General features: G+C 67.6%; 54 protein-coding genes (2 of these 54 cut by a window edge). 33 read left to right on the forward strand and 21 right to left on the reverse strand.

Annotated features, from left to right (window positions below):
* From V5F74_RS06090 to V5F74_RS06100, 3 genes are all read right to left on the reverse strand, one after another.
* Positions 1–1,430 carry the 5' portion of a branched-chain amino acid ABC transporter ATP-binding protein/permease gene (locus V5F74_RS06090; protein ID WP_029555284.1) on the reverse strand. It extends 1,096 nt beyond the left edge of the window, so 1,430 of the gene's 2,526 nt are visible here — the first part of the coding sequence; the start codon lies at positions 1,428–1,430; its stop codon lies off the left edge, out of view.
* Positions 1,431–1,531: 101 nt separating this feature from the next.
* On the reverse strand, positions 1,532–2,407 hold the full coding sequence (locus tag V5F74_RS06095) for a branched-chain amino acid ABC transporter permease (RefSeq protein WP_024280354.1): 876 nt from the start codon (positions 2,405–2,407) through the stop codon (positions 1,532–1,534).
* A 376-nt stretch (positions 2,408–2,783) separates the two neighbouring features.
* Positions 2,784–4,082: an ABC transporter substrate-binding protein gene (locus tag V5F74_RS06100; RefSeq protein ID WP_394006849.1), complete on the reverse strand. Its 1,299-nt coding sequence runs from the start codon at positions 4,080–4,082 to the stop codon at positions 2,784–2,786.
* A 113-nt stretch (positions 4,083–4,195) separates the two neighbouring features.
* Between V5F74_RS06100 and V5F74_RS06105 the strand changes: the two genes are divergently transcribed.
* Both V5F74_RS06105 and V5F74_RS06110 read left to right on the forward strand, forming a co-directional pair.
* On the forward strand, positions 4,196–4,951 hold the full coding sequence (locus tag V5F74_RS06105) for a GntR family transcriptional regulator (RefSeq protein WP_029555287.1): 756 nt from the start codon (positions 4,196–4,198) through the stop codon (positions 4,949–4,951).
* A gap of 72 nt (positions 4,952–5,023) precedes the next feature.
* Positions 5,024–5,800, forward strand: coding sequence for an SDR family oxidoreductase (locus V5F74_RS06110; RefSeq protein WP_394006851.1), 777 nt, complete (start codon positions 5,024–5,026; stop codon positions 5,798–5,800).
* A 66-nt stretch (positions 5,801–5,866) separates the two neighbouring features.
* Here V5F74_RS06110 and V5F74_RS06115 read toward each other — a convergent pair whose 3' ends face one another.
* Positions 5,867–7,309: an NAD-dependent succinate-semialdehyde dehydrogenase gene (locus V5F74_RS06115; protein WP_374251387.1), complete on the reverse strand. Its 1,443-nt coding sequence runs from the start codon at positions 7,307–7,309 to the stop codon at positions 5,867–5,869.
* 297 nt (positions 7,310–7,606) lie between these two features.
* Here V5F74_RS06115 and V5F74_RS06120 point away from each other — a divergent pair, with 297 nt between their 5' ends.
* Entirely contained in the window at positions 7,607–7,900 is a 294-nt protein-coding gene (locus V5F74_RS06120) for a hypothetical protein (protein ID WP_394006853.1), read from the forward strand.
* Positions 7,901–8,274: 374 nt separating this feature from the next.
* Here V5F74_RS06120 and V5F74_RS06125 read toward each other — a convergent pair whose 3' ends face one another.
* The 4 genes from V5F74_RS06125 to V5F74_RS06140 form a co-directional block, all read right to left on the reverse strand.
* The gene (locus V5F74_RS06125) at positions 8,275–8,901 is read right to left on the reverse strand and encodes an FkbM family methyltransferase (RefSeq protein ID WP_051678747.1); all 627 of its coding nucleotides are present in this window, start codon (positions 8,899–8,901) and stop codon (positions 8,275–8,277) included.
* Between the two features lie 251 nt (positions 8,902–9,152).
* On the reverse strand, positions 9,153–9,962 hold the full coding sequence (locus tag V5F74_RS06130) for a response regulator (RefSeq protein WP_156026227.1): 810 nt from the start codon (positions 9,960–9,962) through the stop codon (positions 9,153–9,155).
* Positions 9,963–10,258: 296 nt separating this feature from the next.
* A complete protein-coding gene (gene rpoH, locus V5F74_RS06135) occupies positions 10,259–11,155 on the reverse strand; it encodes an RNA polymerase sigma factor RpoH (protein ID WP_029555293.1) in 897 nt (298 codons plus the stop codon).
* A gap of 160 nt (positions 11,156–11,315) precedes the next feature.
* Entirely contained in the window at positions 11,316–12,386 is a 1,071-nt protein-coding gene (locus V5F74_RS06140) for an RluA family pseudouridine synthase (RefSeq protein ID WP_081837423.1), read from the reverse strand.
* A gap of 29 nt (positions 12,387–12,415) precedes the next feature.
* On the opposite strand from V5F74_RS06140, the gene V5F74_RS06145 reads away from it, so the two are divergent.
* Positions 12,416–12,763: a hypothetical protein gene (locus tag V5F74_RS06145; RefSeq protein ID WP_024280365.1), complete on the forward strand. Its 348-nt coding sequence runs from the start codon at positions 12,416–12,418 to the stop codon at positions 12,761–12,763.
* 1 nt (position 12,764) lies between these two features.
* Here the strand turns inward: V5F74_RS06145 and V5F74_RS06150 are convergent, their stop codons facing one another.
* Positions 12,765–13,436 carry an LON peptidase substrate-binding domain-containing protein gene (locus V5F74_RS06150; RefSeq protein ID WP_024280366.1) on the reverse strand — a complete coding sequence of 224 codons (672 nt, stop codon included), beginning with the start codon at positions 13,434–13,436 and terminating at the stop codon, positions 12,765–12,767.
* Positions 13,437–13,547: 111 nt separating this feature from the next.
* Positions 13,548–14,474: a thioredoxin gene (trxA, locus tag V5F74_RS06155; RefSeq protein WP_394006857.1), complete on the reverse strand. Its 927-nt coding sequence runs from the start codon at positions 14,472–14,474 to the stop codon at positions 13,548–13,550.
* Between the two features lie 338 nt (positions 14,475–14,812).
* Between trxA and smc the strand changes: the two genes are divergently transcribed.
* The 10 genes from smc (at position 14,813) to V5F74_RS06205 (ending at position 25,026) form a co-directional block, all read left to right on the forward strand.
* The gene (gene smc, locus V5F74_RS06160; RefSeq protein WP_394006858.1) at positions 14,813–18,265 is read left to right on the forward strand and encodes a chromosome segregation protein SMC; all 3,453 of its coding nucleotides are present in this window, start codon (positions 14,813–14,815) and stop codon (positions 18,263–18,265) included.
* Positions 18,266–18,519: 254 nt separating this feature from the next.
* A complete protein-coding gene (locus tag V5F74_RS06165) occupies positions 18,520–18,903 on the forward strand; it encodes an AtpZ/AtpI family protein (RefSeq protein WP_029555298.1) in 384 nt (127 codons plus the stop codon).
* Between the two features lie 179 nt (positions 18,904–19,082).
* Positions 19,083–19,835, forward strand: coding sequence for a F0F1 ATP synthase subunit A (locus V5F74_RS06170; RefSeq protein ID WP_029555299.1), 753 nt, complete (start codon positions 19,083–19,085; stop codon positions 19,833–19,835).
* Positions 19,836–19,897: 62 nt separating this feature from the next.
* Positions 19,898–20,125 carry a F0F1 ATP synthase subunit C gene (locus V5F74_RS06175; protein ID WP_024280371.1) on the forward strand — a complete coding sequence of 76 codons (228 nt, stop codon included), beginning with the start codon at positions 19,898–19,900 and terminating at the stop codon, positions 20,123–20,125.
* A gap of 165 nt (positions 20,126–20,290) precedes the next feature.
* Positions 20,291–20,956, forward strand: a complete 666-nt coding sequence (locus V5F74_RS06180; RefSeq protein ID WP_284145496.1) for a F0F1 ATP synthase subunit B — start codon at positions 20,291–20,293, stop codon at positions 20,954–20,956.
* A gap of 147 nt (positions 20,957–21,103) precedes the next feature.
* On the forward strand, positions 21,104–21,595 hold the full coding sequence (locus tag V5F74_RS06185) for a F0F1 ATP synthase subunit B family protein (RefSeq protein ID WP_029555300.1): 492 nt from the start codon (positions 21,104–21,106) through the stop codon (positions 21,593–21,595).
* 269 nt (positions 21,596–21,864) lie between these two features.
* Positions 21,865–23,055 carry an SGNH/GDSL hydrolase family protein gene (locus V5F74_RS06190; protein WP_210165116.1) on the forward strand — a complete coding sequence of 397 codons (1,191 nt, stop codon included), beginning with the start codon at positions 21,865–21,867 and terminating at the stop codon, positions 23,053–23,055.
* A gap of 135 nt (positions 23,056–23,190) precedes the next feature.
* A complete protein-coding gene (locus tag V5F74_RS06195) occupies positions 23,191–24,090 on the forward strand; it encodes an HpcH/HpaI aldolase/citrate lyase family protein (RefSeq protein ID WP_029555302.1) in 900 nt (299 codons plus the stop codon).
* 7 nt (positions 24,091–24,097) lie between these two features.
* A complete protein-coding gene (locus V5F74_RS06200) occupies positions 24,098–24,802 on the forward strand; it encodes a DJ-1/PfpI family protein (protein ID WP_394006862.1) in 705 nt (234 codons plus the stop codon).
* 20 nt (positions 24,803–24,822) lie between these two features.
* A complete protein-coding gene (locus V5F74_RS06205) occupies positions 24,823–25,026 on the forward strand; it encodes a DUF1737 domain-containing protein (RefSeq protein WP_024280377.1) in 204 nt (67 codons plus the stop codon).
* 70 nt (positions 25,027–25,096) lie between these two features.
* Here V5F74_RS06205 and V5F74_RS06210 read toward each other — a convergent pair whose 3' ends face one another.
* Positions 25,097–26,011 carry a cation diffusion facilitator family transporter gene (locus V5F74_RS06210; protein WP_394006864.1) on the reverse strand — a complete coding sequence of 305 codons (915 nt, stop codon included), beginning with the start codon at positions 26,009–26,011 and terminating at the stop codon, positions 25,097–25,099.
* A 195-nt stretch (positions 26,012–26,206) separates the two neighbouring features.
* Between V5F74_RS06210 and V5F74_RS06215 the strand changes: the two genes are divergently transcribed.
* A complete protein-coding gene (locus tag V5F74_RS06215) occupies positions 26,207–27,259 on the forward strand; it encodes a MaoC family dehydratase (RefSeq protein WP_024280379.1) in 1,053 nt (350 codons plus the stop codon).
* Here the strand turns inward: V5F74_RS06215 and V5F74_RS06220 are convergent.
* Positions 27,235–28,272 (reverse strand): alpha/beta hydrolase family esterase, encoded by a 1,038-nt coding sequence (locus V5F74_RS06220; RefSeq protein ID WP_394006866.1) that lies wholly within the window; start codon positions 28,270–28,272, stop codon positions 27,235–27,237. The two genes, V5F74_RS06215 and V5F74_RS06220, sit on opposite strands and share 25 nt — an antisense overlap.
* A 438-nt stretch (positions 28,273–28,710) precedes the next feature.
* Between V5F74_RS06220 and V5F74_RS06225 the strand changes: the two genes are divergently transcribed.
* From V5F74_RS06225 to V5F74_RS06250, 6 genes are all read left to right on the forward strand, one after another.
* Complete coding sequence (locus V5F74_RS06225; protein ID WP_281809383.1) at positions 28,711–29,397, forward strand: OmpW/AlkL family protein; 687 nt, start codon at positions 28,711–28,713, stop codon at positions 29,395–29,397.
* Positions 29,398–29,716: 319 nt separating this feature from the next.
* Positions 29,717–30,115 (forward strand): succinate dehydrogenase, cytochrome b556 subunit, encoded by a 399-nt coding sequence (sdhC, locus tag V5F74_RS06230; RefSeq protein WP_024280382.1) that lies wholly within the window; start codon positions 29,717–29,719, stop codon positions 30,113–30,115.
* Positions 30,116–30,125: 10 nt separating this feature from the next.
* Positions 30,126–30,542, forward strand: a complete 417-nt coding sequence (gene sdhD, locus V5F74_RS06235; RefSeq protein WP_029555306.1) for a succinate dehydrogenase, hydrophobic membrane anchor protein — start codon at positions 30,126–30,128, stop codon at positions 30,540–30,542.
* Between the two features lie 3 nt (positions 30,543–30,545).
* Positions 30,546–32,381, forward strand: coding sequence for a succinate dehydrogenase flavoprotein subunit (gene sdhA, locus V5F74_RS06240; RefSeq protein ID WP_029555307.1), 1,836 nt, complete (start codon positions 30,546–30,548; stop codon positions 32,379–32,381).
* Between the two features lie 100 nt (positions 32,382–32,481).
* Positions 32,482–33,267: a succinate dehydrogenase iron-sulfur subunit gene (locus V5F74_RS06245; RefSeq protein WP_029555308.1), complete on the forward strand. Its 786-nt coding sequence runs from the start codon at positions 32,482–32,484 to the stop codon at positions 33,265–33,267.
* A gap of 314 nt (positions 33,268–33,581) precedes the next feature.
* Entirely contained in the window at positions 33,582–33,836 is a 255-nt protein-coding gene (locus V5F74_RS06250; protein WP_029555309.1) for a hypothetical protein, read from the forward strand.
* Between the two features lie 24 nt (positions 33,837–33,860).
* On the opposite strand, the gene V5F74_RS06255 is transcribed toward V5F74_RS06250, so the two are convergent.
* Positions 33,861–34,235, reverse strand: coding sequence for a hypothetical protein (locus V5F74_RS06255; protein ID WP_156026228.1), 375 nt, complete (start codon positions 34,233–34,235; stop codon positions 33,861–33,863).
* Between the two features lie 360 nt (positions 34,236–34,595).
* Here V5F74_RS06255 and V5F74_RS06260 point away from each other — a divergent pair, with 360 nt between their 5' ends.
* The 7 genes from V5F74_RS06260 to V5F74_RS06290 all read left to right on the forward strand — a co-directional run bounded on the left by V5F74_RS06260 (position 34,596) and on the right by V5F74_RS06290 (position 43,810).
* Positions 34,596–35,894: a lipopolysaccharide biosynthesis protein gene (locus V5F74_RS06260; RefSeq protein WP_394006870.1), complete on the forward strand. Its 1,299-nt coding sequence runs from the start codon at positions 34,596–34,598 to the stop codon at positions 35,892–35,894.
* A gap of 172 nt (positions 35,895–36,066) precedes the next feature.
* Complete coding sequence (locus V5F74_RS06265; RefSeq protein WP_029555312.1) at positions 36,067–38,187, forward strand: GumC family protein; 2,121 nt, start codon at positions 36,067–36,069, stop codon at positions 38,185–38,187.
* Positions 38,188–38,502: 315 nt separating this feature from the next.
* A complete protein-coding gene (locus tag V5F74_RS06270; protein WP_245279259.1) occupies positions 38,503–39,318 on the forward strand; it encodes a polysaccharide biosynthesis/export family protein in 816 nt (271 codons plus the stop codon).
* A 74-nt stretch (positions 39,319–39,392) separates the two neighbouring features.
* The gene (locus V5F74_RS06275; protein WP_029555314.1) at positions 39,393–40,202 is read left to right on the forward strand and encodes a WecB/TagA/CpsF family glycosyltransferase; all 810 of its coding nucleotides are present in this window, start codon (positions 39,393–39,395) and stop codon (positions 40,200–40,202) included.
* Entirely contained in the window at positions 40,202–41,686 is a 1,485-nt protein-coding gene (locus V5F74_RS06280; protein WP_394006873.1) for a hypothetical protein, read from the forward strand. Before V5F74_RS06275 ends, V5F74_RS06280 begins: the two co-directional genes overlap by 1 nt.
* A 17-nt stretch (positions 41,687–41,703) precedes the next feature.
* A complete protein-coding gene (locus V5F74_RS06285) occupies positions 41,704–42,756 on the forward strand; it encodes an acyltransferase family protein (protein WP_394006875.1) in 1,053 nt (350 codons plus the stop codon).
* A 184-nt stretch (positions 42,757–42,940) separates the two neighbouring features.
* Entirely contained in the window at positions 42,941–43,810 is an 870-nt protein-coding gene (locus V5F74_RS06290) for an FkbM family methyltransferase (protein ID WP_038193841.1), read from the forward strand.
* 54 nt (positions 43,811–43,864) lie between these two features.
* Here the strand turns inward: V5F74_RS06290 and V5F74_RS06295 are convergent, their stop codons facing one another.
* On the reverse strand, positions 43,865–44,638 hold the full coding sequence (locus V5F74_RS06295) for an FkbM family methyltransferase (RefSeq protein WP_051678753.1): 774 nt from the start codon (positions 44,636–44,638) through the stop codon (positions 43,865–43,867).
* Positions 44,639–44,901: 263 nt separating this feature from the next.
* On the opposite strand from V5F74_RS06295, the gene V5F74_RS06300 reads away from it, so the two are divergent.
* The gene (locus V5F74_RS06300) at positions 44,902–45,429 is read left to right on the forward strand and encodes an HAD family hydrolase (protein WP_029555319.1); all 528 of its coding nucleotides are present in this window, start codon (positions 44,902–44,904) and stop codon (positions 45,427–45,429) included.
* Here V5F74_RS06300 and V5F74_RS06305 read toward each other — a convergent pair whose 3' ends face one another.
* The 6 genes from V5F74_RS06305 to V5F74_RS06330 all read right to left on the reverse strand — a co-directional run bounded on the left by V5F74_RS06305 (position 45,430) and on the right by V5F74_RS06330 (position 51,264).
* Positions 45,430–46,392, reverse strand: coding sequence for a glycoside hydrolase family 18 protein (locus V5F74_RS06305; RefSeq protein WP_029555320.1), 963 nt, complete (start codon positions 46,390–46,392; stop codon positions 45,430–45,432).
* 17 nt (positions 46,393–46,409) lie between these two features.
* Positions 46,410–47,825, reverse strand: a complete 1,416-nt coding sequence (locus V5F74_RS06310; RefSeq protein WP_038192497.1) for an exopolysaccharide biosynthesis polyprenyl glycosylphosphotransferase — start codon at positions 47,823–47,825, stop codon at positions 46,410–46,412.
* 214 nt (positions 47,826–48,039) lie between these two features.
* Entirely contained in the window at positions 48,040–49,446 is a 1,407-nt protein-coding gene (locus V5F74_RS06315; protein ID WP_029555322.1) for an NAD(P)(+) transhydrogenase (Re/Si-specific) subunit beta, read from the reverse strand.
* 10 nt (positions 49,447–49,456) lie between these two features.
* Positions 49,457–49,912 (reverse strand): proton-translocating transhydrogenase family protein, encoded by a 456-nt coding sequence (locus V5F74_RS06320; protein ID WP_024280400.1) that lies wholly within the window; start codon positions 49,910–49,912, stop codon positions 49,457–49,459.
* Positions 49,912–51,075: a Re/Si-specific NAD(P)(+) transhydrogenase subunit alpha gene (locus V5F74_RS06325; protein WP_394006878.1), complete on the reverse strand. Its 1,164-nt coding sequence runs from the start codon at positions 51,073–51,075 to the stop codon at positions 49,912–49,914. Before V5F74_RS06325 ends, V5F74_RS06320 begins: the two co-directional genes overlap by 1 nt.
* 36 nt (positions 51,076–51,111) lie before the next feature.
* Positions 51,112–51,264 (reverse strand): aa3-type cytochrome c oxidase subunit IV, encoded by a 153-nt coding sequence (locus tag V5F74_RS06330; protein WP_024280402.1) that lies wholly within the window; start codon positions 51,262–51,264, stop codon positions 51,112–51,114.
* A gap of 406 nt (positions 51,265–51,670) precedes the next feature.
* On the opposite strand from V5F74_RS06330, the gene V5F74_RS06335 reads away from it, so the two are divergent.
* Both V5F74_RS06335 and V5F74_RS06340 read left to right on the forward strand, forming a co-directional pair.
* On the forward strand, positions 51,671–52,816 hold the full coding sequence (locus tag V5F74_RS06335; RefSeq protein WP_029555324.1) for a PA0069 family radical SAM protein: 1,146 nt from the start codon (positions 51,671–51,673) through the stop codon (positions 52,814–52,816).
* 11 nt (positions 52,817–52,827) lie between these two features.
* Complete coding sequence (locus V5F74_RS06340; RefSeq protein ID WP_394006880.1) at positions 52,828–53,277, forward strand: VOC family protein; 450 nt, start codon at positions 52,828–52,830, stop codon at positions 53,275–53,277.
* A gap of 3 nt (positions 53,278–53,280) precedes the next feature.
* Here V5F74_RS06340 and V5F74_RS06345 read toward each other — a convergent pair whose 3' ends face one another.
* The gene (locus tag V5F74_RS06345; protein ID WP_024280405.1) at positions 53,281–53,994 is read right to left on the reverse strand and encodes a TetR/AcrR family transcriptional regulator; all 714 of its coding nucleotides are present in this window, start codon (positions 53,992–53,994) and stop codon (positions 53,281–53,283) included.
* Between the two features lie 658 nt (positions 53,995–54,652).
* Here V5F74_RS06345 and V5F74_RS06350 point away from each other — a divergent pair.
* Together V5F74_RS06350 and V5F74_RS06355 are read left to right on the forward strand one after the other, a co-directional pair.
* The gene (locus tag V5F74_RS06350; RefSeq protein WP_394006882.1) at positions 54,653–55,618 is read left to right on the forward strand and encodes a lipid kinase; all 966 of its coding nucleotides are present in this window, start codon (positions 54,653–54,655) and stop codon (positions 55,616–55,618) included.
* On the forward strand, positions 55,619–56,261 hold the 5' portion of the coding sequence (locus V5F74_RS06355; RefSeq protein ID WP_250167143.1) for a TerC family protein. The gene runs 101 nt beyond the window's last position; only the first 643 of its 744 coding nucleotides appear in the window; its start codon is at positions 55,619–55,621; its stop codon lies beyond the right edge, outside the window. It abuts the gene before it with no gap.

Below are 56,261 nucleotides of genomic sequence, written 5' to 3' on the forward strand. Positions count from 1 at the left end.
GCCACCATCTCCGCCGTCTCGGCATTGATCTCGGGGATGGACGCGGCATCGCGCCAGGGGTCGAAGCGGCTCTTGTGGGTGGCCTGCACGCCGAGGCGCAGGTTTTCCTCCACGGAAAGGGTCGGGAACAGATTGGTGATCTGGAAGGAGCGCGCGAGGCCCTTCATGCACACCTGATTGGGGGAGAGCCCGTCGATGCGCTCGCCGGCGAGGCGGATTTCGCCGGCATTGGGGGCGAACATGCCGGAGATCATGTTGAAGGTGGAGGTCTTGCCCGCACCGTTGGGGCCGATGAGGGCGTGGAGGGTGCGGTCCTTCACCGCCACCGCGCCGGCCCGCACCGCCTTGATGGCGCCGAAGCCCAGAGCGAGGTTCTTCGCCTCCAGCAGCGGCGCCGGGCTCTCCCACCGCGCGCGGGCGGTGAGGGAGGACGGCAGCGGCCGTTTTTCCGCCGAGGTGCGCCGGCCCATGGCGGCGGCCTCGATGGTCTTCTTCCGGAGCGGTGCCAGCAGCCGGCCGGCGACGCCCACGAGCCCGGTGGGCGAGAAGACGATGAAGGCCATGAACAGGAGGCCGAACCAGAACAGCCAGTTCGCCGTCCACATGGACAGGAACTCGCGGAACAGCACGAAAAACAGCGCGCCCAGCGCCGGCCCGAGGAAGGAGCGCATGCCGCCGATGACCACCATGGCCAGCAGCTCGCCGGAAAAGGCGATGGCGATGGGATCGGCCGAGGCGAAGCGGTGGTTGAAGGCGAGCAGCGCCCCGGCGAACGCGGTGAGGCCGGCCGAGAGGGTGAAGCAGGCGATCTTGTAGGCCCGCGTATCGTAGCCGATGAAGCGCGCCCGCTGCTCGTTCTCGCGGATGGCGACGAGCACCGTGCCCACCGGCGAGCGCACGAAGCGCTGGAGGGTGAGGATGATGAGGAAGGCCGCGCCCGCCACCACCCAGTAGAAGGTGGCGTTGCGATCCACATCGAGGCCGAGGAAGGGGCCGCGATTGACGCCGCCGAGGCCGTTCTCGCCGCCGGTCACGGCGGTCCAGCGGAAGGCGATGGTGTAGGCCAGCGCAGTCAGCGCCAGCGTCAGCAGCGAGAAATAGACGCCGCGCCGGCGCAGCACCACGTAGCCCACCGGGATGGCCGCCAGCGTCACCAGCACCGCCGCTGGGATCGCGAGCACGAGGCCCCACTCGGGAAACAGCCGCTGCTGCACCAGCGCCGCCGCATAGGCGCCGAGCCCGAACCACGCGCCATGGCCGAAGGAGACGAGGCCGGTGTAGCCCACGAGCAGGTTCAGCGCCATGCAGGCGAGGGCGAGGATCACCACGTCGGTGGCGGAGGTCACCGTCAGGCCGAGGGCGGAGAGCAACGCGGGCAGAAGGGCCAGCGCCACCGCGGCGACGATGAGGTTGGCATTGCGGGCGAGCATCGCGGCTCCTGTGGCGGGAGGGCACGCCGCGCTCGGCGCGGCTTCTGGCGAGGGAGATGTCGCAGTCACGGAAGGCGCGGTGGAGGCCTTGGGCATGGCGGTCACTCGAAGCGCAGGATGCGCTCGCCGAACAGGCCGCGCGGCCGGGCGAGCAGCACCGCCAGCATCAGGACGTACATGGACGCCTCGGCCGCCGGCGGGATGAAATAGACCGTGAGCCCGCGCACGAGGCCCACCAGCAGCCCCGCCGCCACCACGCCCCAGAACGAGCCGAGACCGCCGATGACCACCACCACGAAGGCGGCGGTGAGGATTTCCGAGCCCATGGCCGGATGCACGCCGGAGATGGGCGCGAGCATGATGCCGGCGAGGCCCGCAAGGCCGATGCCGATGGCCGCCACCGCCGTGAGATAGGGGGTGAGCGAAATGCCGAGCGCGCCCACCATGTCCGGGTTCTGCACCCCGGCCCGCACCACCCGGCCGAAGGCGGTGCGCTGGAGCAGCAGCCATAGCCCGAGCACCGCCACCGCCGCCACCACCAGGATGGCGAGGCGATAACGCGAATAGATGAAGTCGCCGAGGAACACCTGCCCCTTGAGGAAGGCGGGAATGGAGAAGGGAATGGGCGTGGCGCCAAAAGCCATGCGCAGCGCCTGCTCGATCACCATGGCGAGGCCGAAGGTGAGGAGCAGCGAGAGAATGGGATCGGCCCGGTAGAAGCGCGAGAACAGGGTGCGCTCGATGACCATGCCGATGAGCGCCACGGAGAGCGGCGCCGCGACGAAGGCGGCGGGAAAGCCGAAGCGGTTGCCGACCTCGACGCCGATATAGGCGCCGATGGCATAGAAGCCGCCATGGGCGAGGTTCACGATGCCGCCGAGGGAGAAGATGAGCGAGAGGCCCAGCGCGATCAAGAGATAGGCGACACCCACCAGAAGCCCATTGAGCAATTGCTCGATGAGGAAGACGAGTTCCATGGGCATTGCATCTTCTCCGGCCTTAGGCGTTTTTACTGGCAGACATCGACGGCGGCCCCCGCGCCGCTCAGACTCCCTCTCCCCTTGCGGGAGAAGGCTGGGGTGAGAGGTATGGCGCCGCGAGCGCCATTGGCCGGTGCCCGCGGAGGCATCCCCACCCCTCACCCCCGGCCCCTCTCCCGCAGGGGGAGAGGGGAGGAACATAGGTTATCCGCATCAACCGTCATGGCCGGGCTTGTCCCGGCCATCCACGTGGTTCGGCTGGGAACATCTTCCCGAACAACGTCCCCTCGGCCCGACGTGGATGCCCGGCACAAGGCCGGGCACGACGGCGGTGAAAGCGGCACCTCTCGCATTGCAGGGAGAGGGGCGCCCCTCACCCCGCGGGGAAGGTGCAGGCGTTCTCTTCCGGGGTGGGCGCGATCACGTCGAGGGCGGTGCCGTCACCGGGCACGGCCGGGCCGAGGACCATGATGTCCCAATTGTCCTTCACCTGCGCCACCGGGCGGGGGGTCACCGTGTACATCTCCTGGATGAGCTGGTGGTCCCAGTCGCGGAAGTAACCCTTGCGCCCCTTCAGGATGTCCAGCTCCTTCTCCTTCTCGAAGAAGGAGATGATCTGCGCGGAATCCGTGCTCTTGGTCTCGATCATGGCGCGGGCGACGAGCTTGGTGGCCACATAGTCGCCCCACGCCTGATTCTCCGGCGGCTTGCCCCACTTCTTCACGAAGGCGGCGACGAAGGCCTTGGAGGACGGGGCCGAGACGTCATGGTGCCAGATGAGCGGCCAGATGCCGCCGAAGGCATCCTTGCCCGCGCCCCAGGCCACCGCCGTATCGAAGCCGAAGCCGCCGAACGGATACTTCAGGCCGAATTCCGAATACTGCTTGATGAAGTTGGTGATCTGGTTTCCGGCTAGGTTGGAGATCACCACGTCCGGGCGCGACTGACGCACCTTGAGCAGATAGGACGAGAAGTCCGTGGCATCGGTGGGCACCAGCTCGTCGGCGATCACCTCGCCGCCGTTCTGGGCGATGTAGCGCTTGGCGACACGGGAGAGATCGTGGCCGAAGGCGTAGTCGGCGGTGAGGAAGAAGAGTTTCTTGCCCTTGATGAGGCCGTCGCGCAGCATCGCCGCGCCCACCGCCTTCACATATTGGGTGTTGGCACCTTCCACATGGAACATGTAGCGGTTGCAATCCTTGCCGCGCAGGGCATCGGAATTGCCGCCGGTGTTGACGAATACGATCTTGTTGCGCGCCGCGACCTGGGCGATGGCCAGCGCCGAGGCGGAGGAAATCTCGCCCACGATCACCGCCGCCTTGTCGCGCTCGATATAGCGCTCCGCCTTGGAGGAGGCGGTGGCGGGGTTCACGCTGTCTTCCATCACGAGGTTGATCTTGCGGCCGTTGATGCCGCCCGCCGCGTTCAGCTCCTCCACCGCGAGCTGCACGCCCATCTGGCCATAGGCGCCGAGCGGGCCGAGGAAGCCGGTGAGCGGGGTGAGGTGGCCGAAGGTCACGGTGTCGGCCTGCGCCTTCACGATGGCCGGCATGCCGACGCCACCGAGAAGCGCGGCCGCGCCGACGCCCTTCAGGAGCGTGCGACGACCGACGGATGCGGACGCAATGCGGGCGTGATGGGGAATGTCGTTCACGGCGTCGTCTCCTCCCATGGATCCGGCTGGACGTTGCGGCGGCAGGATTTTTCCCGTTCGGACCGCTCCGGAATGATTGCCGACTGGCTCGGCTATCTGTTATCTGTGATCACACATAGCAGACGCGGAACATGGAACACAAGACACCTTCCGCCGCAGACGGCGATGCCTCAGAGGTCCGCGGCGACGAGCCGGCGGCGACGCTCGATGCCCGTGTCGGCCGCATCGTCCGCCAGACTTTGGCCGATCAGGTCTATGGCGATCTGAAGGAGCTTCTGCTCTCCGGCCGCGCCGCGCCGGGCGAGCGCTTCACCCTGCGGGGGCTGGCCGCCGCCATCGGCACCAGCGCCATGCCGGTGCGGGAAGCCGTGTCGCGCCTCGTCGCCGAGAACGCGCTGGAAGTGCTGCCCAACCGCGCCGTGCGCGTGCCCCTCATGCCCCGCGCCCGCTTCGCCGAGCTGCGCCTCATCCGCATCAGCCTCGAAGGCCTCGCCGCCGCCACCGCCGCCCGCGAGGCCACGGATGAGGAGATCGCCGAAGTGGTCCGCTGCGAGCGCGCCTTCGCCGCCGAGCGGGACAAGAAGAGACCGGACGGCGCCGCCGCCATGCGCCACAACAAGGACCTGCACTTCGCCCTCTACCGCGCCGCCCACCTGCCCACCCTCATGGGGATGATCGAGGGTCTCTGGCTGCAGATCGGCCCCGTTCTCAACCTCGATTTCCGCGCCGGCCCGGAGCGGGTGCGGCAGGGGGAGGCGCACCTCCACCACGCCCGCCTCGTCGCCGCCCTCAAGGCCCGCGATTCGGACGCGGCACGGGACGCGTTGGTCGCGGATATCTGGAGTGCGGGCGACTTCATCCTCTCGCGCGACGTGCTTCCGGACTGATTCAAGACTGAACGTGCCTGAACCGGCACCTGACAGCACCGATACCCCACCCGAAAACCTAGGGAGAACGCCATGGACCTCGGCATTGCCGGCATTCGCGTCATCGTCACCGCCGGCGCCGGCGGCATCGGCCTGGAAATCGCCCGCGCCTTCCTGAAGGAGGGGGCGAAGGTGGAAGTCTGCGACGTGGACGAGGCCGCCCTGGAGGCCTTGGGGAGCACCGCGCCGGGGGCCGTCGGCACCTGGTGCGACGTGTCGGACCGGGCCTCCGTCGCCGCCTTCATGGAGGGGGCGCTGGGCCGTCTCGGCGGGCTCGATGTGCTTGTAAACAATGCGGGAATCGCCGGCCCCACCGGCCGCGTGGACCAGATCTCGCCGGAGGATTGGGACCGCACTCTGGCGGTGGACATCACCGGCCATTTCAACGTCACCCGCCTCGCCGTGCCGGCCCTGAAGGAGAGCGAGAACGCCTCCATCATCGGCCTCTCCTCGGCCGCCGGCCGCTTCGGCTTTCCCCTGCGCTCGCCCTATGCGGCGGCGAAGTGGGGGGTGGTGGGCTTCATCAAGTCCCTGGCCATGGAGCTGGGCGAATTCGGTATACGCGCCAATGCCATACTGCCCGGATCGGTAGACGGCCCGCGCATCCGATCGGTGTTCGAGAACAAGGCGCGCGAACGCAACATGTCCATGGAGGAAGTGCAGGCCATGGCCCTCTCCGCCACCTCGCTGAAGCGCCTCATCCCGCCGCAACACCTTGCCAATGTTGCGGTTTTCCTGTCGTCCCCGATGGGCTCCACCATTTCCGGCCAGGCCATCGCGGTGGACGGCGACATGCAGATGCTGGTGTAGGCACCTGAACCGCCGCCGCCCTCCAGCCCAGCCGGAGGGCAGCGAAAGTCGTTTTCTACCTGAGGGTTAGATCCCGGCCTGGGATACGAACTTGGGGTTCAGATAGGCCTCGATGGCCTCCGAACCACCCTCCGAGCCATAGCCGGAATCCTTGATGCCGCCGAAAGGAACCTCAGGCAGAGCAAGGCCCAGATGGTTGATGGTCATCATGCCCGCCTGCACCCGGTGCGCCACCTGCTGGGCGGTCTTGGCCGAGCGGGTATAGGCATAGGATGCAAGGCCATAGGGCAGCCGGTTGGCCTCGGTGACGGCCTCCTCGAAATCAGAGAAGGGCAGCATCATGGCCAGCGGGCCGAACGGCTCCTCGTTCATCATCCGCATGTCGCGGGTGACGCCCGTGACCACCGTGGGCTCGAAGAAATAGCCTTTGTTTCCAATGCGCGAGCCGCCTGTCGCCACCTCGGCCCCCTTCTGACGGGCATCGGCGATGAGGGCTTCCATGGCCGGGATGCGGCGCTCGTTGGCGAGCGGGCCCATGGTGGTGCCGGCGTCCAGGCCATTGCCCACCTTCACCGCCTTGGCGACGGTGACGAAGGCGTCCACGAATTGCTCGTAGACCTTCTCCTGAATGAGGTAGCGGGTCGGCGAGACGCACACCTGCCCGGCGTTGCGGAACTTGGCGGTGGCGATCTGCTTGGCCGCGGCGGCCACGTCCGCATCATCGAAAACGATGACCGGCGAATGCCCGCCCAGCTCCATGGTGGCGCGCTTCATGTGCTCACCGGCGAGCGCCGCCAGCCGCTTGCCCACCGGGGTGGAGCCGGTGAAGGTGATCTTGCGGATGGTCGGGTGCGGGATGAGATATTCGCTCACTTCCGCCGGCACGCCATAGACGAGCCCGATGACACCGGCCGGCACGCCCACGTCCACGAAAGCACGGATCAGCTCGGCGGGGGACGCCGGCGTCTCCTCCGGCGCCTTCACGATGATGGAGCAGCCCGCCGCCAGCGCGCCGCACAGCTTGCGTACCACCTGGTTGAGGGGGAAATTCCACGGCGTGAAGGCCGCGACAGGCCCCACCGGCTCCTTGATGACGAGCTGATAGACGCCGGGCGCGCGGGCGGGAATGACGCGGCCATAGGCGCGGCGGGCTTCCTCGGCGAACCAGTCGATGATGTCGGCAGCCGCCAGCGTCTCCATCCGCGCTTCGATGAGCGGCTTGCCCTGCTCCAGCGTCATCAGCCGGGCGATGCCGTCGGCGCGCTCGCGCAGCAGGTCGGCGGCCTTGCGCATGAGCTTGGACCGATCAAAGGCCGATACCTTGCTCCAGGTCGCAAAGCCGCGCTCAGTCGCCTCCAGCGCCGCGTCGAGGTCGGCCCGCGAGCAGTGCGCGACCGAGCCGATCTCCTCCTCCGTGGCGGGATTGATGACCGGGATGCGGCGGCCACCCTCGGCGTCGCGCCAGACACCGTCGATGTGGAGCTGGACGTTGGGATAGGCATCGGACATCGGGCTTCCTCCTTGGGGCGCCGCGCCGTGGATCGCGCAGGCGCCGGTCGAACCGTGTATTCGAATCGGTCTTTGCGCCCCGGTGGGCCGTAGGCCGCCGCTCATCCGGCCATCCGGCTGGAGCGCTGCGGGAAACGAACACCGAAAGTGGAGTGGCGGGCGGGCGCCGGGGCGGGCGCGCATCCTATGCGGCAACGGTGCGGTTGAGAACCTGCGGCCGGCGCGGGGAAACCGGTGCGAGGTCCGCAGCGTTGGCATGGCTGGACGGCGGAATGCCGAGCCAGAGCGGAGAAACCCATGAACACCGCGAACCTGCAATTGGAAGGCGTGCTCCTCGCCTTGTCGCGCCTGCTCGAGACCATGCGGAACAAGGGCCTTCTCACCTCCGGCGAGATCGAGACAGCCCTCGCCGAGGCGGAGGACGCCTGCCGCCGCGATGCCGCCTGCCGCACCATCAGCCCGGGCCAGGCCGAAGGGGTGTTGTTCCCCATCCGCTTCCTGCGCGCGGCCACCAATCGCCAGGAAGGCCCCTCCCCGACCTTCACCGACATCGCCACGTCCATCGGCGAGGACAAGGACAGGCACGGCTGAACGGAGCACGGCGTCGGACCCTCTGCGATCGGGCGCTGGCGCCGAGGGGTTTCCAAAGGGTATCAAGCGCTTGTACGCCCCGACGCCGTCATCCGGACAGGCCGGCGCAGCGATTGTGTGGGGAGGCGCCGTTGACCGCCGATCTCGACCTCATGCTATCTGGCGGCGCTCGCGGGCGGCATCTTCTATTTCTCCCGCTTGCTCACCGATGGCAGACCGCCCGCCGAACTGATGCCGGTCGTGGAACGCCTCGCCGGCATCTTCATCGGCGTCGCCCTGATGCTGATCGCGTCACTCCTGTCCGCGCTTCACAACAGGCGGCTCACGCCCAGCCCCGACTGTCGACCCGTCTGGCGAGGGCGCCCTCTCCAGCATCAGGCCAGAACGCGGCGCTGCAGCCGCCGCGCGAGGCGCGCCGGCCCGTAGTGCCACGCGAGCGTCACCCTGTCCGCGAACGCAAGGCCGGCGACCTTGCGGGGCACGAACCAGGCGTTGTGCCCGGTGCGACGGACCGGCACATAATCATGTGCCCGCAACAGGCGGCGGCTGCGGCCGAAATCCACCCGGTCGTCGACCAGGATGAGACGCGGCTTGAAACGGGAGGCGGTGAAGCCGGAAAGAACGTCCGCCTCGGTGCCCCCCACGTCGAGGGACAGGAAGTCGAAGCTGGTGATGCCCGCCTCCGCCAGAATGTCATCAAGCGTTCTGGCCGCCACGCGCATCACGCCGCTCGGCTGGTCGCCGGGGAACAGGTGTGACCGCGCCTCCCATCCCAGAAGCCAGAGCTGAAGTATGTCTGGCGCTCCGGGCGCCGCACAGGCGACCGGGACAACCGGAGACTTTCGTGTCGTCTCCAATGCCTTGGCCAGCTCGACGGACGGCTCGATGAGCAGACCCTTCCAGCCGTTCAGCTCGAGATGATAGGTCTGGCTGCCGCGGATGGGATCCCCCGCACCGACATCGACGAACGTTCCGACGGCATTTCCGAGCCAAGCCGCCACAAGACCTCTCTCATGGTGAGAGGGATTGATGACGCGACCACCGTCATCAGCAAGAACAGCTGCACCCATGGCACTCCACCCGCTTAACTCCGCGGAAAGTGCCCGGGTACCGAAATTTTCACAATGATAATCGGGTTCAGATTGTAGTCATAATGTCCAGAATGGACCTATCTATATTAAAATATGAGGTCAAAAATAGTTCGTTGCAACACGCAATTTTAGCGAAATACAATTTTCGTTCGGACATATTACTAAATGAGCGCCCGGAGGGTTTCGGCAAAGCGCCGGCCGGCCTGACGCACGGATGCTCCGCCCTTGTGGGTCAGCTGGAGCCATACCCTTCGGCGATCCTCGGGGTCGGGATGGCGCTCGACAAGCCCTTCCTGCTCAAGCGCTTCGAGGCGACGCAAGGCTGTGGTGGTGGAGGTTCCGACCCCCGCGCATAGCGCCGAGACCGAAACCTGCCGGCCAGCAGCCTGCGCCATGGCGAGATCGAGCAGCATTTCCCAGGCGGCATCTCCGCCGGCAATCCTCGGAAGAACCCGCTTGCGGTCCATGCGCAGGCCGTCAAGCAGGCGCAGAAGAGACAGAGGATCGTCGAACAAGGTCGCTGCCCGCCGCTTCTGCACGGAGAGATCCAGCGCACGCCGAATGGCGGCCACGAGATTGGCGATTTCGACCGGCTTCTGGAGAAAATCCACCGCGCCCATGCGCAGGGCGGCAACGGAGTTCTCCAGCGATGCATTTCCCGTGAGTATGATGGGGAGAATCTGCGGGCCTTGACGAAGTTCACCCACACGACGGATCAGCTCAAGACCGTCAAGATCCGGCATGGCAAGGTCGGTGACCAGCACGCGTATGGCGAAGTTCTGCTCGACGATATCGAGAGCGCTCAAAGGCGAAGAGGCGCAGACCACTGGCAGGTTCTCGAGCGCGAGGCCCTCTCGCACCTCAAGAAGGAACTCCTTGTCGTCATCGACGACGATGACCGCAACATCCCGCATCGCCCAACTGCCATCACACGCGCCATGGCCACCCCCGGCACGAACAGCCGTCGGCACGGGAGTTCCTGTCAAAGCCACCCCGGAGGTCGAGCTAGGCGGGTATCATGCTAGGCTCATGCGATCCAGATCAGATCGATCCAATCTATCCCCATTTGGACCAATTTTCGCCAAGGAGCAGATATTTAGAGTTGATTGAATGCCGTATACGTCAACCCAAGCGTGGCCACGTCCTGCCGGAAAGGTTTCGGAGGTATCCTGAGAGGGGGGTGACGGCCATAGGCGACAGCGCCGGCCGCGAGCCGGCTACTCGACCGGAACCTTACAGGTCGATGGCGAGATGGCGCGGTCCCGGCTCAGGCCGAGACCGCCTCCGGTGCTTCGATCTGCCGAACGCGGTCCATCACCGCCTTCTGCACCTTCTCGAATGCGCGCACCTCAATCTGGCGCACGCGCTCGCGTGAGACGCCGAACTCGGCGGCAAGGTCTTCCAGCGTCATTGGGTCGTCGGAGAGCCGACGCGCCTCGAAGATGCGGCGCTCACGGTCGTTGAGCACGGACAGGGCGCCGGACAGGGCCGAACGGCGGTTGCTCAGCTCCTCGCTCTCGGCGAGTTGCTCCTCCTGGTCCTGACGCTCGTCCACCAGCCAGTCCTGCCACTCGCCGCCTTCCGAATCCTCGCGGATGGGGGCGTTGAGGGAGGCGTCCCCGGACAGGCGGCGGTTCATGTCCACCACGTCCTGCTCGGTGACGCCGAGCTTGGTGGCGATCTGCTTCACCTGATCGGGACGCAGGTCGCCCTCTTCCAGCGCGGAAATCTGGCTCTTGGCCTTGCGCAGGTTGAAGAACAGCTTCTTCTGCGCCGCCGTGGTGCCCATCTTCACGAGGCTCCACGAGCGCAGGATGTATTCCTGGATGGAGGCGCGGATCCACCACATGGCGTAGGTGGCGAGGCGGAAGCCCTTCTCGGGCTCGAACCGCTTCACCGCCTGCATGAGGCCCACATTGCCCTCGGAGATCACCTCGGAGATGGGCAGGCCATAGCCGCGGTATCCCATGGCGATCTTGGCCACGAGGCGCAGATGGCTCGTCACCAGCTTGTGAGCGGCGTCCCGGTCCCCGTGCTCGCGCCAGCTCTTCGCGAGCATATATTCCTCCTGCGGCTCCAGCATGGGGAACCGCCGGATTTCCTCCAGGTACCGCGAAAGCCCGCCCTCTGCGGAGGGAATGGGCATGGACTTCTGCTGGGCCATCACGAGGCCTCCTTCTCCCGCGGCCCCCATCCGGGCAGCCGCTCGTGCGGCCGCATGACGCCGACCGCGACGCACGATAATATAGATACGAACGAAAGGCGGATAGGTTTCATCCTCTCACGTCGCTGCGAGAGCGGATTGCGTTTCTGCACGCTCGCGATCAGTCGCGCAGCGCCGCCTTGAGCGCCGCAAGATCCTGCGGCAGCTCGCTTTCAAACGACAATTCCTCGCCGGTCACCGGGTGCGCGAAGCCGAGCCGAGCGGCGTGCAGCGCCTGCCGGCCAAGCGCGGCAAGGCAGGCCCGGGCCTCATCTGGCAGCAGCGAGACCTTGGTCCGGAAGCCCTGGCCGTACACCTCGTCGCCGAGCAGCGGATGGCCGGCATGGGCCATGTGGACGCGGATCTGGTGGGTGCGCCCGGTCTCCAGCCGGCATTCGATGAGGCTCGCGACCTCGGTGCCGGTCTTGCCGACGAAAGTCTCCAGCACCTCCCAATGGGTCACCGCATGGCGGCCGGAACCCCGCACCGCCATCTTCTGGCGATGGGTGGGGTGCCGGTCGATGGGCGCATCCACCCGGCCGCGGGGCTCGGGTACGCCCCAGACAAAAGCGAGATAGGCGCGCTCCAGCGGCCCGGTACGGCCATGGTCGGCAAACTGGGCGGCGAGGCCCTTGTGAGCGGCGTCGGACTTGGCCACCACCAGCAGGCCCGACGTATCCTTGTCGATGCGGTGGACGATACCCGGCCGCCGCACCCCGCCGATGCCGGAGAGGCTGTCGCCGCAATGGTGCAGGAGCGCGTTCACCAGCGTGCCCGAGGCATGGCCCGGCGCCGGGTGCACCACCAGCCCGGCCGGCTTGTCGATGACGATGAGATGATCGTCCTCGAAGGCGATGGTGAGCGGGAGGTCTTCCGCCACCGGCTCGGCCGGCTCGGGAGGCGGCAGGGTCAGGGTGTAGACCTCGCCGGCATTGACCCTCGCGGCCGCGTCCCCTACCACTCCCCCGCCGATGGACACCTGCCCTTCCGCAACGAGACGCTGGATGCGGGTGCGGCTGAGTTCGGGCGCAAGACGCGCCAGGACGCGATCCAGCCGCTGCCCCGCATCCTCGGGGGCGACGGCGAGGGTGAGGCTCGCGCCAGCGTCCTGACCGGCTTCGTCCGGCCCGATGTCGTCGGTGAGGTCGTCGAAGCCGTCGACAAGGGCAGCTTCGGTCGTCTTCGCGTTCATTCTCGTCCCGTCAGGAGCCCCGGCCCCTCATGTTCCACCGCCCGCCCCAGATCGACACCCCCGAAGAGGCGCTGACGCCGGAACAGGAGCGCGTCATCCGCAAGTTCCGCCGCTTCTCCAGCATCTCCATGCTGGTCATGGTGCTGGGGGTGGCGGCCGTGTTCGGCGTGATCGGTTATCGCATGATCCGGGCGAAACCGCTTGCGTCGGGCGAAATGACCGCGCTTTTGCCCAAGGGCGCCCGCATTGTCTCCACCGCCGTCTCCGGCGACGTGGTGGTGGTGGCCATCGAGGTCAACGGCGCGACCGAGATCCGCACCTTCGACGCCCGCACCCTCGCCCCGGCGGGCCGGCTGCGCTTTGCGGTAGAGCCCTGAGCTACTGGAGCGATCCCTCGCCGTCCCCCGGCATGCGGGCCAGCATCATCTGTGTGATGGCCACCAGCATGTCCGCGCGGGCCTTGAGGTTCTCCGCCTCCAGCAGCGCCTGCTTCTCCAGCGCGCCGTAGGGCGACATCACCGAAAGGGCGTTCACCAAAGTCTCGGTGCCGGCCTGGCGGATACCGTCCCAGTCGGCTTCCAGCTTGTTGGCGTCGAGGAAGGCCGCGAGCGCGGCCAGCACCGCCTCCCGGTCCACCTCCGCCTCGCCGGCCGAGACATCGAAATCCTCGGCGAACAGGGCCGTATCGATGCGGAACTGGCGATAGGGGGTTGTCACCGCCATCTCCTCCACCACGCGGAAACGGCAGATGCCGCTCAGGGTGATGAGGTAGCGCCCGTCCCCGGTCTCGCCGAACTGGGTGAGACGCCCCACGCAGCCCACCTTGTGCACAGCCGGTCCGCTCGCGCCCGCAGGCGCCGCCTCGTCGGGCTGGATCATGCCGATGAGCCGCGCGCCGGCCAGCGCATCGTCCACCATGGCGAGATAGCGCGGCTCGAAGATGTTGAGCGGCAGTTCCGCCCGCGGCAGCAGCAAGGCACCGGTGAGCGGAAACACGGGGATCACCGGCGGAATGTCCGCCGGCGACAGGTAATTGCGGTTGTTAGCCACGAAAAAATCCTTCTCGAGCGCCTTCGAGCGAAACTCCGTCCGCGTCGGCAAAGCGCATCGACCAATGATCGAAAGCTGCGTCTCGCCCCGGAATAAGGAAAGGCCGCGCTCTCAGGCGAACATGATCGCCGACAATTTCTTACGTCCTGAAAGGGTGAGCGGATCGGTCGGGCCCCAGGCCTCGAACAACTGGACCAGCTGCTTGCGCGCGGCATCCTCGTTCCAGGCGCGGTCGCGCTTGACGATGTCGAGCAGGTGGATCAGCGCATCCTCGCGCCGGCCCTTGGCATTGAGCCCGATCGCGAGATCAAAGCGGGCCTGATGGTCGGCCGGGTCGAGGTCGAGCTTCGCCTGCAGCGTCGCGAGATCGCCCAGCGAGGCGGCCTGCTCGGCGACATCGAGGGCGGCGCGGGCAGCGGCAACGGACGGGTCGTTGGCCTTGTCGGCGGGCGCAAGCGCCAGCGTCGCCTTGGCCTGCTCCAGCGCGCCAGCCGCGACCTGGGTGCGCACGAGGCCGGCGAGGGCCTTCAGATTGTCCGGCTCCTCGCCCAGCACGCCAGCGAAGATTTCGGCCGCAGCGGCCAGGTCGCCGTCCGCCAGCGCGCCTTCGGCCGCCGCAAGGGCTTCCTCCAGTCCGTCCGTGGCAGGCCCGATGAGGCGATCGATGAACGCCTTCACCTGCCCCTCCGGCAGGGCGCCCATGAAGCCGTCCACCGGCTGGCCGTTCACGAAGGCATAGACGGTGGGCACCGACTGGATGCCGAGCTTGCCGGGGATCACCGGATGGTCGTCGATGTTCAGCTTGGCGAGGCGCACCTTGCCCTTGGCGGCTTTCACCACCTTCTCGATGACCGGCGTCAGCGTCTTGCACGGGCCGCACCACGGCGCCCAGAAATCCACGAGGACCGGACGGCGCTTCGATTCCTCCATCACCTCTGCCATGAAGGTCTGGGTGGTGGTGTCGATGATGTCGCCGCCGGCGCTGTCCGAACCCGCAGCCGGTTTGGCACCCGTGGCGCCTGCCTGATTGAGCAGCATGTGTCGCAATCCCCGAAAATCCAGCCCCGCAGCGCCCGAAGGCGCCATCGCCGGGTCGGCCCCCCATAAATGGGGCGCAGACACACCGACGCAATGCGGCGCTTGCCGCCTTGTACCCCTTTCAACGGTGGAAGGTAAGGCAGGAGGCGCCGGCGCAACCACAGGACGTATCTGCGTGCACCTCCCGCCGACGCACAAGGCACCCCCTGTGGATCGTTGACAAACCAAGGCTTGCGCGGGGGTGATGGCCCATGCACGCTGGTTTGACCTCCACCGGAAAGGCTGGCACACCCCGCGGCGATGACCCTGTTCCCCATTCCCACAGCCAAGATCGCGGCATGAAGTTCGACCGCCTGCGGCTCGTGGGCTTCAAGACCTTCGTCGAGCCCACCGATCTCCTGATCGAGCCCGGCCTTACCGGCGTGGTGGGGCCGAACGGGTGCGGCAAGTCCAATCTTGTCGAGGCGCTGCGCTGGGTGATGGGCGAAAGCTCCTACAAGGCCATGCGCGCCAACGACATGGAGGATGTCATCTTCTCCGGCACCACGGGGAGGCCGGCGCGCAATTCCGCAGAGGTGGTGCTGCACCTCGACAATTCCGACCGCACCGCCCCTGCCGCCTTCAACGAGTGGGACCAGCTGGAGATCGTCCGCCGCATCGAGCGCGGCGCCGGATCGAGTTACCGCATCAATGGCAAGGACGTCCGCGCTCGCGACGTCCAGCTCATCTTCGCCGATGCCTCCACCGGCGCCCGCTCCCCCGCCCTCGTGCGGCAGGGGCAGATCGGCGAGATCGTCGGCGCCAAGCCCAATGCCCGCCGCCGCATTCTGGAAGAGGCCGCCGGCGTCGCCGGCCTTCACGCCCGCCGCCATGAGGCCGAGACCCGTCTGAAGGCCGCCGAGCAGAACCTGCTGCGGCTGGAGGATGTCATCACCCAGCTGGGCACACAGGTGGACAGCCTGCGCCGCCAGTCCCGCCAGACCGTGCGCTACAAGTCGCTGGCCGCCGAAATTCGCCAGTGCGAGGCAACTCTGCTCTGGCTGCGCTGGCAGGACGTCACCAAGGCGCTGGCCGACGCCGAGCAGGCCGTTGAAGCCGCCAAGCGCGACGGGGCCGAGCACACGCGCCTGCAGGCCGAGGCCGCGCGCCTTCAGGCCCTTGCCGCCCACGCGCTCCCGGCGCTCCGCCAGAAGGAGGCGGAAGCCGCCGCCGCCTTGCAGCGCCTGACCCATGCCCGGCAGGAGCTGGACGCCGAAGAGGCGCGTCTTGCCGCCCGCAAGGAGGAGCTGGAACGTCGCCTCGTTCAGCTGGCTCAGGATACCGCCCGCGAGGAGGCACTCTCCCACGACGCCGAGAGCGTGCTGGAGCGTCTCGCCACCGAGGCCGAAAACCTGCGCTTCGAGCAGGAGGAGGCGGCCGAGCGCGAAGCCATCGCCGCCGACATGCAGGAGGAGGCCGCCGCCTTTCTGGAGGAGGCCGAGCGCGCCCTTGAGGAAAAGACCGCGCACTTTGCCGATCTCGGCGCCCGCCGCGCTTCGCTGGAACAGCTTCTGCGTGAGACACGCGACCGGCTGGTGCGCAACGCCGCCGAGCGCGCCTCCGTGGAGGCCGAGGAAAGCCGCCTGAAGCAGCAGGCAGGAACCGACGCCCTCGAAGGCCTGCGCATGGAGGCCGAGGCCGCCCGCGACGCCCTGGCCGAGGCCGAGGAAGCGAGCATCGACGCAGAGGTTGCCCACACTGTCGCCCGCCGCGCCATTGAGGAACTGCGCCCGACCCTCGCCGAGGCGCAGGCCCGCTTCGGCCGTCTGGAGACCGAGGCGCGGACGCTGGCGAAGGTGCTCCAGTCCAGCGATGCGCGCTTCCCGCCTGTGGCCGATCTCGTCACCGTCGCCAAGGGCTATGAGACGGCGCTGGGCGCCGCCTTGGGCGACGATCTCGACCTGCCGGTGGACGGCGCCGCCCCCGCCCGCTGGGCCGGTGCGGCATTGGACCCGTCCGACCCCCCGTTGCCGCATGGCGCCCAGCCCCTCTCCCGCTTCGTCTCCGGCGCCCCGGCGCTGGCACGGCGGCTGGCGCAGGTGGGCATCGTGGCCCGCGCCGACGGTCCAGCGCTAGCAAGCCGGCTGAAAGCGGGCCAGCGCCTCGTCTCCATGGAGGGGGACCTTTGGCGCTGGGACGGCGTGGTCGCCGCCGCTGACGCCCCCACAGCCGCCGCTCGCCGCCTCGCCGAGCGCAATCGGCTCGCCGACATCGAGGCCGAGGCGGCGCTGGCGGAAGCTCACCTGGACGAAGTGCGCGCCACCCTCGCGGACCGGGAAGGCGTCTTGCGTCAGGCCGCCGAGGGCGAAAATCTCGCCCGGGAGGCCCGCCGCGCCGCGCAGCGATCCGCCGAGGCGAGCCGCGCCACGCTGGAGGCGGCCGAGCGCCGCGCTGCCCAGCATCTCGCGCGGCTCTCCGCACTGGCCGAGGCCCGCAATCGCCTCGCCGCCGTGCGGGCCGAATCGGTGGCGTCGCTGACCGATGCCGAGCGCCAGCTCGCCGCCCTCGACACGCCACAGGTGCTCGAATCGGAGCTGGCCCGCGCCCGTGCGGACACCGCCGAGCGCCGCGCCGCCGTGGCCGAGGCCCGCGCCCGGCTCGATGCGCTGCGACGCGATGCCACCCAGCGCATGCGCCGGCTGGAAGCCATTGCCGCGGAAGAACGCTCCTGGCGCCAGCGCGCCGGAGGTGCCGGGGAACGGCTTGCCGCGGTCGCTGCCCGAGAAGCCGAGGCGAAGGCCGAGCTCGCCGAGATCGAGGAGGCCCCCTCCGAATTCATCCGCCGCCGTCGTGCGATCATGAATGCGCTGGAAGAGGCGGAGGCCGCCCGCCGCGAGGCTGCCGACCGGCTCGCCGAGGGCGAGGAGGCACTCGCTGCTGCCGACCGGGCCGCCCGCGACGCGCTGGAAGCCATGTCCGGCGCCCGGGCCGAGGCCGCCCGCGCCGACGCCCGGCTGGAAGGCGCCCGCCAACGCCGCGACGACCTCCAGCGCGAAATCGCCGACATTCTCGACGGCCCGCCGGACCTCGCCCGCGAACAAGCCGGCCTGACCGACTCATCCCCGCCGCCGAACGTCGCCGCCATCGAGACGACGCTGGAGCGGGCGAAGCGCGACCGGGAGCGACTCGGCGCCGTGAACCTGCGCGCCGACGTGGAGTTGGAGGAAGCCGAGGCCCAGCACACCAAGCTGACCACCGAGCGCGACGACCTGAACGAGGCCATCCGCCGCCTGCGCGCCGCCATCCAGAGCCTCAACCGCGAGGCGCGCGAACGGCTTCAGGCCTCCTTCGCGGTGGTGGACGGGCACTTCCGCAAGCTGTTCGACACGCTGTTCGGCGGCGGCGAGGCGCAACTGGTGCTCACCGATGCGGACGATCCGCTGGAGGCTGGCCTCGACATCATCGCCAAGCCCCCGGGCAAGAAGCCGCAGACGCTCATGCTGCTCTCCGGCGGAGAGCAGGCGCTGACCGCCATGGCGCTCATCTTCGCCGTCTTCCTCACGAATCCCGCCCCCATCTGCGTTCTGGACGAGGTGGACGCGCCGCTCGACGACGCCAACGTGGAGCGATTCTGCACCCTGCTGGAGGAAATGACGCGCCTCACGGACACGCGCTTCCTCACCATCACCCACAATCCCATCACCATGGCCCACCAGAATCGTTTGTTTGGGGTGACGATGGCGGAGCGAGGAATTTCCCGTCTGGTGTCGGTGGATCTGCAGAGCGCAGAGCGCCTGCGGGAGGCTGTGTAACGCTTTGGAGCACGCTTGAGCGGGACCTTTCCGTCGCGACGGAGTGGCCCTTGCTGAAGCTGGCAGGCGCAAGCTTTCCGCGGCGGCAGCGCCGAGACGGCGAAGCACGATGTCGCAGCCACATTTTTCTCTTTTATTTTCAGCAACTTGATACCATATACGGCCGCCTTGACACCCAATTTTGACGCAACTATGGTGCGCCGCGGTTCAAGGGAGAGGGCTGCTGTCCTCCACCGGAGCCAGGAACTTGCGCCATGTCCGGACCTGACGATACCTCCGCAGGAGGCAAAAGCGGACCGGACGGGGCGGGAAGCTCCCGGCCCAGCGATACCGAGCTCTCCGCTAGGCTTGAGCGGCTCAACACCTCGTTGGGCCACGTGCGCGCCAAAGCCGAGGTGCCAGCTCCAAAAGAGCAGGATACCTCGTCCAAATCGGGCGTCGCGCTTGCCTTCCGGTTGGGTGCCGAATTTGTGTCGGGCGTTCTGGTGGGGTCTCTCATCGGCTACGGCATCGACCGTTTCTTCTCGATCACGCCTTGGGGGCTGATCGTGTTCACGCTGGTCGGCTTTGCCGCGGGCGTGACGAACATGCTGAGGGCGTCCGGCGAAGGCCGGAAGATCGGCCCTGGCAAGTCCTGACGGGCGCCGCCTCGGCAAAGGGGCTAGGCGCGGCGGGATCGGGTTTTCGGGGCGGCGCGAGCCGTCCGGGTCATTGGGCCGGGTCCGGCGACGGATTTCGACCTGTTGATGCATTTGGCGGCTTCGGCCGTGATCTTGGGTTCAGCGGCCGAGGCCGCGATGGCAGGGGGCGCGTTCGGATGACCGTCGATCCGATCCACCAGTTCGAGATCAAGCGCTACGTTGACCTGCTGAACTTCAGCAGCGTGCAATTCTCATTCACGAACGCCGCCGTGTTCATGTTCGGCATCGTGGCGATCATCTTCTTCTTCCTCACCTACGCCACCCGCGGCCGCACGCTGGTCCCGGGCCGCGCCCAGTCGGCGGCGGAGATGAGCTACGAATTCATCGCCAAGATGGTGCGCGACAGCGCCGGCAACCAGGGCATGGTGTTCTTCCCCCTGGTGTTCTCGCTGTTCATGTTCGTGCTGGTGGCGAATGTGGTGGGCCTCATCCCCTACACCTTCACCGTCACGGCGCACCTGATCGTCACCGCCGCCCTGGCGCTGCTGGTGATCGGCACCGTCATCATCTACGGCTTCGTCAAGCACGGCACCCACTTTCTGCACCTGTTCGTGCCGTCGGGCGTCCCGGGCTTCCTGCTTCCCTTCCTGGTGGTGATCGAGGTCGTCTCGTTCCTCTCCCGCCCCATCAGCCTGTCGCTGCGTCTGTTCGCCAACATGCTGGCCGGCCATATCGCGCTGAAGGTGTTCGCCTTCTTCGTGGTGGGCCTCGCCTCCGCCGGCGTCGCCGGCTGGTTCGGCGCGACGCTGCCCTTCCTGATGATCGTGGCGCTCACCGCGCTGGAGCTTCTGGTGGCGGTGCTGCAGGCCTACGTGTTCGCGGTGCTCACCTCGATCTACCTCAACGACGCGATCCACCCGGGTCACTGACCCGGACGTCGCCTCGCCGTTCCGCCGTTTCCCCAACACTCGAGTTTTTGAAGGAGCAGTCCATGGATCCCGCAGCTGGTAAGTTCATTGGTGCCGGTCTCGCCTGCCTCGGCATGGGTCTCGCCGGCGTCGGCGTCGGTAACATCTTCGGTAACTTCCTCTCCGGCGCCCTGCGCAACCCGTCGGCTGCCGACGGCCAGTTCGCCCGCGCGTTCATCGGCGCGGCGCTCGCGGAAGGTCTCGGCATCTTCTCGCTCGTCGTCGCCCTCGTCCTGCTGTTCGTGGCCTGATTTCAGGTTCGCGACGGAAGAGGTCTCCCGGGCGCCAAGCGCCCGGGCGCAGTGATTGACTACCTGTGCTTGAGACACCCATGTCTTGACAGGTGCGAAGGCGGGCAAGCCATGATGAAGTCGTGGAAAGTGACTGTCGCGCTGGCGTTTGCGGGTGCGGTCCTGATGGGCGCTCCCGTCTCGGCGGCGAGCGATCCTGCCGGCAAGCCGGCCGTGGTTGCGCAGGCGGCTCCTCCCACCGGCGCCGCCGGGCACGGGACCCACGAGCCTGCCGCCGCAGCTCCCGGCACGGGACATGCGGATGCAGCCGGAGAGCACGGCAAGAAGAGCCACTTTCCGCCCTTCGACGGCACCACCTTCGCCTCGCAGCTGCTGTGGCTCGCCCTGAGCTTCGGCCTGCTCTATCTCCTGATGAGCCGTATCGCCCTGCCGCGCATCGGTCGCATCCTGGAAGAGCGCCACGACCGCATCGCCGACGACCTTGAGGAAGCGGCGAAGCACAAGGCCGACAGCGAGGCCGCCCAGGCGGCCTACGAGAAGGCCCTCAACGAGGCTCGCGCCAAGGCCAACTCCATCGCCGGCGAGACGCGCAATCGTCTCAACGCCGAGCAGGACGCCAACCGCAAGTCGCTCGAGGCGGAGCTCGCCACCAAGCTCGCTGCCGCCGAGGAGCGCATCGCCTCCACCAAGACCGAGGCCCTCACCCATGTGAAGGGCATCGCCGTGGACGCCACCGGCGCCATCGTCTCCACCCTCATCGGCACGAGCCCCGCTCAGCACGAGGTGGAACAGGCCGTCGACGGCGCCCTCGCCAAGAAGGACGCGGCCTGAGGGTCGCGACACCCGCGCGCCTTCAAGGCAGCCGGGTTCTGGAATTTTGAACGCGCCTGACCGGTTCGCGTTCTCGACGAGACCCTGACGTTTCAACGTCGCGCAGGCCCGGACCGGGCGGACGCAGACGGACCCGAGGACCACGTTATGAACGAGATGTCACTGGCTGAACTTTGGGTCGCCATCGCCTTCGTGGTCTTCGTCGGCATCCTCATCTATGCCGGCGCCCACCGCGCCATCGCTTCCGCGCTCGACAGCCGCGGCCAGCGCATCTCCGCCGAGCTTGAAGAAGCCCGCCGGCTGAAGGAAGAGGCGCAGAAGCTCGTTGCCGAGTTCAAGCGCAAGCAGCGCGAGGCCGAGGCCGAGGCCGAATCCATCGTCACCGCCGCCAAGGCTGAGGCCGAGCGCCTCGCCGCCGAGGCGAAGGCCAAGCTTGAGGACTTCGTGTCCCGCCGCACCAAGATGGCCGAGGACAAGATCGCCCAGGCCGAGCACCAGGCCGTGGCCGATGTGAAGGCCATCGCCGCCGAGGCTGCCGCCAAGGCCGCCGAGGTTCTGCTGGGTCGTGCCGCTACCGGCGACGTCTCCGACCGCCTGATTTCCCACGCCATCGGCGAGGTCAGGACCAAGCTGAACTGAGCGCAATCAGCTCCGTTCTTCCAGAAGGCCGCCACTGGCGGCCTTTTTCGTTTTCGAAAAGCTCGGCGACGCGACCGATGTAGGCGGAGCGTCGCCATCCGCCCCGGCGGGGCGCCCGCGGCTCCCGGCCGCGAACCTGCTCCATCGCCCTGCCGCTCCGCGGACGCCTTGATTGAGCCGCCGCGCTGGTCCATTGCTAGGGTATGTGGCGCGCAGCGGAAACACGTCCTTCCCAGACTGGGCCGAGCCGGAGGCGAGGCCGTTTGCCCGTGCGGCTCAATCCCCTCGCCCTGCTGCTGCTTGCGCTCCTCACCGGGATGACGCTGGCCGCCGATTCGGCCCGCCCCGCCTTCGCGCAGAACGACTTCTTCTTCTTCCTGCGCCCCCCGGCCAACGTGCCACGCGGCAATCCCCAGCCCCAGCAGCGGCAGCAGCAGCAGCGCCCCCCGCAGAATTCCGGCTGGTGGCCGTTCCAGCCCCAGCCCGAGGTCCTTCCTCCGCCCCAGCAGGCCAAGCCCCAGGCGCCGGCCGAACCGACGGGCGTCGTCTATGGCTCCGCCGATGCCGCGAGCCAGGGCAAGCGTGTTCCGCCCAGCCAGTTCGTGCTGGTGCTGGGAGATCGCATGGCCGGACAGTTGGCGCAGGGCCTCGCCGATTCCTACGTGCCGGAACGCCAGCGCATCGCGATCATCGACAACACGGTTGACGAGAGCGGCTTCCTGCCGACGCCGGTGGACTGGCTCGCCCGCCTTCCCGATGCGATCGCGGTCGCACGGCCGTCCGTGACCGTCGTCGCGCTCGGCGCCGACGACCTCCAGCCCATCAAGGATGGAGATGGCCAGGCCCAGCCGCTGACCGAACGGTGGAGCGAGCTCTATGGCAAGCGCGTCGACGAGGTCCTCGCCGCGCTTCGCGAAAAGGCGGGCCGGGTGATCGTCGTCGGCCTTGCCCCCGTTGCCAACGGCCAGCTGTCCGATGACTACGCCAAGCTGAACGAAATCCTGCGCGCCCGCGTGGCCCGCGCGGGGCTCACCTTTGCCAATGTCTGGGACGGCTTCGTCGACGAGGACGGGAAATACATGGCGAACGGCCCGGCGGTGGACGGCCAGCGCAGGCGCCTGAGATTCAACGATGGCGTGCGCTTTACCCGCGCCGGCGGGCGAAAGCTGGCCTTCTTCGTGCAGAAGGACATCAACCGCATGCTGGAGGAGAGCGGCGGCGCCAAGGCCTCTGCGACGCCGGACGCGACCAGCGGACCGGAGCGACCCTCCGCCCTCGCCGGTGCGCCGGCGACGGGCCGCGAAGCGCGCCCTGATGCGGTTCAGGTGTCCACCAGCGCCGCTTCCGCCGCGAAGGTGCTGAAGGACGGTGTCGCGCCGCCGCCCGTTCGCGGACGGGCCGACGATTTCACCTGGCCGCCCCCCGGTGCCGAGCCGGCCGCCGCTCCGCCGGCACGCTGACGCTTCCCGTCTTCCGGCGGCCTGACCAGCTCTGCCGCAGCGCGGCAAAATCCGCTTTGCAAAGCCGGAGCGGCGCTTTACCGATTTCAGGGAAGAAATGCGGGCGCCGCCCGCCACATCGGTCGAGGAGCCGTCATGTCCGAGGGAAATTCCGCCGCGTCCATCCGTCCGCGCCGCAGCGTCCTCTACATGCCCGGCTCCAACGCCCGCGCGCTGGAGAAGGCGCGCACCCTTCCGGCGGACGCGGTGATCCTCGACCTCGAGGACGCGGTCGCCCCCGACGCCAAGGTTGAGGCTCGCGGCCGCATCGTCGAGACGGTGAAGGCCGGCGGCTTCGGGCCGCGCGAGGTGGTCATCCGCATCAACGGCCTGGACACGCCGTGGGGACCGGACGATCTGGAAGCCGCAGCATCCGCCACGCCCGACGCGATCCTGCTTCCCAAGGTCCAGTCGGTGGAACAGCTCGTCACGGTGGGCCGCCGCCTCAAGGCGCTGGACGTGCCCGCCACCACGCGGGTCTGGGCGATGATCGAGACGCCGCTGGCGATCCTCGACATCAAGGCCATCGCCGCCGCCGCGCAGGACCCGCTGACCCGGCTTTCGGTGTTCGTTCTCGGCACCAACGATCTCGCAAAGGAAACCCGCGCCGCTCTTGTGCCCGGCCGCGCGCCCATGGTCGGCTGGCTGAGCCTCGTCGTCGCCGCCGCCCGCGTCTATGGCGTGGACGTGCTGGACGGCGTGTGGAACCAGTTCCAGGACCTCGAAGGCTTCAAGGCCGAATGCGCCCAGGGCGTTGAATTCGGCATGGATGGCAAGACGCTGATCCACCCCAGCCAGATCGAGCCCTGCAACATCGCCTTCAGCCCCCCGGAGGCCGATGTGGCGCGCGCCCGGGCGATCATCGCCGCCTTCGCTTTGCCGGAGAATGCGGGCAAGGGCGTTATCACGCTGGACGGCCGCATGGTGGAGTTGCTCCACGCCGAGATGGCCAAGCGCACTGTCGCGCTGGCCGACGCCATCGCCGCCCGCGGCTGATCGCACAATGACCACGCCCGCCGCACCGACCGCTCCCACGCCCCTGCACATCGTCATGGTCGCTTATCCGGACATGACGCAGCTCGACCTCACCGGCCCGTTCGAGGTGTTCGCGCGGCTGCCCGGCGCGAAGATCGACATTGTCTGGAAGACGAGCACCAGGCCGGTGAAGGACGTGGCGGGCCTGTCCATCATGCCCACCGCCGCGTTCAAGGAAATCCACGACTGCGACGTGCTGTTCGTGCCCGGCGGGCCGGGCCAGCTGGAGCTGATGGAGGACCGGGAAACCCTCGGCTTCCTGCAGGAGATGGCGGACGGCGCGCGCTACGTGACCTCCGTCTGCACCGGTTCGCTGATCCTTGGTGCCGCGGGGCTGCTCAAGGGCTACCGCGCCACCTGCCACTGGCTGTCCCTGCCGCAGCTCGCCCACCTCGGCGCCATTCCGGTGGAGGAGCGGGTGGTGATTGACCGCAATCGCCTCACCGGCGCCGGCGTTTCCTCCGGGATCGACCTTGCGCTGGCGCTGGCGAGCGAGATCGCCGGGGAGGAGGAGGCACGGCGCATCACCCTCGCCATCGAATACCAGCCCGAACCGCCCTTCCCGCCCCGCGACCAGGAGGATCCCCGCCTCGTCGAGGAAGTGCGGGGGCGGACACAGGGCTTCCAGGACAAGCGCGACGCCGTCGCCCGTCGTATCGGCGCGCGGCTCTGACACCCCGGGGGGACTGAACCATGAAGCTCTATCGCTATCTCACCGGCCCTGACGACGCCGCCTTCTGCAAGCGCGTGTCCGCTGCCCTGAACCGGGGCTGGCAGCTCCACGGCGCGCCCACGCTCACCTTCGACACCGTTCAGGGCCGCGTCATCTGCGGGCAGGCCATCGTGAAGGAAGTGGAAGGCGAGTGGTCGGACGAGGTCGTGCTCTCCGAGCACTGAGCCCGCGCCAAGCGATCGCCTATTGGGAGCGCCGATCGGGGATCACCGATCGGAGATGCGCGACGGCGGATCAGACCGCCTTCGCCTCGGCAGCCGCGGCGTGGCCGGGCATGAGGACGATGGACACGTCCACCTCGTCGCCGGCCTCGCGGAACTCCCGCTTCACCGACTCGGAGAGCTTGGCTACCACGGCGCGGGCCCGGGCGACCGTCCAGTCGCTCTCGAAGCCGAGATGCAGCTCCACGAACATCTTGCCGCCGAACTGCCGGGTGCGGATGTCGCCCAGTTCGTCGAAATCGTCGAAGTGGGTGGTGAGCACCTTGAGGATGCGCAGCTGCCCCGCCTCGTCGATGGCCTGGTCGAGCAGCGAGGCCACCGAGTTCGAGAGCATGGCGTAGATGTTGTAGATCATGAACCCGATGACCACGAACGAGCCCAGCGGATCGAGGTAGTACAGGATCGGGATGTTGTTGAAGATCGACAGGATCACCGTGACCGTGAACACCGAGCCCGAGGCGATGGCCGAGACGAGGTGAACGCGGGCCTGGGCGGCCAGCACCGGGGAATGGGTCTCGTGAGCGAGGCGGGTCGCCTTGCGGTTCAGGATCACGTTGCCGATCACCGCCATGGCCGCCACGAACAGGCCCAGCTCGGCGCCATCCACGCCCTCCGGGTGCATCACGCGGATGATGGCGCGGGTGCCGGCGATGACCACCAGGATGGTCTGCAGCAGCGCGATCATCAGTTCGGCGAGGTTTTCCAGCTTGCCGAGGCCGTAGGCATATTTGCCCGCATGGGCCTTGTGGGCGAGCTTCAGCACCAGCCAGCAGGCGGTGAGCGCCGTGAGGTCGAAGGAGGTGGCAAGGAGGTCGGTGAGGATCGCCGCCGAATTGGTGAGCGTCGCGGCGAGGATGTAGAAGGGAAACAGGCAGGCCGTGAAGATCATGGCCTTGAACGACAGATTCTGGCTCGCCGAACCCGACACGAATGCCCCCTCTTGCCCGCTGCGTTTTCCCGGAGCGGCCCAGCACCGCCTCGGAACGCCCCCATGAGGACTATTAGGGGGGTATGCGTCAAGCCGATCCCGCATCGCGGCCGAGATTCGGCACGTTCTCCCTTCGGCCTGTTGCGTCGCACCCACGGGCTCTGCAACATGCGGCGACGAATTGGGGGACCCTAGATGAGCAAGACCAACCGGGGCAATTTCTTCGAGGATTTCAGCGTCGGCCAAGTGATCCGCCACGCGACGCCGCGCACCGTCACGGTGGGCGATGTGAGCCTCTACAGTGCCCTGTATGGCACCCGCTTCGCGGTCCAGTCGGCCGACACCTTCGCACAGGACATCGGCTATCCCGCCGCTCCGGTGGACGATCTGCTCGTGTTCCATACCGTGTTCGGCAAGACGGTCCCGGACATCTCGCTCAACGCAGTCGCGAACCTGGGCTACGCCGGCGGGCGCTTTCTTGCCCCGGTCTATCCCGGCGACACGCTCACGGCCGTCTCCGAGGTCATCGGCCTGAGGGAGAATTCCAACGGCCAGAGCGGCGTCGTCTATGTCCGCTCCGTGGGTTTCAACCAGGATGGCACCGAGGTGCTGGACTATGTGCGCTGGGTGATGGTGCGCAAGGCCGACCCGTCCCTGCCCGCGCCGGAGCCGGTGGTGCCGACCCTCCCGGCGGCGCTGGCGCCCGACGCCCTCGGCGGCGCCGTGCCCGTGCTCGACCTCGCCGGCTGGCGCGATGACCTGTCCGGCTCCGCCGCCCGCTTCAGCGACTATGCGGTGGGCGAGCGCATCGACCATGTGGACGGCATGACGGTGGAGGAGGCGGAGCACATGATCGCCACTCGCCTCTACCAGAACACGGCGAAGGTGCACTTCAACCAGTTCACCGAGGGCCAGGGCCGCTTCGGCCGCCGTCTCATCTACGGCGGGCATGTGATCTCCATCGCCCGCGCACTCTCGTTCAACGGCCTCGCCAACGCCTTCCACATCGCCGCGATCAACGGCGGCCGGCATGTGGCGCCGCTGTTCGCCGGCCTCACCGTCCATGCCTGGAGCGAGGTGCTGGACGCGCAGGAACTACCGGGCCGTGACGACGTGGGCGCGCTGCGCCTGCGCACCGTCGCCACCAAGGACCGGCCGACCGCCGATTTCCCCTTCAAGGCGGAGAACGGCGACTACGACCCGAGCGTCATCCTCGATCTCGACTACTGGGCGCTGATCCCGCGCTGACCTGTCGCGCCGGACGCCGCCGCCGCCCCGGCAGAGGTCGCGGGCGGTGCGGCGCTCGCCCCCTGGGGCTTGGCAGCCGGCGACTTCGCTTCCGACGGCTTGCTCCCGTCGGCCGGCCCCGAGGTCGTCGCCGTCGGCTTTGCCGCGGCGCCTGAGGTGGTCGGCTTGGGCTTCGGCTTGCGCGGCGGCGCGGCCGGCGCCGCTGGGGCCGGAAGCCCGCCAAAGACCGACATGAAGCGCCAAACCTCCTCGCCGGCATCGATATCGTGGCTGCGCAGGCCGAGAAATGGCGTGGCGAGATCCGGCTTGGTCTCCACCATGGCCGGCGACTGGTGGCCGCCGCGCTCGATGGTGATGAGCTCCACCGCGCTGCCATCCCGGCACCCCTCCCAGCGGCGCAGCTCGGCGGTGGTGCCGTCTTCCGGGGCCAGGTCGGGCAGCTTGGTGCTGGTGGCCGGCCCGCATCCGTCCAATGCGGCATAGAGACGGGCGCTGTCGGGCGCCGAAAGGGTCGAGCCCAGCGGCGTCCAGAATCCGTTATAGCCGATCACCGAATCCGCCGTGCCGTGGATGAACTGGATGGAGACCGGCTTCGACGGCTGGCACTCCTCCTTATAGTTGGCCGGGGCGGTGGACATGATGGCCGAGTAGGCGGCGAACAGCTCGCTGTATTCGCAGGCCATGCGCTGCACCATGAAGCCGCCGTTGGAAATGCCGGTGAGATAGATGCGGTTCGGATCGGCGATGCCGTCCGCCGCCAGACGCCGCGCCAGGGCCACGAGGAACGCCACGTCGTCGCCCGGCCGCAGCATCATCTTGAGCCGCATGGCCGCCGGGCGGCCATCGTTCCACGTCCGCCCCTCCCCTTCCGGATAGACGGCAACGAATCCGTGCTTTGCCGCCGCGGCGTCGAGCCCGAAATAGGCGCGGAAGCTCTCCGGCGTCTGCGCGGCGCCATGCAGCGCGATCACCGTGGGCACCGGCGTGGTGACGCCGTCGGGTGTCACAACCACATAACGGCGCGTCTCTCCGTTGACGGAAAGCCTGAGGTCCTTGACCGATTCCGCATGGGCCGGAGCAAAAACCGACCAAAACAGGAACAAAAAGAGACTCGCAAGGAACATCCCGCTGCCAGCGGCGCCCCGCCGCAGCCACGATTGCCACACGTCTAAAGTCGAAGCATCGGGGGCCGGGCGGCGGCGAACAAGGGCGGCAAGGACCGTCATGAGCGCAATAAGCCTCTTGAAACAAATAGAATTTAGCGCGGCGGCCGCCCCTGCCATCGCATCCAGGCTTGCCCTGCGAATACGGCGGCGGCGGGGCGGCGGTGTGTCATTGCGGCCACACACGCGGCAGCTCCGCCGCCAATTTGATCTAGATCAAACTGAACAGCGCCTCGCAGGAGGAAGTGTTTCCCATCAGTTATCTCAAAGGGCTTGTGGGAGCGGGGCATGTCGAAGCTCGGACTTGGTATCATTTTCGCGGCGGGGCTCAGCGCCCTCGTTGCCGGCAGCGCGACGGCCGCCGATCTTTCCACCCCGGTCTACAAGGCCCCCGCGGTTGAAGAGCCGCTGAGCCCCTGGCAGATCCGTGTGCGCGCTCTCTACGTGGTGCCGGAGGCCGGCGGTTCGGTGACGGGCATTCCCGGCTCCGACCTCTCCATCTCCAACTCGGTCGTTCCCGAACTCGACATCACCTATTACTTCACGAAGAATATCGCCGCCGAACTCATTCTGGGCGTGACGCCCCACGACATCAATGGCGCGGGGACCATCACCGGCCTCGGCCAGGTCGGCAAGGTGTGGCTGCTGCCCCCCACCCTCACGCTGCAGTACCACTTCACCGACTTCGGCCCGTTCAAGCCCTACATCGGCGCCGGCGTGAACTACACCGCCTTCTTCAGCCAGGATGCCACCAACCCGGCCTTCTCCTCGCTGAAGGTCAACGATGCGTGGGGCTTCGCCCTCCAGGCCGGCTTCGATTGGATGATCGACCGCCACTGGGGCTTTAACGTCGACGTGAAGAAGATCTTCCTGCAGCCCGACTTCCTGCTGCAGACCGTCGGCGGTGCCTACCTGCAGGGCAGCGCGCAGATCAATCCCTGGATCTTCGGTACGGGCGTGACCTACCGCTTCTGATCGACCGATCCAGTCGCGACCTAAAGAAAACGCCGGGCTTGCCCGGCGTTTTTTTTCGCCCGCCAGCCCGCACGCCCGCAACAGTTCTGCGTCGCGCCGATCCGCGAAGGCATCACATTCCCTTGCGCGCGGGGCGATCCGGCCCCCGGTGGGGCGTTGGCACCGCAGCAATCGGCCGCTACAAGCGCGGACATAGGACGATCATCCAATTGCCGACCACTGCGTAACGGTCTTTAAAGCCGCCCAAGGTGCTTTGGAATCGTTGCGAAGAGACGACGATTGAGATACCTGATCGATCGATTTTTCAGGAGGAGGCCCCATGGCCGACAGCCCTCAGCGCATTGATCGCCCCCTATCGCCACACCTACAGATCTACCGTCCGCTGTTCACGATGATGATGTCCATTGTGCATCGCATCACGGGCGTCGGCCTGTATTTCGGCATGGCGATCCTCGTATGGTGGCTGCTCGCGGCCGCGACGTCCCCCTCGGCCTACGCCACCTTCGCCGCGGTTGCAGGTTCGCCCATCGGCCTCCTCGTCCTCTTCGGCTTCACCTGGGCGCTGCTGCACCATGCGCTCGGCGGCATCCGGCACTTCATCTGGGACTTCATCCACGGCTTCGGTCCGGAGCGCGTTCTGCTCGCCAAGGCCACCCTGGCCGGCTCGGTGGTGCTCACCGTGGTCGTCTGGATCATCGGCCTCGCGCTGAAGGGCTGAGGAGAACGCCATGAGCACCCCCCATTCCGGCCCCGCGCCCGCACGCACCACCATGCGCACGCCCCTCGGCCGCGTCCGCGGCCTCGGCGCTGCGAAGTCGGGCACCGAGCACTTCTTCACGCAGCGCGTCACCGGCGCCGCGAACCTCCTGCTCTCCATCGCCTTCATCATCATCGTGATCTCGGTGGCCGGCCAGAGCTACGCCGCGGCCCGCGCGACGCTCGGTCATCCGCTGGTGGCGGTGATCATCCTTCTGACGCTGCTTTCCGTTACGACGCACATGCGCATCGGCATGCAGGTGGTCATCGAGGACTACGTGCATACGGAAGGCCTCAAGGTGCTGCTCATCGTGGCCAACACCTTCTTCAGCATTGCCGTTGCCCTCGCCGGCGCCTTCGCCGTGCTCAAGATCAGCCTGGGAGGCTGACACATGGCCGATACCGCAACGAACGGGGCCGCCGCGCCCGGCATCAACGGCGCCGCCTACCCCATTGAGGATCACACCTACGACGTGCTCGTGGTCGGCGCCGGCGGCGCGGGCCTGCGCGCCGTGGTGGGCTGCTCCGAGGCGGGCCTGCGCACCGCCTGCATCACCAAGGTGTTCCCCACCCGCTCCCACACCGTCGCCGCCCAGGGCGGCGTCGCCGCCTCGCTCGGCAACATGGGCGACGACAAGTGGGAATGGCACATGTACGACACCGTCAAGGGGTCGGACTGGCTGGGCGACCAGGACGCCATCGAATACCTCGTGCGCAACGCGCCGGCGGCCGTCTACGAGCTGGAGCACTGGGGCGTGCCCTTCTCTCGCACCGAGGACGGCAAGATCTACCAGCGCCCCTTCGGCGGCATGACCACCCATTTCGGCAAGGGCACCGCCCAGCGCACCTGCGCCGCGGCGGACCGCACCGGCCATGCCATGCTGCACACGCTCTACGGCGCGGCGCTGAAGCACCAGGCCGAGTTCTTCGTCGAATATTTCGCCATCGACCTCATCATGGATGAGGAAGGCCGCTGCCGCGGCGTGGTGGCCATCAAGCTCGACGACGGCAGCATCCACCGCTTCCGCGCGCACCTCACCGTGCTCGCCACCGGCGGCTATGGCCGCGCCTACTTCTCCGCCACCTCGGCCCATACCTGCACCGGCGACGGCGGCGGCATGGTGCTGCGCGCCGGCCTGCCCCTGCAGGACATGGAATTCGTGCAGTTCCACCCGACCGGCATCTACGGCTCGGGCTGCCTGATCACCGAAGGCGCCCGCGGCGAGGGTGGCTACCTGACCAATTCCGAGGGCGAGCGCTTCATGGAGCGCTATGCCCCCTCGGCCAAGGACCTTGCCTCGCGTGACGTGGTCTCGCGTTCCATCACCATGGAAATCCGCGAGGGCCGCGGCGTCGGCAAGAACAAGGACCACGCCTTCCTCCACCTCGACCATCTCGATCCCGCGATCCTCCACGAGCGCCTGCCCGGCATTTCGGAGAGCGCGAAGATCTTCGCCGGCGTGGACCTGACGCGTGAGCCGATCCCGATCCTGCCGACCGTGCACTACAACATGGGCGGCATCCCCACGAACTATTACGGCGAGGTGCTGGACAAGCGCCAGGGTGACCCGGACAAGGTGGTGCCGGGCCTGATGGCCATCGGCGAGGCCGCCTGCGTCTCGGTGCACGGCGCCAACCGCCTCGGCTCCAACTCGCTGATCGACCTCGTGGTGTTCGGCCGCGCCGCCGGCCTGCGCGCCGCCGAGCTGGTGAAGCCCGGCGAGAAGCACCGGCCCCTGCCGGAAAACAGCGCCGAGCTGGCACTGGGCCGCCTTGACAAGTACCGCTACGCCTCCGGCGGCACCCCCACCGCCGAGCTGCGCCTCTCCATGCAGAAGGTGATGCAGAACAACTGCGCCGTCTTCCGCACGGGCGAGGTGCTCGAAGAGGGCAAGAAGCTCATCCACGACGTGTTCAAGGACTCCAGCGATATCGGCGTCACCGATCGCTCGCTGGTGTGGAACTCCGACCTCATCGAGACGCTGGAATACGAGAACCTCCTCTCGCAGGCCATCGTCACCATGGAGAGCGCGGCGAACCGTCAAGAAAGCCGTGGCGCCCACGCCCGCGAGGACTTCCCGGACCGCGACGACGTGAACTGGATGAAGCACACGCTGGCCTATTTCGACCCGGCCTCCGGTGCCGTCCGGCTCGACGACCGCCCCGTGCACACCTACACGCTGTCCAACGACATCCAGTACATCGAGCCGAAGAAGCGCGTGTACTGACGCCCCACTCGACCGCGCGCGCCGGGGGAAACGCCCGCCGCGCGCGGCCATGGCAAGAATTCCTGCGGGCGGTCACCGCTCCAGCGCTTCAGGACGTCCCATGGTTGAGCTCACTCTTCCGAAGAACTCGCAGGTCACGACCGGCAAGACCTGGCCGAAGCCCGCCGGCGCCAAGAAGCTGACCGAGTTCCGCATCTATCGCTGGAATCCGGACGACGGGAAAAATCCGCGCATCGACACTTATTACGTCGATCGCGAGGATTGCGGCCCGATGGTGCTGGACGGCCTGATCTACATCAAGAACAAGATCGACCCGACCCTCACCTTCCGCCGCTCCTGCCGCGAAGGCGTGTGTGGCTCGTGCGCCATGAACATCGGCGGCACCAACACCCTCGCCTGCACCAAGGGCATGGACGAGGTGCTGGTGAAGGGCGTGGTCAACATCTATCCCCTGCCGCACATGCCGGTGGTGAAGGATCTGGTGCCCGACCTCACCAATTTCTACGCCCAGCACGCCTCCATCGAGCCCTGGCTCCAGACGGACACCGCCGCCCCCGAGAAGGAGTGGCGCCAGTCCAAGGACGACCGCGAGAAGCTGGATGGCCTTTACGAGTGCATCCTGTGCGCGTGCTGCTCCACCTCCTGCCCGAGCTACTGGTGGAACGGCGACCGCTATCTCGGCCCCGCCGCCCTCCTCCAGGCCACCCGCTGGCTGAAGGACAGCCGCGACGAGCGCACCGGCGAGCGGCTCGACTATCTGGAAGACCCCTTCCGGCTCTATCGCTGCCACACCATCATGAACTGCGCCCAGGCGTGCCCGAAGAGCCTCAACCCGGCCAAGGCCATCGCCGAGATCAAGAAGATGATGGTCGAGCGCCAGATCTGACGCTGACCGCGTCTCCGGCCATTTCCGGGACCGCCCGCCTGATCGGCGCGGCGGTCCTTTCATTTTGGGGCTTTCGCAGCGAAGGCTTGAGGCGCGGGTTGCGGCCTGACGCCAGCCCGCCGCCACACCCCGTCTGACCGGGCGGATCCCGCCCCCGCCCCGACCTCCCCCGCAGGAACCGCTCCGTTCATCGCCTCGTTATGCGAGCGCGCGCGGCACCTTCATGCCCTTCTCAAAATGGTAAATTATATGTTAACGTTAAGATTATCTGTGACATTTTGGCACTGGACAGCGTCAAACTCGGAGGCCTCGCCATGTGGATCATTCGCGCCGTTTTCCCGGCCTTTCTCGCCTTCGCGCTGCTGTTCGCGGTGGTGACCCACCCGTCGGAGATGTTCGTCGCGCTGGGCAGCCTCGTTCTGACGCTGAGCACGGCGAGCAGCATCATCTTCTTCGCCTTCGTCGCGATGGCGGTCGTCTTCGGCTTCGAGCGCACGTCCGGCCGTCACATGGCGCCGGCCTCCCCGGTCCACGTGCACCGGTCGCTCCGCAGCGAGATCAACCTCTGAGACTGCGCCGCGCCTGAGGCAGCGTCACTTGCGGCATGAGACCGACGGCCACGGGCTCTTGTGGAAGAACGGTTTCAGTTCGATCAGCGTGATGCCCTGCCACAGGGCGCTCGTCGGCTGCGGGCATAGCTGGAGCATGGCGGAGGTGGGATTGCCCCGCCAGTTCTCGGGAATGTTGACCACAACGGTAAAGGCGCCGGCGTCGTAAACCGGGTCGCGCGCCCACCATCCGGCCGGAAGGCGCTGGCGCAGGTAGATGCGCAGCGAGAGGAACGGATCGAAGGGATAGGGGTCCACATCCGGATCGATGCGCGGCCGCGCCGGCATGTCGCCGAAGCTCTGCATGGGGGCCTGCGCGCGCCCCGGACCTGCCATAAGCCCGAGGATGAGTACCCCCACGAAGAGGCTCGTGAAGCTGCGCCCCGCCGGGGAGTGCCCGCTTCGCCTGCCTCCGGTTCGTCCCGCCATAGGCCGCCTCCCGTTTCCCGCGCCGCCCGCTCCCGCCCCAAAAAGCGGCAACCCCTGTGCTACCGCTTCCCTTGGCCGCGCGTGCGCACTAATGCTCCCTCATAGGGCCGGATGCTGCTTTGCGGAACCGGTCCGGCACCGGCGGGGGCCATGACCTCGCCGAGGCAGGATAGCGGCGACGGGGGCTCGGGTGGCGAGAACGGACGAGAAAGGCGCAGGCAGGTTGCGGGCACCTGCCGCGCGGGGATCGATCCTCGGCCTACCGGCGGCCCGGACCGGATCGTTCCGCCCGTGAGCGCCGCCCAGCTCCGCTCCGCCATGGGGCTCATCAACACCTACGGCATCTATCTCGCGGCCATGATGGCGCGCGGGCTCGAACTGGTCGGCAAGCTCGGCCTCTACGTGCTCGGCGCGCGCATCCTGGGCGTGCATGATTCCGGCTATTTCTTCCTCTGCCTCACCTGGGTCGGCGTTTTCGCCACTGTCTCGCGCGGCGGCTTCGAGCGGGCCGTGGTGCGCCACGTGGCCGCAGAACTCGCCATCGGCAAGGGGCGCGCCGCGCGGCACGCCTTGCTGACCGGCGGAGTGGCCGTGCTCGTCATCGGGCTGGTCGTCTCCCTGATCACCGGCGCATTGTCGGAGCCGATCGCCACTCGCCTTTTCCGTGATCCCGAGGCGGCCCGCCCCCTGTTCCTCGCCGCCTTCATCATCCTGCCCCAGGCCATGTGCTATTTCGTCGGCAATGCCCTCATGGGCCTGCACAAGAGCGCCTGGGGGCAGCTCGTGCAGAACGGGCTCTGGCCCTGCTTCACCCTTGCGGCGCTGCTCGCCGGGGTGCAGTCCCTCGACGGTGTCCTGATCGCGCTGGCGGTGGCCAACGTCGCGGCCGCGCTCATCGGCCTGGTGCTGGTGTGGCGGGATCGCCACCGCTTCGTGGACACCCCCTCGGATATGGACGGCACGGCGGAGCAGTTGCCCGCGCTGTGGCGCACGGCCATGCCCCTGGCGGTGGTGGAGACGGTGCAGATCCTTCTGCCCTCCCTGCCGGTGCTTCTGCTTGCCACCTTCGGCCAGCCGGCCCAGGTCGGCGCCTTCAGCGTGGCGAGCCGCATCTCCATGCTGACCTGGGTGGTGAGCGCCTCCATCGGCAGCGTGGCGGCGCCCTCCTTCGCCGCCCGCCACCGGCAGGGCCAATGGGACGCCCTGCGCCAGCTGAACCGCAAGGTCCGCCTCGCCATCGCGGTGTTCAGCGCGCCGCTGCTGGTCGGCATGTTCTTCTTTCCGGCGATGATCCTGCACCTCGTGGGCCCGGGCTTCGAGATTGCCGCCACCGCTCTGGTCATCCTTGCGGTGGGCCAGTTGGTCTATGCCCTGCTGCCCTGCCAGGAGATCGTGCTGGCCATGGCGGGTCACGGCGGACTGCTGCGCTGGCTCACGGTGGCGCAGACGGTGGTCTGCCTGATCCTGTGTGTGCTGCTCATCCCGTCCTTCGGCATGATCGGCGCGGCCATCGCCACGGCCGTGTTCGCCTCCCAGCTCGCCATCGGCTCCGCGCTGGCAGTCCTGCGCACCATGCCGCGTGCATTCTGAGACGAGGATCCGCGCGCCCGGTGCATCGCTTTTCGCAACAGGTGGTTAACGCTAAAGTAATGGCGCTCCGGCAGTCTCACGGCGAGATTTCGACCGTGCTGCCGCGCCTCAACCGAGGTGCGAAGTGATGACCAGAGAGCTGGCCGGCGCCGCGGAGCATTCAGGGGGAAGCATGTTGATGCCGCACGCGGCGCAGCCGGACGCCACGGATTCATCCCCCGCCGTCGCATCCGGATCCCTTGGTTTCACGGTCCGCGACTTCCTGATCGCCACCTTCTACCACATCCGTATCGTGCTGCTCGCGGCCGCGCTTCCGTTCGCCATCGCGATCGGCGCGGCGGTGACGAGCCGCACCGAATACACCGCCTCAAGCCTGCTCATGGTCATCGTGAGCCGCGAGGTCTCCAACGCCCAGAACGTGACCGATTCGGGTCCCTCGGTGCTGAGTATCGAGGGCCTCAAGCAGGTCGAATCCGAAGTGCAGATCATCGAGAGCGCGGACGTGGTCCGCGCCACGGTGGAGCAGGTGGGCATGGATCGCCTGTTCCCGCCCGGCCGCTTCTCCGCCATCACCCGCATGTTCAGCTCTGACAAGGACGCCGTGGACAAGGCGGTGGAGCGGTTCCAGGCGAGCCTGCGGGCCTCCGTTCTGGCGGATTCCAACGTCATCCGCGTCAGCTTCACCAATCCCGACCGTGACGTGGCGGTGGAGGCCGCCGACGCCCTGGTGAAGAACTATCTGTCGGTCCGGCGCCGGCTGTTCGAGAATCCCACCGCCAAGATCCTCAAGCTGGAGGTGGAGCGCTTCCGCCAGGACCTCAGCTCCGTGGACGCCCAGATCGAGAAGCTCAAGGCCAAGGTCGGCATCATCGAGTTCAGTCAGGATGCGATCCTCGCGTCCAACCAGGTGGACGGCATCCTCCAGCGCCGCCGCCAGGTCGCCGAGCGTGAAGTCGCCGTCACCGCGCAGCTCACCGAGGCGGAGAAGCAGCTCGCCGCCTTGCCGGACTCGGTGTTCGACTTCTCCGAGAAGACCGATGCGCTGCCCGGCGACGAGGACAACAACACCCTCACCAAGCTCCTGCTCGAGCGCGACCGGGTGTCCTCCCAATATGCCCCCGGCAGCCAGCTCCTGCGTGATCTCGACCGGCAGATCGTGACCATCCGCGCGCGTATCAAGAGCCGCTCGGAGCGGCGCTACAACACCGATCGCGCGATACGCAATCCGCAGGTCAACTACATCCAGAACATGATCCTGAGCCTGCGGGTGGAACAGGACTCGCTCGCCCGTCAGAAGGGCGAGCTGGTGCAGCAGCAGCGGGTGGCCGAGGAGCGCCTCGCCGCCCTGCGCGCCGCCGAGACTCCCCTCATCGAGCTGAACCGCCGGCGCGATTCTCTGAGCGAGGGCTTCCGCGAATATCAGCGCCGTGCGGTGGCCGCGTCCATCGAGGAGGCCGCGGCCCAGTCGCGCCAGTCGTCGGTGCGGGTGGTGCAGGATGCCGGCTCGGCCGTCACCAAGCGGTCGCTGGCGCTGCCACTGGTTGCGGCCGGCCTGTTCGCCGGCCTCTTGTTCGGCGGAGCTGCGGGCGCCATCGCCTCCACCCTGCGCACCTCGTTCATCATGCCGGGCGAGGCCGAGCGCGCGCTCGGGATGCCGGCCATCGCGGTGCTGGACGACACCGGGGAGCAGCCGGACTCCCTTGCCACCGAGCGTGCCATCAGCAGTTGCGCCACCCTTCTCCTCGACACCCGAATCGACGACCAGCCGCTGCGCGCCATCCATTTCCTCTCGCCCGAGGACGATGATGCCCTGCCGTGGTTCGCGCGCTCCCTCGCCGAGGAATTCGCGCGCCAGCGCCAGAAGCGCACCCTCTTCGTGGATCTGTGCTCGGCGACGCCCTATCCGCTGGTCGGGGGGGACAGCGCGGTGCGCGGGGGCGTCGCGGTGGTGGCGACACCGGTGCCTCTCCTGTGGGTGGCGGCGGAGGCCGACCGCTCGCCGCTCCTCGACCTGCGCCTGCCCATCGCCGAGGCCGAGATGATGATGGCAGAGCTGAAGCAGGCGTTCGACTGCATCGTCGTTTGCTCGAACCTGCCGCGCGCCTCCCTCGTCACCCAGCGCTTCTCCCAGCTGGTGGACGGCAACGTGATGGCCGTGCAGGCCGAGCGCACCCGCAAGCCGGCCGCGCTCCACCTGCGTGATTCGGTGATCGAGAGCGGCGGTCTCTTGTTCGGCTTCATCTTCCTCGGGCGCCGCTATTATCTTCCCAACTGGCTGTATAGACGCGCCTAAACTGCATCCTGAAGCTGCAAGACCTAATGGCAAAGGGGCGCGTCAGCGCCCCTTATGCGTTTGGGCAGCCACGGGTTTTCTGCATCGCAGCAATCGCCGCCCCGCCAATAAGCGAACGTTAACCATGGCCCTTTAGGGTGCCTTTACCACGTTCGACGGTTCTCGCTGCTGGCTCTTCTGTTGACGGTTTGCCGATGGCGGCCGACACACGGTTTGTTTGCGCGTTAACCATTCGCTTATGATTCGTTCCGGGGGTTGTCGATGGTCTTGCCACAGTGCGACGGGAGACACACCGCGCGCGGAACGGCACCGGAGATGATCGGCGCCGCGTCCCGCCGCCGTGCCGCCGCCCTCTCCCGCATCGGGCTCGCCCTCGTCAGCCTCTGCATTCTCAACGGTTGCGCCGCCATCGCGACATCGCAGAACACGGGCACTGAGCCCTTCACCACGGGGCACGAACTGCGCTTCACCGAAGTGAATTCCGACCGCTTCAAGCCGTGGACGGACCAGGTGCCGAGCTATCGGCTTGGGCCGGGCGACAAGATCAAGGTCAAGTATTTCATCACCCGCGAAATGGACGAGGATCTCACCGTCGGTCCCGACGGCTCCATCGCGCCGCGGGCCATCGGCCAAATCCGGGTGGAAGGCAGCAACCTCTCCAGCGTGCAGGACTACATCCGCCGCGAGTCCCGCAAGGAGCTCGTCGACCAGAAGGTGGTGGTCTCGCTGGAGGAAGCGGTCTCGGCACGCGTCTATGTGGGCGGCATGGTGGCCCATCCCGGCGCCTTCAAGCTCGCGGACATGGGCACCAGCGTTCTGCAGGGCATCCTCCAGGCCGGCGGCTTCACCGAAGAGGCGCGCACCGGACAGGTCGCGCTCATCCGCCGCGGGCCCAACAACGAGCCCATGCTGCGCCTCATCAACGTGCGTGACGTGATCCAGACCGGGTTCGACGCCAACGATGTGCCGCTCGTGACCGGCGACATCATCTATGTGCCGCGCTCCTCGATCGCCGAAGTCAATCTCTGGATCGACCAGTTCATCACCAAGGTGGTGCCGTTCCAGCGTCAGTTCAGCTATACGATCGGTTCCTACACCCAGACCGGCGGCGCAAGCTCGCTCCTGCAGTAGACCTGCGCGGGCGGACCGCGGTCGCGCATCATCCGTGCCGCAAGCGGAGCGGCACCGCAAAAGGCTGGACCATCATGTTCGCGGAGAGTGAGGCCGCCGGTTCCGTCCGGACGCAGACCTTCCTGAAGGTGCCATTCGACTGCCTGGACGTGGCCGGCGCGGCGCGGGCCATCGCCGCCCGCCCGCCGGGATCGCCGTTCGCCTATGTGGTGACGTCCAACGCCTCCCATCTGGTGCGGCTCAACGAGCGTGGCGATGCGCGTTTCGCCGCCGCGCTCGAGGACGCCGGCCTGCACACCCTCGATGGCTCGGCGCCCCATTGGCTCGCCCGCAACCTCTTCGGCCTCGACATCCCGCTGTGCCCCGGCAGCGATCTCTCCACCTACCTGTTCGAGCATGTCATCACGCCCGACGACGCGGTGACGGTGATCGGCGGCAATGACGAGATGAAGCGCCGCCTGATTGCGCGCTACGGTCTGCGCACCCTCCACATGCACGTGCCGCCCATGGGCTTCATCGACGACCCGCAGGCGGTGGAGGCGACCATCCGCTTCGTGGAGGAGCACCCGGCGCGCTATGTCTTCCTCGTGGTGGGCGCGCCGCGGTCGGAATACCTCGCCCACATGATCCGCGCGCGCGGCAACGCGGTGGGCACCGGCCTATGCGTCGGCAGCGCGCTGAACTTCCTCACCGGTCTGGTGCAGCGGGCGAGCCCAGCCTTCCGCAAACTCGGCCTGGAGTGGCTTTACCGGCTGATCCAGAGCCCCAGCACCCATATCGAACGGGTGTTCGTGGATTCGCTGCCCATCTTCCGGGTGGCGGCGAAGGCGAAGGTCAATCCCGCGGCCTATGGCATGAAGCCGGCCGCGGCGGACCGCCCCTGATGGCGGGCGGGGCGGCGGACATTCCCGGCCCAGGTGGCACCGGCGCACCCGGCAAAAGCCCCGCCGCTCGCCCGCGCGTGGTGATGCCCCTGCGGCGGGACGTGGCCGCCTTTTCCCCCGGCGATGCCCGGCTCGACCATGACGCAGCGCTCCTCGCCAAATTCGTGCTCGCCGGCACCCTGCCGCTGTTTGCGCAGGTCTTCTACTATCTCAACGAGTATCCGCCGCCCTACCTTCTCTCGAAGGCCTGGCCCTTCCTCACGTTGCCGCTCGCCTTCTATGCCGTGGCCCGGCTCAAGCTGCCGGTGAGCGGGGCCTTCCTCACCGTGCTCGCCTATGCGCTCGGCTTCACGCCGATGGTGTCGATGATCCAGCTCGGCAACGGCTTCCTCGATGCGCTGACCACCACCATCAAGGCCTGGCCCTTTACCTACTATTTCAGCCTTTCCGCCCTGCTCGCCCTGCTTGCCGTCAACCCCTCCAGCATCCGCAAAATCGTGCTGGCGTTCGGCGCGGGCACCTTCATCCTCATGGTGCTGATCTATCTCGCGGCGCCGACCTCCTGGTATTCCAACAATCCGGCGGACAGCAAGCTGCTGCTCTTCGATCTCGAGCGCGGCTATCGCGTCTACATGCCCATGTTCTTCGGCATGATCCTGGTGTTCTTCCTGGCCCGCTCCTTCATCCTGCGGCGCAACGTGCTGTTCGCGCTCGGCGTTGCGGTGTCCTTCCTGCCCATGCTGTTCATCTTCAAGCAGCGCGCCGCCATCGGTGCGGCGGTGGTGGTGGTGGCCTTCGGCATGACCATGTCCCTGCCGCCGATGCTCCGCCGCCTCGTCGTCGGCGCTGCGCTGGTCGGCGCGGCCGCGGGCACCGGCCTTCTCGCCTACAAGCTCGGCCTGTTCTCGGGCTCCCTCGACGGGGCGACCAACGCGCTCGGCGCCTCGCTCTCGGTGCGGCAGAATTCGTCGGCGCTGGCGTTCGGCTTCCTCGGCGACGACCCCATGCGCTGGACCTTTGGCGTCGGCGCCACCACCCGCTTCAGCACCACCACCCTCAACGACATCTTCGGGAACGGGCAGTTCTTCATCGCCGACCTTGGCTGGATCGGCGTGATCTTCGAGTATGGGGTGATCGGCGCGGCGCTGCTCGCGGTGCTCTACGGCTGGTGCTTCGTCTATGTGTTTCGCCTGACGCGGGACCTCACCGACGCCTTCACCCTCGCCCTCGCCGACTACGTGCTTTACCTGATCGTCAGCTCGGCCGTGTATTCGGTGGTCTTCACCCCCGGTGAGCTGGGCGTCGTCATGGCGCTCATCGTGTATCTCGACCGTCAGCGACGCGCCGCGCCGGCCGCGCCGGTGACGGTCCTATCCCGCTTCAGCCGGAGCGCGGAGGCCCATCTTGTCTCGCGTGAGGGTCCGCGTGCCGGCGGGCGCGGTGCGCGTCATGTCACGCTCGGGCGCAGCCCGGGTGCACGTTGAGCGGTCGGGAGGCCGGAATGCTTGAGTCGCTGCAGGTCCTGCGCGCCATAGCCGCCCTCATGGTGGTGGTGTTCCATCTCGGCGCACCGCTTCAGCGGCTGGGTCTCGAAGCACCTTGGCCGCAATCGGGCGCGGCGGGCGTGGACATCTTCTTCGTGCTGTCGGGCTTCCTGATGCTGGTCACCACCTACAAGCGGGACGGCTATACCGGCAGCTTCTACCACAAGCGCCTCGTGCGCATTGTGCCGCTCTACTGGATCGTGACCACCGCGAGCCTCGCGCTGCTCCTCCTCGCGCCGCAGCTCGTGAAGAGCGGCAAGGCCGAAGCCTGGCACATCATCGCCTCCTACCTGTTCCTGCCGGCCCGACACCCGGTGCTGGGCACGCTCGAGCCCCTCGTGGTGCCCGGCTGGACGCTGAACTACGAGATGTTCTTCTACCTGCTGTGGGGCATCGCCCTCCTGCTCCCGCAGGAGCGACGGGTGGTCGGGGTCGGCGTGGTCATCGCGGCCCTCGCCGTCCTCGGATTCGCCGCGCCGAGCGACAATCCCTTCTTCGCCTTCTACACGTCGTCCATCATGCTGGAGTTCGTATTCGGCCTAGGCCTCGGGCTCTGGTATCTGAACGGCGCGCCGATCCCGCGCGGCTGGGGCTTTGTCCTGATCGGCTGCGGCTTCATCTCGCTCCTGTCGCAGGGGGATGTGCCGCCGGAGACGCGGATGCTGCGCTGGGGCGTGCCGGCGGCGATGGTGGTGGCGGGCGCGCTGGTTCTGGAACGGGCCCGCCCGGTGCCCCGGGTGGCCGTCCTGGCGCTTTTAGGTGACGCCTCCTATTCGCTGTATCTCGTTCACGGCATGGTGCTTTCCGCCGTGGGGCAGGTGTTCGTGCGCCTGGCGCCGTCTCTGCCGCTTTCCGGTCCCGCCCTTTACATCGCCTGCGGGGTCGCCGCCGTGGGCGCGGCCATGGTGATTTCCGTGCTGGTCCATCTGGCGGTCGAGCGGCCGCTGCTGCGGGTCATGAGCGGCCGGCGCGCAACGCCCGGCAAGGTCACGGCCGAACGGCCGGGATGAAAGGAGCACGCGGCAGCCGGCTTTTTCGCCGGAAGTCGCCTTTACCGCCTTGCCGAACCCCGGCAAGGTCTGTCTATTCCTACATTCGTGATCGATGCTGCACCGCCCAACGGGGGGCCGGGCGGCCCGGTGTCCGGCAGACGTTCCAGTCCGCGACCGGCGAAAAGCGTGAGGGGGTTTGAAGATGTTGAGACGAGTGAAGAAGCTCGTGAACGAACCGGCATTCCGCGAGGCCCCTCTGACGGTGACGGGACGCGCGATTTCCCTCGCCCTGCATGTGGCCCTCGGCCGCAGCCCGATCGCCGAGATCACCCCCGGCGCCCGGCTGAAGCTGCCGGCCGACCTGCGCTTCACCACCACCTCCATCTATCTGCTCCGCGACAATGTGGAGCCCGAGGTGCGCTATCTCGACAAGTTCCTGCGGCGCGGCGACGTGTTCGTGGACGTGGGCGCCAATATCGGCCTGTTCACCCTGAAGGCGGCGACCATCGCGAGCCGCGTGGTGGCGGCCGAGCCCGGTGCCGATGCCGGCCAGCAGTTGAAGCAGAACCTGGCGCTCAACGCCTTCACCAACGTCACCATCGTGCCCAAGGCGATTTCGGACGCAGTGGGCAAGGCGGTGCTGTTCCACAACCCGCTCGGCGACGACCCGCAGGCCTTCTCGCTCATCAATGACGGGACCAGCACCGAGAGCGAGGAAGTGGAGATCACCACCCTCGACAATCTGGTGGCGGATGCCGGCGTGGCCCGCGTCGACTGCATCAAGATCGACGTGGAAGGCGCCGAGGACCGGGTGATCGGCGGCGCGGCGAAGACGCTGGATGCCTTCCATCCGACGGTCATCTTCGAGATGAACTGCCCCACCCTCGTTGCGGACGGCGGCGATACCAAAGCGGCCTGGAATGCGCTGGCCGCGCACGGCTACCGCTTCTTCCACATGCAGGATGACGGCGTCCTGAAGCCGCTCGCGACCTGCCCCAGCGCTTTCGGCAACTATGTGGCGCTGCATCCGCAGGGCCGCGTGCTCTCTGAAGGCGGCGTGCCGGCCGCCTGAGGCGATGCCCGGCGGCTTTCGGCGAAGGTTCCGCGCCCCGGCGATGCCGGGGCGTCAGGCCGACCAGTCTTTCAGCCGCGCGATGATCTCCGGCCGCGCGGCGAAAATGAAATTGTTCACATAAACGGCGTCGCGCCGCGTGCGGGACCCGTCGGGAACCAGCGCCTCGCGGGCCTGGTGGACGGCCGGGTCGAAAGTGGCCAGCGGCCTCATGGCCCCGCCGAAGCGGAAGAAGCCCTCATAGCCGAACTGCGCCAGCATCCGCGCCACGTCGGCGACCGCGCCGGCCCTATGCCGCTCCTCGGCCTCGACCAGCAAGGTCGGCCGGCTCTCCGCCAGAACACGGGTCGCGCCCTGAAGGACGGCACTCTCATAGCCTTCGACGTCGAGCTTGATGAAGCTCACCGGCGCATCCACGCACGCATCAAGCCGGTTCAGGGCCACCCGCACGTCGTCGACCGTCCCCGGCAGGCCGCTGGCGAGATTGCCGTCGATGGTGGCGAGCGGCGACATCCCCTCCGGGATGTGCAGCACCGCCTCGCCGCTGGCGCTGCCGAGCGCGGTTTCGAACAGGCGCAGGCGACCGTCGGCCAGTTCGTCGGGAAAGCGCAGGCGCAGTATCCGCGCAAGGCGCGGGTTCGGCTCGAAGGCAAGCACGTGGGCGCCGCCCTTCAGCAGCCAGTAGGTGAACAGGCCGCGATTGGCCCCGATGTCGCACACCGTTTCCCCCGGCGACACCAGGATTTTCAGCAGCCCGACCTCGCTTGCGGGATCGCGCGCAACCCGCTCGTCGATCCACGGGCAGGCGAACGCGAAAAGCCGCGGCATGCGGCTTTCAAGAATGGACTTGAACGTCGTCAGAACTCACTCCCTTCCCGGTGCTCCCCACGGCTCCGGAAACGAGGTGGAAACCCGCCAGACATCGCTCCCACCGGAGCGCGTGCCAAGGTTGAGAATGACATGGCGCGCGTGAATTTACATTGAAGATACTTCGGATATTTTCAGATTCGCATGAACAGCCCGCAGGTTGCAGGCCGCGTGCTGCAAAACCGCACGGACACTTTCCTTGGTCGGACAGAAGGCGACACGACTTGACCAGCCAGCCCCATCGCCGTCCCGCGGTATTCTTTGATCGCGACGGCGTGCTCAACCTCGACACCGGCTATGCTCACCGGGCTGCGGATCTGGAGTGGACGCCGGGCGCGCGCGAGACGGTGCGCCGGTTCAATGATCTCGGCTACCTGGTGTTCGTGGTGACCAACCAGTCGGGTGTCGCGCGCGGCTTCTACGGCGAGGCCGACGTTGAGGCTCTGCACCGCTTCATGGCCGAGGACCTCGCCCGGGACGGCGCACGGATCGATGACTGGCGCTATTGCCCCTTCCATCCCGAAGCGACCGTGGCGGCCTATCGCGCCGTCCATCCCTGGCGCAAGCCGGCGCCGGGCATGATCCTCGACCTCATGGCCCACTGGCCGGTGGCGGCGGCCGAGAGCCTGCTGATCGGCGATCAGCCCTCCGACATGGCGGCGGCGGCGGCGGCGGGCATCGCCGGGCACCTGTTCCCGGGCGGCAACCTGCTCGATTTCGTCGTGGCCCTCGATCCGCCGCCGGCCGGATGATCAGGGCACCGGCTGGTCGCAGCCCGGACGCTCCAGCGTGACGCAGATGGCGAGAGAGAGGCTGCGATAGTCGGGATTGTCCGGGCTGGTCGGTCCGGGCGGCACGAGGCCGAGGCCATAGAGCATCGCGCCCGCCTTGGGATCCGCCATCACCTGGGTTAGCAGCCGGGCCGTCCGGTCGATGGTGAAGCGCGGCCCTCCCGCCTCGGACGGCATGACGGCGATGCCGAGGGCGAGCGGCCCCCGCCACAGGCTGCGATAGGCGCGGAACGCCTCCTCAGGGCTGTAGGTCGGCCCGGCGTCGTAGGACATGATGGAGACGAGGTCGATGCCCTGCGCCTCCGGTGCCTTGAGCATCGCCCGCATCATGCCCACGAACGGCCCGAACCGCGGCTCGGCGGAGGCGAAGCGGCCTTCGCCGTAGGCGCCCACGCTCCAGGCGGCGACGCTGACCACGAAGGGCCGCGGCAGCGCAGCCCGCAGGTCGGCGAGCACGGCGATGGAGCGGGGGTCGTCGGCGCAGGCGATGCCGCCCTCGGGCTTGCGCACGCAGCCGGCATCGGCGGTCTCGTAGTCGAGATCCACGCCGTCAGCGCCGAGGTCACGGACGAGCTGGGCCAGTGCCCGGAAATCGCGCGCGTCCCAGCCGAAATAGCCCCAGCCGCCCACGGCGAGCAGGACGCGCACCGAGGGATGGCGCGCCTTGAGTTCGGCGATGGCGCCCTTCAGCACAGCGCCTGAATAGGGGAAGGCCAGCCCGGTTCCGGCGAGGTCGAGATTGCCGGAATAGGCGAGATCGGGCTTCACGAAGCCCAGCGCCACGTGGGTGAAATAGCCGGGCAGGCGCGCGAGCAGCGTCTCGGCGGGCGCTTGCGTGGTCACCTCCGACCACGAGGCGAGATAGGCGAGGAATGGCCGGTCGCTCTCCTTCGCCCGCGCTGCCGACGCGGCGGTCAGAACCAAGGCGAGAAGCGCAGCGCTCAGAAGACCGACGGACCGGCCATGCCCTTGGTGACGGTGAGCAGCATGATTCTGATGTCGAACCATATGGACCAGTGCTCGATGTAGAAGAGGTCGAGCTCGACGCCGCGCTCGGCCTTCTCCAGGGTGTTGATGCCCCCGCGCATGCCGTTGATCTGCGCCCAGCCGGTGATGCCCGGCTTCATGCGATAGCGCGCCACATACTGGCTGATGGCCTCATAGCGGACGTTGGTGGCCACCTTCATGTTCGGCACATGGGGGCGCGGGCCGACGACGCTCATCTCGCCGCGCAGCACGTTGATAAGCTGCGGCAGCTCGTCGATGGAGGTGGAGCGCAGGAAGTTGCCGACCTTGGTGATGCGCGGGTCGTTCTTGCTGGTGCCCTTGGAGCCGTCATCGGTGGGATCGACCCGCATGGTGCGCAGCTTGTAGCACTGGAACACGCGGTTGTTCAGACCGACGCGCGGCTGGCGGAACAGGATGGGCCCCGGGGAATCCAGCTTGATGGCGATGGCCGCGCCGATGAGGATCGGTGCCGTGAGCATGAGGCCGATGGAGGCCACCACATAATCCTCCACCCCCTTCAGGAGCCCGAGCGAGCCTTTCAGCGGCTGCTGCTGCACCTGGAGGGCCGGCTCGCCGGCGATGCGGGTGAGGTTGGCGTAATTGAGCGTGAAGCGGTCCGGATCGAGCTCGACGATGACGTCGGCGGCGATCTGGTACATCTGGTTGGCGATGGCGCTGATGGCTGCCGGGTCGTTCCAGCTCTTGGCGACGACCACGATGTCCACCGGATTGTGCTTCACATATTCCAGAAGGTCCTTCATGCCGCCGAGCACGGGCAGGCCATCCGGACCGGGCGGCGGGAGGGGCGCGCCCTCCACGTGGCTGTCATCGAACAGGGCGACGAAGCTGAGGAGGCCGGTGTTGCCCTCTTCCTCCCCATAGCGCCGCACCAGATCGCGGGCGCGGCCGAGATCGCCGATGAGCACGACGTTGCGACGGAGCACCTCGTGGGTCTGCACCAGCGCCATGCCGATGCGCACGAGAACCAGGCGGCCGAAGATGAGCATGAGCGTGGTAACGACGCCCCAGCCGAGCAGCGCCCACAGGTTCGTCTGGCCGATGGGGATCAGCGCGTAATAGCAGACGGCGATGACCGCGCCCGCGGGCACCACGCCAACGCCGATATGGCCGATCTGCCGCAGCGGGCGCACATAGTGCTCGACCCGGTAGCCGCGGCCGATCTGAAGCACCTGCACATAGACGAAGATGCCGAACGCCCAGAGGATGGCGAGCTGGCTCCAGGACAGGAATTCCCAGCGCAGGTGCGCAATGATCGCCCCGAGCGCCGCCATGACGACGTCGCACGACAGGACGAGCCGATTGACCAGTCCATGGGTCCAGCGTGTCATCGTCCCCCGATCCCCGCAGCCGCCGTCCGAATCCCAGACTCCACGGTATGTGCTTCTGGTTAAGAAGTGGTGGGCAGTCAAGGAAATGGCGCAAATTGTGGCGGCATGAACCTGTTAGACGCCTTCCGATCGGGCGGCCGCCCGGCTCTGTAACGAAGAAGCCGCCGGACCTTGCGATCCGGCGGCTTCGATCTCGTTCAGAATGGACGTGTCTTCAGTGGCCGAAGGCCTTCACCACGTCCTCGGTGACCTTCTTGGCGTCGCCGAAGAGCATCATGGTGTTGTCCTTGAAGAACAGCTCGTTCTCCACGCCCGCGTAGCCTGCCGACATGCCGCGCTTGATGAAGAGAACGGTCTTGGCCTTCTCCACGTCGAGGATGGGCATGCCGTAGATCGGCGACTGCGGATCGGTCTTGGCCGCCGGGTTGGTCACGTCGTTGGCGCCGATCACGAAGGCCACGTCCGCCTGGGCGAACTCGGAGTTGATATCCTCCAGCTCGAACACCTCGTCGTAGGGCACCTGGGCCTCGGCGAGCAGCACGTTCATGTGGCCCGGCATGCGGCCCGCCACCGGGTGAATGGCGTACTTGACCTCGACGCCCTCCTCCTTGAGCAGGTCCGCCATTTCGCGGAGCGCGTGCTGGGCCTGGGCCACCGCCATGCCGTAGCCGGGCACGATGATGACCTTCTCGGCGTTCTTCATGATGTAGGCGGCGTCATCGGCCGAACCCTGCTTCACCGGGCGGGCTTCCGCCTGGCCAGCCGCGCCGGCCGCCGCGGCGTCACCGCCGAAGCCGCCGAGGATGACCGAGATGAAGGACCGGTTCATGCCCTTGCACATGATGTAGGACAGGATGGCGCCCGAGGAGCCCACCAGCGCGCCGGTGATGATGAGCGCGGTGTTGCCCAGGGTGAAGCCGATACCGGCCGCCGCCCAGCCCGAGTAGGAGTTCAGCATCGACACCACGACGGGCATGTCCGCGCCGCCGATGGGGATGATGAGCAGGCCGCCGAGGATCAGCGACAGCAGCGTGATGATCCAGAACAGCGTGATCGAGCCGGTCAGCACGAACGCGACGATGAGGATCAGCAGCAGCAGGGCCAGGCCGCCATTGATGAGGTGGCGCGCCGGCAGCATGATCGGCTTGCCGCTCATGTTGCCGTTGAGCTTGGCGAAGGCGATGATCGAGCCGGTGAAGGTGATCGCGCCGATGGCCACGCCCAGCGACATCTCCACGAGGCTCGCCCCGTGCAGGTGGCCGGGATCGCCGATGCCGAAGGCGCGCGGCGCATAGAGCGCGGCCGCGGCGACCAGCACGGCGGCGAGGCCGACGAGCGAGTGGAAGGCGGCGACCAGCTGCGGCATCGCCGTCATAGCGATGCGCTTGGCCACCACGGCACCGACGCCACCACCGATGCCGATGCCGGCGAGCACCAGCACCCAGCCGATCCCGTCGGACGGCGGGGAGAGGGCGAGCGTGGTGAGAATGGCGATGCCCATGCCCACCATGCCGAACAGGTTGCCCTGCCGCGAGGTGGTGGGATGGGAGAGGCCCCGGAGGGCCAGCACGAAGAGAATGCCTGCAACCAGATAGAGCAGGGCGGCGAGGTTCGCGGTCATGTGCCTCGCCTCACTTCTTCTTGGAGTACATGGCGAGCATACGGCTGGTCACCATGAACCCGCCGAAGATGTTCACCGAGGCAAAGACGAGCGCCACGAAGCCGAAGATGCGCGCGCCCCAGGCGTGGCTGGAATCGCCCACCGTGGTGACGCCGACGGCGAGCAGCGCGCCCACCACGATCACCGACGAGATGGCGTTGGTGACGCTCATGAGCGGGGTGTGCAGCGCCGGGGTCACCGACCACACCACGTAGTAGCCCACGAACACCGCGAGCACGAAGATGGAGAGGCGGAACACGAAGGGGTCGATGGCCCCTCCGGTCGCCGCATGGGCCGCCGCGCCGAGGGCGGAGGCCGCCTGGTCGGCATAGAGCTGCGCGGCTTCCGCTGCCTGCCGCGCGATCTCGGCGGCGGTGCGGGCCTGCATTGCGGCATCCGCCGCGGTCTGGGCTGTGGCGGGATTCATCAGGCCGCTCCCTCGCTGGTCGCTGCGGGATTCTTGGGTGCGAAGTTCGGATGCACGACGGCGCCGTCACGGGTGAGGAGCGTGGCCTTCACCAGCTCGTCGTCCCACTTGACGGCCAGCGCCTTCGACGCCTTGTCCACCATCGTCTCGAAGAAGTTGAACAGGTTCTTGGCGTAGAGCGGCGAGGCCGAGGCGGCGATGCGGCCCGGCACGTTGAGATGACCGACGATCTTCACGCCGTTCACCTCGACCACCTGCCCCGCCACCGCACCGGCGACGTTGCCGCCGCGCTCGACCGCGAGGTCGACCAGCACGGAACCCGGCTTCATGGAGGCCACCATCTCCGCCGTCACGAGGCGCGGCGCAGGCCGGCCCGGGATCAGGGCGGTGGTGATGACGATGTCCTGCTTCTTGATGTGCTCGGCGACGAGGGCAGCCTGCTTGGCCTGATACTCCGCCGACATGGGCTTGGCGTATCCGGCGGCGGTCTCGGCCTGCTTGAACTCCTCGTCCTCCACCGCGACGAACTTGGCGCCCAGCGAGGCGACCTGTTCCTTGGCGGCGGGCCGCACGTCGGTGGCGGTCACGATGGCGCCGAGGCGGCGGGCCGTCGCGATGGCCTGGAGGCCCGCGACGCCGGCGCCCATGACGAAGACGCGCGCGGCCGGAACGGTGCCGGCGGCGGTCATCATCTGCGGCAGGGCGCGGGTGAACTCGGCGGCCGCGTCGATCACCGCGCGATAGCCGGCGAGGTTCGCCTGCGAGGAGAGCACGTCCATCACCTGCGCACGGGTGATGCGGGGCATCAGCTCCATGGCGAAGGAGGCGATCCCGGCATTGGCCATGGCGGCGAGTGCCGCGTCATTGCCATAGGGATCCATGATGGCGAGGACCAGGGCGCCGGGCTTGTACGACGAAAGTTCGGCTTCCGTCGGCCGGCGAACCTTCAGTACGACTTCGGCGCCGTTCAGCGCATCCGCCGCCGACGGGGCGATGGTGGCTCCTGCCGCCACGAAGTCGGAATCGAGAATGCCGGACTTCACGCCCGCGCCGCTCTCCACGGTCACGGATGCGCCCAGTGCGACGAGACGCTTCACCGTATCCGGGGTCGCGCCAACCCTCGGCTCGCCGAGATCGATCTCGGCGGGAACAGCGATTTTCATTTCTTGATGTCTCCGGTGCTCCGGCCGCTCAGCGGGTCAGAGGAGGAAAATCCACATCAGGACGAGGATGGCAGCAACGCCGATGGTGCCCCACTTGGCGAGGGCGGTGAACATGGCGTAGGTGCGCTCGTGCTCGGGATAATCGTTACCGTCTGCCGTGGCGTATTCGATCGTGGCGTGTTCAGCCATCTTATCCCCCTGCTCCTAAGCGTCTTCTGACGCCTTTACCGGAGATGGGAATGTCTGGCAACTGCCTTCTGGTGTACAGTATGCCAGATTGAACGGCGTGGCCCGCGAGCCCCTCGCGTCGCGCCACATGTTCTTGTTATGTTCCGTTTTCGGTGCTAGCTTTTTGAGCATGAGCCCCGCATCCGATTCCCACGGCCCGCGCACAGCCGCCCCGCCCGTTCCGGGGGGACCAATTGCCGCGCCGATCGCTCCCGCCCTGAAGGCCGCCAGGACGGCATCGCCCAAGGCCGTTCCTGCCAAGGCTGTTCCTGCCAAAACGGCTCCCGCCAAGGCGGCACAGCCAAAGGCTGCGTCCGGCGACGCCCGCATCGCCTCGCCGCCGGTGAAAACCCGGAGCGATCGGATCATGGGCCGGCTCGCCGAGGAACGCCGAGCTCCGCCCCCTGCCCTGCCGCCCGCGCTGGACGGCGAGGTCGGGACCGGCGTCGAGGCGGAACGACGGCGCGGCCGGGGCGCGGTCTCCAATGCCGCCGGGCGCTTCGAGCCCGCCGCCCGCGTGCTGTTCGACGACGGCTGGCAGACGCTGGAAGACCTCCCGCCCTTCCGCACCGAGGTGACGGAAGAGCGGGCGCGCACCATCATCACCCGCAACCAGTCCCCCGACATCGCCTTCGACCGCTCCATCAATGCCTATCGGGGCTGCGAGCACGGCTGCATCTATTGCTTCGCGCGGCCCACCCACGCCTATCAGGGCCTCTCCGCCGGGCTCGACTTCGAGACCAAGCTGTTCGTGAAGCCGGACGCGCCGGAACTGCTGGCGCGGGAGCTGTCGCACCCCTCCTACAAGCCGCGCGTCATCGCCATGGGGACCAATACCGATCCCTACCAACCCATCGAGCGGCGCTATGAGCTGACGCGGCGCATCCTGGAGGTGCTGGCGGACTTCGGCCATCCGGTGGGCATCGTCACCAAATCGGCGCTGGTGGTGCGCGACATCGACATCCTCGGGCCCATGGCGGAAAAGGGCCTCGCCAAGGTCGCCATCTCCATGACCACGCTCGACCCGCACCTGTCCCGTACCATGGAGCCACGCGCCGCCAGTCCCCATGTGCGCCTCGGCACCATCCGCCGGCTCGCCGACGCCGGCATCCCCACCGCGGTCCTCACCGCGCCGCTGATCCCGGCGCTGAACGACATGGAGATCGAGCGCATCCTCGACGCTGCCAAGGCCGCAGGAGCATCCGAGGCCGGCTATGTGATGCTGCGCCTGCCGCTGGAGATCGCCGACCTGTTCCGGGAATGGCTGGTGGCCAATTTCCCGGACAAGGCCCGCCACGTGCTGAACCTCATCCGCCAGATGCACGGCGGCAAGGATTACGACTCCACCTTCGGCAAGCGAGGGCGGGGGGAAGGCCCCTATGCCTGGACGGTGGGCCGCAGGTTCGAGATCGCCGCCCGCCGCCTCGGCCTCGCGGGGCGGGGACTGAAGCTGACCACCGCACACTTCCGCCACCCCAAGCAGGCGGGCGAGCAGCTCGACCTGTTCGCTTGAAGAGCCCCAGCATGACCGCCCCCGATCTCAGACTCCACCTCGTCACGCTCGGCGTTTCCGACCTGTCGCGCGCCGCCGCCTTCTATCGCGCCCTCGGCCTTGTGGAGAGCAAGGCCGGAGAAGGAGAAGCCGGCAATGTCGCCTTCTTCCATGCGGGCAATGTGGTGCTGAGCCTTTTTCCGCGCGGGCGCCTCGCCGAGGATGCGACGCTGGCGGATACCCCGCCGCAGCCCTTCGCCGGCCTCACGCTCGCCTGCAATGTGGGATCGCCGGAGGAGGCCGAGGCCCTGATCGCGCGGGCGGAGGCGGCGGGCGGGCACGTGGTGAAGCCCGCGCAGAAGGTGTTCTGGGGCGGAACGAGCGGCTATTTCGCCGACCCCGACGGGCATCTGTGGGAGGTCGCCCACAATCCCTTCTTTCCGTTTGATGCCGAGGGCCGGCTGGTGCTGCCCGGCGCTTGACCTTCAGGGCGCCGTGCGGCGGTCGCTGCCGTACGCACGCAGGAATACTCGGACGGCGCCGCGCACCGACTTCTCCACCACCGCCGGGTCCGGCGCATCCGGTGCGCCGACGAGGACGGGAATGGTGACACCATCCTTGCAGAGGGTGAGAAACTGGCTCGCCGCCTGGTTCACATCCTCGATGTCCAGCAGCCCCTGCTCCACCTTGGCCTTCAGGAACACCGAGAGACGGGTAATCCCCTCGCAGGGCCCCGCCTCGAAGAAGCGGCGACCCACGTCCGGAAACTTTCCGGAGATGGAGATGACGGTCCGCAGAAGGGCGATGCTGCTGGGCCGCAGGATGGCGGTGACAAAGGAGCGGCCGATCTCGGTGAGCGCCGCCTCGATGTCCGCTTCGTCGGGATTCACCACGAACATGCGCTCGGCGGTCTCGCCGCATTCGCTGGAGACGAGCTCGGCGAACAGGTCTTCCTTGTTCTCGAAATAGACGTAGAGCGTGCCCTTGGAGACGCCGGCCGCGCGGGCGATGTCGCCCATGCTGGCAGCATCGAAGCCGCGATCGAAGAACACCTGCCGCGCGCCGGAAAGAATCTGGCTGCGCTTCTCGGGGTCCTGGCCCGCGCCGGAGCCGGCTTCATGCGCATCACACGGGCCGCAATCCTCCCGGCCGGCCGCCTGTTGCGGCTTGAGTGCGATATCGCCTTCGCTGTCCGTCATTCCGCCGATCTCTTCCTCTTGTCTTCGTTCTCCGCGATCGCGCGGGCTCTGCGCAAGCACGTTGACGCCTTCCCGGCGCCTTCAGCCGCGGCCATGGCAACGATGACACACGCTGCCCTCCGCGAAGGCCCCCGCCTTCCCCAGGGGAGGGGCGGGACACAACTTTTCTGACCGAACCGTTCAGTTCGTTCTTGCATGACCGAAAGCGGTGCGCTATGTCAATATTCATCGAACCAAACCGTTCGGTCATCGCTTGGAACCGCAACCCACGCGCTGAACGAACCGAGGGAGGAGAGCAACGCCCCCGCTCTCCTCCCTTCCTTTCCCGCCGATCGGTTCGGTCATGACCCGGTGCCGCAACCCTGGTCCTGACTGATGCGAGAGGGAGGAGAGCAACGCCCCCGCTCTCCTCCCTCTGTTTCCATCGGCCCCTCCTCCCGAATGTCCCGCCGGCCGCCCTTCCGCCCGAGCCGAAGCCGCCCCGCCGCGACATTCCGCCACATCCCCTTTGGTGAACGGGCTAAAGCCCCTATTTCCTCGCTCACCGGTCCGGGCCCCTCTGGCGCAGGTCTCCTGCGTGATGTCGGATCAGGCGTGATATCCGCGCTCCGTCCAGAGGCCCCATGGTTACCTCCGCATCGCCGAGACCCGTTTGAGCATGACCGCACAAGGCCCGAAGAGCCGACGGCGTGCGCTGTTCATGGTCAATCCGCACGCCCGCAACGGCGCTCTGCCGCTTGATGCCGTGCGCGCCGTCCTTGAGACCGGCATCGATCTTCTCGAAGCCCCACTGCCGCCGTCAGGCGAAGTCTCGGATGTGCTGCGCGCCCGCGCGCCCGAGGTTGATCTCGTCATCCTCGGCGGTGGCGATGGCACGCTCAATGCGGCGGCGTCCGGCCTCTACGACACCCAGCTTCCCCTGGGAGTGCTGCCGCTCGGCACGGCGAACGACTTCGCCCTCACCCTCTCCATTCCCACTGATCCGCTGGCGGCGGCGCGGGTCATCCTCGACCACGCGCCCCGCTTCATCGACCTGGGCGACGTGAACGGCCATCCCTTCCTGAACGTGGCAAGCATCGGCTTTTCCGCCGATCTTGCCCGCGCGCTCACGCGGGAGGCCAAGCGCTATTTCGGCGTGGTGGGCTACGGCATCGTCGCCGCCCGCCTGCTCATGCAATCGCGCCTGTTCACCGCCTACATCGAACACGACGGGACGGCCGAAGCCGTGCGCACCCTTCAGGTATCAGTGGGAAACGGCCGCCACTATGGCGGCGGCCTGACGGTGGAGGCGAGCGCCACGGCCGATGACGGCCAGCTCGATTTCTACAGCCTGGAGGTGGACCACTGGTGGCGCCTTCTGGCCCTCCTGCCCTCGCTCCGCGACGGCACGCAGGGCCAGTGGGACGATGTGCGCGCCTTCCGGACCAAAAAGGTGGTGGTGCGCACCAGCCGTCCGCGCCCTGTGAATACCGACGGCGAACTTGTCACCTTCACCCCGGCGCATTTCAGCATCCGCCCGGCCGCCATCCGTGTCCACGCGCCGCCGCAGATCCCGCCCCAGACCTGGCCCCAGACCGGCGGCGTCCAGAATTCCTCGCAACCCCTCGCTGAAGGCACCCCCTAGATGGACTACCTCCTCCAACTCGCAGCCGATCCCGCCGCGTGGGTCGCCCTGGTGACGCTGGTGGCCATGGAAGTCGTGCTCGGCATCGACAACCTGATCTTCATCTCCATCCTCACCAACAAGCTGCCGGAGCAATACCGCAGCAAGGCGCGGCGCATCGGCATCAGCCTCGCGCTCATCATGCGTCTCGCCCTGCTCGGCACCATCGCCATCATCGTGCGGCTGACGGCGCCCATCTTCGAGGTGTTCGGCCATGGCTTCTCGTGGCGCGACCTCATCCTCATCGCCGGCGGCCTGTTCCTGGTGTGGAAGGCCACCACCGAGATCCATCACAACGTGGACCCGCAGACCCATGCGGAGGACGTCAAGGACAGCAAGATCACCATCGGCTTCACCGCCGCCATCGTGCAGATCCTGATGCTCGACATCGTGTTCTCCATCGACAGCATCGTCACCGCCGTGGGCATGACCGAGCACATCCCGATCATGGTCATCGCCGTGATCGCCGCCGTGACCTGCATGCTGCTCGCCGCGGACCCGCTGGCCCGCTTCATCGAGGCGAACCCCACCGTGGTGATGCTGGCGTTGGGCTTCCTCATCATGATCGGCATGACGCTGATCGCGGAAGGCTTCGGCGCCCACG

The organism is Xanthobacter aminoxidans (assembly GCF_043193615.1).
Classification (GTDB): Bacteria; Pseudomonadota; Alphaproteobacteria; order Rhizobiales; family Xanthobacteraceae; genus Xanthobacter; species Xanthobacter aminoxidans.

Excerpts from the sequence above, each read along its gene's own strand:
- V5F74_RS06105 (WP_029555287.1), top strand. The coding sequence starts at position 4,196 with ATGGAACACAAGACACCTTCCGCCGCAGACGGCGATGCCTCAGAGGTC.
- smc (WP_394006858.1), top strand. The coding sequence starts at position 14,813 with ATGAAGTTCGACCGCCTGCGGCTCGTGGGCTTCAAGACCTTCGTCGAG.
- rpoH (WP_029555293.1), bottom strand. The coding sequence starts at position 11,155 with ATGGCCCAGCAGAAGTCCATGCCCATTCCCTCCGCAGAGGGCGGGCTT.
- V5F74_RS06320 (WP_024280400.1), bottom strand. The coding sequence starts at position 49,912 with ATGAATCCCGCCACAGCCCAGACCGCGGCGGATGCCGCAATGCAGGCC.
- V5F74_RS06200 (WP_394006862.1), top strand. The coding sequence starts at position 24,098 with ATGACCACGCCCGCCGCACCGACCGCTCCCACGCCCCTGCACATCGTC.
- V5F74_RS06280 (WP_394006873.1), top strand. The coding sequence starts at position 40,202 with ATGGCGGGCGGGGCGGCGGACATTCCCGGCCCAGGTGGCACCGGCGCA.
- sdhD (WP_029555306.1), top strand. The coding sequence starts at position 30,126 with ATGAGCACCCCCCATTCCGGCCCCGCGCCCGCACGCACCACCATGCGC.
- V5F74_RS06270 (WP_245279259.1), top strand. The coding sequence starts at position 38,503 with ATGATCGGCGCCGCGTCCCGCCGCCGTGCCGCCGCCCTCTCCCGCATC.
- V5F74_RS06100 (WP_394006849.1), bottom strand. The coding sequence starts at position 4,082 with ATGGGAGGAGACGACGCCGTGAACGACATTCCCCATCACGCCCGCATT.
- V5F74_RS06185 (WP_029555300.1), top strand. The coding sequence starts at position 21,104 with ATGAACGAGATGTCACTGGCTGAACTTTGGGTCGCCATCGCCTTCGTG.
- V5F74_RS06265 (WP_029555312.1), top strand. The coding sequence starts at position 36,067 with ATGTTGATGCCGCACGCGGCGCAGCCGGACGCCACGGATTCATCCCCC.
- V5F74_RS06245 (WP_029555308.1), top strand. The coding sequence starts at position 32,482 with ATGGTTGAGCTCACTCTTCCGAAGAACTCGCAGGTCACGACCGGCAAG.
- V5F74_RS06335 (WP_029555324.1), top strand. The coding sequence starts at position 51,671 with ATGGGCCGGCTCGCCGAGGAACGCCGAGCTCCGCCCCCTGCCCTGCCG.
- V5F74_RS06170 (WP_029555299.1), top strand. The coding sequence starts at position 19,083 with ATGACCGTCGATCCGATCCACCAGTTCGAGATCAAGCGCTACGTTGAC.
- V5F74_RS06110 (WP_394006851.1), top strand. The coding sequence starts at position 5,024 with ATGGACCTCGGCATTGCCGGCATTCGCGTCATCGTCACCGCCGGCGCC.
- V5F74_RS06350 (WP_394006882.1), top strand. The coding sequence starts at position 54,653 with ATGACCGCACAAGGCCCGAAGAGCCGACGGCGTGCGCTGTTCATGGTC.
- V5F74_RS06215 (WP_024280379.1), top strand. The coding sequence starts at position 26,207 with ATGAGCAAGACCAACCGGGGCAATTTCTTCGAGGATTTCAGCGTCGGC.
- V5F74_RS06140 (WP_081837423.1), bottom strand. The coding sequence starts at position 12,386 with ATGAACGCGAAGACGACCGAAGCTGCCCTTGTCGACGGCTTCGACGAC.
- V5F74_RS06325 (WP_394006878.1), bottom strand. The coding sequence starts at position 51,075 with ATGAAAATCGCTGTTCCCGCCGAGATCGATCTCGGCGAGCCGAGGGTT.
- V5F74_RS06195 (WP_029555302.1), top strand. The coding sequence starts at position 23,191 with ATGTCCGAGGGAAATTCCGCCGCGTCCATCCGTCCGCGCCGCAGCGTC.
- V5F74_RS06275 (WP_029555314.1), top strand. The coding sequence starts at position 39,393 with ATGTTCGCGGAGAGTGAGGCCGCCGGTTCCGTCCGGACGCAGACCTTC.
- V5F74_RS06310 (WP_038192497.1), bottom strand. The coding sequence starts at position 47,825 with ATGACACGCTGGACCCATGGACTGGTCAATCGGCTCGTCCTGTCGTGC.
- V5F74_RS06165 (WP_029555298.1), top strand. The coding sequence starts at position 18,520 with ATGTCCGGACCTGACGATACCTCCGCAGGAGGCAAAAGCGGACCGGAC.
- sdhC (WP_024280382.1), top strand. The coding sequence starts at position 29,717 with ATGGCCGACAGCCCTCAGCGCATTGATCGCCCCCTATCGCCACACCTA.
- trxA (WP_394006857.1), bottom strand. The coding sequence starts at position 14,474 with ATGCTGCTCAATCAGGCAGGCGCCACGGGTGCCAAACCGGCTGCGGGT.
- V5F74_RS06120 (WP_394006853.1), top strand. The coding sequence starts at position 7,607 with ATGAACACCGCGAACCTGCAATTGGAAGGCGTGCTCCTCGCCTTGTCG.
- V5F74_RS06095 (WP_024280354.1), bottom strand. The coding sequence starts at position 2,407 with ATGGAACTCGTCTTCCTCATCGAGCAATTGCTCAATGGGCTTCTGGTG.
- V5F74_RS06250 (WP_029555309.1), top strand. The coding sequence starts at position 33,582 with ATGTGGATCATTCGCGCCGTTTTCCCGGCCTTTCTCGCCTTCGCGCTG.
- V5F74_RS06290 (WP_038193841.1), top strand. The coding sequence starts at position 42,941 with ATGTTGAGACGAGTGAAGAAGCTCGTGAACGAACCGGCATTCCGCGAG.
- V5F74_RS06285 (WP_394006875.1), top strand. The coding sequence starts at position 41,704 with ATGCTTGAGTCGCTGCAGGTCCTGCGCGCCATAGCCGCCCTCATGGTG.
- V5F74_RS06145 (WP_024280365.1), top strand. The coding sequence starts at position 12,416 with ATGTTCCACCGCCCGCCCCAGATCGACACCCCCGAAGAGGCGCTGACG.
- V5F74_RS06315 (WP_029555322.1), bottom strand. The coding sequence starts at position 49,446 with ATGACCGCGAACCTCGCCGCCCTGCTCTATCTGGTTGCAGGCATTCTC.
- V5F74_RS06205 (WP_024280377.1), top strand. The coding sequence starts at position 24,823 with ATGAAGCTCTATCGCTATCTCACCGGCCCTGACGACGCCGCCTTCTGC.
- V5F74_RS06345 (WP_024280405.1), bottom strand. The coding sequence starts at position 53,994 with ATGACGGACAGCGAAGGCGATATCGCACTCAAGCCGCAACAGGCGGCC.
- V5F74_RS06295 (WP_051678753.1), bottom strand. The coding sequence starts at position 44,638 with ATGCCGCGGCTTTTCGCGTTCGCCTGCCCGTGGATCGACGAGCGGGTT.
- V5F74_RS06340 (WP_394006880.1), top strand. The coding sequence starts at position 52,828 with ATGACCGCCCCCGATCTCAGACTCCACCTCGTCACGCTCGGCGTTTCC.
- V5F74_RS06225 (WP_281809383.1), top strand. The coding sequence starts at position 28,711 with ATGTCGAAGCTCGGACTTGGTATCATTTTCGCGGCGGGGCTCAGCGCC.
- V5F74_RS06175 (WP_024280371.1), top strand. The coding sequence starts at position 19,898 with ATGGATCCCGCAGCTGGTAAGTTCATTGGTGCCGGTCTCGCCTGCCTC.
- V5F74_RS06330 (WP_024280402.1), bottom strand. The coding sequence starts at position 51,264 with ATGGCTGAACACGCCACGATCGAATACGCCACGGCAGACGGTAACGAT.
- V5F74_RS06115 (WP_374251387.1), bottom strand. The coding sequence starts at position 7,309 with ATGTCCGATGCCTATCCCAACGTCCAGCTCCACATCGACGGTGTCTGG.
- V5F74_RS06180 (WP_284145496.1), top strand. The coding sequence starts at position 20,291 with ATGGGCGCTCCCGTCTCGGCGGCGAGCGATCCTGCCGGCAAGCCGGCC.
- sdhA (WP_029555307.1), top strand. The coding sequence starts at position 30,546 with ATGGCCGATACCGCAACGAACGGGGCCGCCGCGCCCGGCATCAACGGC.